At 65.6% G+C, this 55,887-nt stretch carries 50 protein-coding genes, 4 tRNA genes and 1 pseudogene (1 of these 55 only partly in view); 19 read left to right on the top strand and 36 right to left on the bottom strand.

Features of this window, described 5'->3' with window-relative positions:
• The 3 genes and pseudogenes from BMY22_RS24310 to BMY22_RS08770 all read left to right on the top strand — a co-directional run.
• Window positions 1-299: pseudogene (locus BMY22_RS24310) on the top strand (IS4 family transposase); the annotation flags it as partial.
• Entirely contained in the window at window positions 296-661 is a 366-nt protein-coding gene (locus BMY22_RS08765; RefSeq protein WP_143068475.1) for an ISAs1 family transposase, read from the top strand. The pseudogene BMY22_RS24310 and the gene BMY22_RS08765, both read left to right, overlap by 4 nt.
• Before the next feature lie 271 nt (window positions 662-932).
• The gene (locus BMY22_RS08770) at window positions 933-1,274 is read left to right on the top strand and encodes a zinc ribbon domain-containing protein YjdM (RefSeq protein ID WP_090621254.1); all 342 of its coding nucleotides are present in this window, start codon (window positions 933-935) and stop codon (window positions 1,272-1,274) included.
• 156 nt (window positions 1,275-1,430) lie between these two features.
• Here BMY22_RS08770 and BMY22_RS08775 read toward each other — a convergent pair whose 3' ends face one another.
• Window positions 1,431-2,153: a DUF2076 domain-containing protein gene (locus BMY22_RS08775; protein WP_090621255.1), complete on the bottom strand. Its 723-nt coding sequence runs from the start codon at window positions 2,151-2,153 to the stop codon at window positions 1,431-1,433.
• Between the two features lie 586 nt (window positions 2,154-2,739).
• On the opposite strand from BMY22_RS08775, the gene BMY22_RS08780 reads away from it, so the two are divergent.
• Both BMY22_RS08780 and BMY22_RS08785 read left to right on the top strand, forming a co-directional pair.
• Entirely contained in the window at window positions 2,740-4,443 is a 1,704-nt protein-coding gene (locus BMY22_RS08780; RefSeq protein WP_175559797.1) for an AAA family ATPase, read from the top strand.
• A 72-nt stretch (window positions 4,444-4,515) separates the two neighbouring features.
• Complete coding sequence (locus tag BMY22_RS08785; protein ID WP_090621258.1) at window positions 4,516-4,911, top strand: group II truncated hemoglobin; 396 nt, start codon at window positions 4,516-4,518, stop codon at window positions 4,909-4,911.
• Window positions 4,912-5,134: 223 nt separating this feature from the next.
• On the opposite strand, the gene BMY22_RS08790 is transcribed toward BMY22_RS08785, so the two are convergent.
• From BMY22_RS08790 to BMY22_RS08805, 4 genes are all read right to left on the bottom strand, one after another.
• The gene (locus tag BMY22_RS08790; RefSeq protein WP_090621260.1) at window positions 5,135-6,505 is read right to left on the bottom strand and encodes an MFS family transporter; all 1,371 of its coding nucleotides are present in this window, start codon (window positions 6,503-6,505) and stop codon (window positions 5,135-5,137) included.
• A gap of 245 nt (window positions 6,506-6,750) precedes the next feature.
• Window positions 6,751-8,085: a sigma-54-dependent transcriptional regulator gene (locus BMY22_RS08795; RefSeq protein WP_090621263.1), complete on the bottom strand. Its 1,335-nt coding sequence runs from the start codon at window positions 8,083-8,085 to the stop codon at window positions 6,751-6,753.
• A gap of 1 nt (window position 8,086) precedes the next feature.
• Window positions 8,087-9,871 (bottom strand): ATP-binding protein, encoded by a 1,785-nt coding sequence (locus BMY22_RS08800; protein WP_090621264.1) that lies wholly within the window; start codon window positions 9,869-9,871, stop codon window positions 8,087-8,089.
• 4 nt (window positions 9,872-9,875) lie between these two features.
• A complete protein-coding gene (locus tag BMY22_RS08805) occupies window positions 9,876-13,940 on the bottom strand; it encodes a DEAD/DEAH box helicase (protein ID WP_090621266.1) in 4,065 nt (1,354 codons plus the stop codon).
• Between the two features lie 210 nt (window positions 13,941-14,150).
• Here BMY22_RS08805 and BMY22_RS08810 point away from each other — a divergent pair, with 210 nt between their 5' ends.
• Window positions 14,151-14,501 carry a YajD family HNH nuclease gene (locus BMY22_RS08810; protein WP_090621268.1) on the top strand — a complete coding sequence of 117 codons (351 nt, stop codon included), beginning with the start codon at window positions 14,151-14,153 and terminating at the stop codon, window positions 14,499-14,501.
• Between the two features lie 134 nt (window positions 14,502-14,635).
• Here BMY22_RS08810 and BMY22_RS08815 read toward each other — a convergent pair whose 3' ends face one another.
• Both BMY22_RS08815 and BMY22_RS08820 read right to left on the bottom strand, forming a co-directional pair.
• Window positions 14,636-15,064 carry a universal stress protein gene (locus tag BMY22_RS08815; protein WP_090621270.1) on the bottom strand — a complete coding sequence of 143 codons (429 nt, stop codon included), beginning with the start codon at window positions 15,062-15,064 and terminating at the stop codon, window positions 14,636-14,638.
• Window positions 15,065-15,158: 94 nt separating this feature from the next.
• Entirely contained in the window at window positions 15,159-15,395 is a 237-nt protein-coding gene (locus BMY22_RS08820) for a DUF2789 domain-containing protein (RefSeq protein WP_090621272.1), read from the bottom strand.
• Window positions 15,396-15,714: 319 nt separating this feature from the next.
• Here BMY22_RS08820 and BMY22_RS08825 point away from each other — a divergent pair, with 319 nt between their 5' ends.
• Both BMY22_RS08825 and BMY22_RS08830 read left to right on the top strand, forming a co-directional pair.
• Window positions 15,715-15,924 (top strand): cold-shock protein, encoded by a 210-nt coding sequence (locus tag BMY22_RS08825; protein WP_090621273.1) that lies wholly within the window; start codon window positions 15,715-15,717, stop codon window positions 15,922-15,924.
• A gap of 81 nt (window positions 15,925-16,005) precedes the next feature.
• Complete coding sequence (locus tag BMY22_RS08830; RefSeq protein WP_090621275.1) at window positions 16,006-16,194, top strand: hypothetical protein; 189 nt, start codon at window positions 16,006-16,008, stop codon at window positions 16,192-16,194.
• Window positions 16,195-16,199: 5 nt separating this feature from the next.
• Here BMY22_RS08830 and gpgF read toward each other — a convergent pair whose 3' ends face one another.
• The 6 genes from gpgF to BMY22_RS08860 form a co-directional block, all read right to left on the bottom strand.
• Window positions 16,200-17,192, bottom strand: coding sequence for a glucosaminyl phosphatidylglycerol flippase (gene gpgF / locus BMY22_RS08835; RefSeq protein ID WP_090621277.1), 993 nt, complete (start codon window positions 17,190-17,192; stop codon window positions 16,200-16,202).
• Window positions 17,189-17,956, bottom strand: coding sequence for an N-acetylglucosaminyl phosphatidylglycerol deacetylase (gene gpgD, locus BMY22_RS08840; protein ID WP_090621279.1), 768 nt, complete (start codon window positions 17,954-17,956; stop codon window positions 17,189-17,191). The genes gpgF and gpgD overlap by 4 nt, the downstream gene beginning before the upstream one ends.
• Window positions 17,949-19,064 carry an N-acetylglucosaminyl phosphatidylglycerol synthase gene (gene gpgS, locus BMY22_RS08845; RefSeq protein ID WP_167363714.1) on the bottom strand — a complete coding sequence of 372 codons (1,116 nt, stop codon included), beginning with the start codon at window positions 19,062-19,064 and terminating at the stop codon, window positions 17,949-17,951. The genes gpgD and gpgS overlap by 8 nt, the downstream gene beginning before the upstream one ends.
• A gap of 458 nt (window positions 19,065-19,522) precedes the next feature.
• A complete protein-coding gene (locus BMY22_RS08850) occupies window positions 19,523-21,121 on the bottom strand; it encodes a SulP family inorganic anion transporter (RefSeq protein ID WP_090621281.1) in 1,599 nt (532 codons plus the stop codon).
• Between the two features lie 81 nt (window positions 21,122-21,202).
• Window positions 21,203-23,071, bottom strand: coding sequence for a proton-conducting transporter transmembrane domain-containing protein (locus BMY22_RS08855; RefSeq protein WP_090621283.1), 1,869 nt, complete (start codon window positions 23,069-23,071; stop codon window positions 21,203-21,205).
• A gap of 9 nt (window positions 23,072-23,080) precedes the next feature.
• Window positions 23,081-25,618: a YbcC family protein gene (locus tag BMY22_RS08860; RefSeq protein ID WP_090621285.1), complete on the bottom strand. Its 2,538-nt coding sequence runs from the start codon at window positions 25,616-25,618 to the stop codon at window positions 23,081-23,083.
• Window positions 25,619-26,473: 855 nt separating this feature from the next.
• On the opposite strand from BMY22_RS08860, the gene rloA3 reads away from it, so the two are divergent.
• The gene (gene rloA3 / locus BMY22_RS08865) at window positions 26,474-27,007 is read left to right on the top strand and encodes a retropepsin-like aspartic peptidase RloA3 (protein ID WP_167363715.1); all 534 of its coding nucleotides are present in this window, start codon (window positions 26,474-26,476) and stop codon (window positions 27,005-27,007) included.
• Here rloA3 and BMY22_RS08870 read toward each other — a convergent pair.
• Window positions 27,004-27,336 carry a YkvA family protein gene (locus BMY22_RS08870; RefSeq protein WP_090621420.1) on the bottom strand — a complete coding sequence of 111 codons (333 nt, stop codon included), beginning with the start codon at window positions 27,334-27,336 and terminating at the stop codon, window positions 27,004-27,006. The two genes, rloA3 and BMY22_RS08870, sit on opposite strands and share 4 nt — an antisense overlap.
• 333 nt (window positions 27,337-27,669) lie before the next feature.
• Between BMY22_RS08870 and BMY22_RS08875 the strand changes: the two genes are divergently transcribed.
• From BMY22_RS08875 to BMY22_RS08885, 3 genes are read left to right on the top strand one after another with little or no spacing between them, the layout of a single operon-like run.
• Entirely contained in the window at window positions 27,670-28,410 is a 741-nt protein-coding gene (locus BMY22_RS08875) for a glycosyltransferase (protein WP_090621286.1), read from the top strand.
• Between the two features lie 4 nt (window positions 28,411-28,414).
• On the top strand, window positions 28,415-28,693 hold the full coding sequence (locus BMY22_RS08880; RefSeq protein WP_090621288.1) for a lipid-A-disaccharide synthase N-terminal domain-containing protein: 279 nt from the start codon (window positions 28,415-28,417) through the stop codon (window positions 28,691-28,693).
• Window positions 28,690-30,255 (top strand): ArnT family glycosyltransferase, encoded by a 1,566-nt coding sequence (locus tag BMY22_RS08885; RefSeq protein WP_090621290.1) that lies wholly within the window; start codon window positions 28,690-28,692, stop codon window positions 30,253-30,255. Before BMY22_RS08880 ends, BMY22_RS08885 begins: the two co-directional genes overlap by 4 nt.
• On the opposite strand, the gene BMY22_RS08890 is transcribed toward BMY22_RS08885, so the two are convergent.
• Both BMY22_RS08890 and BMY22_RS08895 read right to left on the bottom strand, forming a co-directional pair.
• A complete protein-coding gene (locus BMY22_RS08890) occupies window positions 30,225-30,977 on the bottom strand; it encodes a phosphatase PAP2 family protein (protein ID WP_425265967.1) in 753 nt (250 codons plus the stop codon). The genes BMY22_RS08885 and BMY22_RS08890 overlap by 31 nt on opposite strands.
• Window positions 30,964-32,931 carry an LTA synthase family protein gene (locus BMY22_RS08895; RefSeq protein WP_090621292.1) on the bottom strand — a complete coding sequence of 656 codons (1,968 nt, stop codon included), beginning with the start codon at window positions 32,929-32,931 and terminating at the stop codon, window positions 30,964-30,966. Before BMY22_RS08895 ends, BMY22_RS08890 begins: the two co-directional genes overlap by 14 nt.
• Before the next feature lie 203 nt (window positions 32,932-33,134).
• On the opposite strand from BMY22_RS08895, the gene BMY22_RS08900 reads away from it, so the two are divergent.
• The 4 genes from BMY22_RS08900 (at window position 33,135) to BMY22_RS08915 (ending at window position 36,602) form a co-directional block, all read left to right on the top strand.
• Window positions 33,135-33,818 (top strand): response regulator transcription factor, encoded by a 684-nt coding sequence (locus BMY22_RS08900; protein WP_090621294.1) that lies wholly within the window; start codon window positions 33,135-33,137, stop codon window positions 33,816-33,818.
• Entirely contained in the window at window positions 33,808-35,070 is a 1,263-nt protein-coding gene (locus BMY22_RS08905) for a sensor histidine kinase (RefSeq protein ID WP_090621296.1), read from the top strand. The genes BMY22_RS08900 and BMY22_RS08905 overlap by 11 nt, the downstream gene beginning before the upstream one ends.
• 138 nt (window positions 35,071-35,208) lie before the next feature.
• A complete protein-coding gene (locus BMY22_RS08910) occupies window positions 35,209-35,907 on the top strand; it encodes a class I SAM-dependent methyltransferase (RefSeq protein ID WP_090621298.1) in 699 nt (232 codons plus the stop codon).
• Window positions 35,904-36,602, top strand: a complete 699-nt coding sequence (locus BMY22_RS08915; RefSeq protein ID WP_090621299.1) for a lipopolysaccharide kinase InaA family protein — start codon at window positions 35,904-35,906, stop codon at window positions 36,600-36,602. The genes BMY22_RS08910 and BMY22_RS08915 overlap by 4 nt, the downstream gene beginning before the upstream one ends.
• Before the next feature lie 65 nt (window positions 36,603-36,667).
• Here the strand turns inward: BMY22_RS08915 and BMY22_RS08920 are convergent, their stop codons facing one another.
• The 10 genes from BMY22_RS08920 to BMY22_RS08965 form a co-directional block, all read right to left on the bottom strand.
• On the bottom strand, window positions 36,668-37,114 hold the full coding sequence (locus tag BMY22_RS08920) for an Hsp20 family protein (RefSeq protein WP_090621300.1): 447 nt from the start codon (window positions 37,112-37,114) through the stop codon (window positions 36,668-36,670).
• Between the two features lie 87 nt (window positions 37,115-37,201).
• Window positions 37,202-38,191 (bottom strand): tRNA dihydrouridine synthase, encoded by a 990-nt coding sequence (locus BMY22_RS08925; RefSeq protein WP_090621302.1) that lies wholly within the window; start codon window positions 38,189-38,191, stop codon window positions 37,202-37,204.
• 60 nt (window positions 38,192-38,251) lie between these two features.
• Window positions 38,252-38,686 carry an acyl-CoA thioesterase gene (locus BMY22_RS08930; RefSeq protein ID WP_167363716.1) on the bottom strand — a complete coding sequence of 145 codons (435 nt, stop codon included), beginning with the start codon at window positions 38,684-38,686 and terminating at the stop codon, window positions 38,252-38,254.
• Window positions 38,683-39,333 carry a bifunctional 4-hydroxy-2-oxoglutarate aldolase/2-dehydro-3-deoxy-phosphogluconate aldolase gene (locus BMY22_RS08935; protein ID WP_090621304.1) on the bottom strand — a complete coding sequence of 217 codons (651 nt, stop codon included), beginning with the start codon at window positions 39,331-39,333 and terminating at the stop codon, window positions 38,683-38,685. Before BMY22_RS08935 ends, BMY22_RS08930 begins: the two co-directional genes overlap by 4 nt.
• A gap of 21 nt (window positions 39,334-39,354) precedes the next feature.
• Window positions 39,355-39,669 carry an Hpt domain-containing protein gene (locus BMY22_RS08940; protein ID WP_208599255.1) on the bottom strand — a complete coding sequence of 105 codons (315 nt, stop codon included), beginning with the start codon at window positions 39,667-39,669 and terminating at the stop codon, window positions 39,355-39,357.
• Window positions 39,670-39,708: 39 nt separating this feature from the next.
• Entirely contained in the window at window positions 39,709-41,436 is a 1,728-nt protein-coding gene (locus BMY22_RS08945) for an ATP-binding SpoIIE family protein phosphatase (protein ID WP_090621308.1), read from the bottom strand.
• A gap of 10 nt (window positions 41,437-41,446) precedes the next feature.
• Complete coding sequence (locus tag BMY22_RS08950) at window positions 41,447-41,752, bottom strand: STAS domain-containing protein (RefSeq protein ID WP_012701966.1); 306 nt, start codon at window positions 41,750-41,752, stop codon at window positions 41,447-41,449.
• A gap of 39 nt (window positions 41,753-41,791) precedes the next feature.
• On the bottom strand, window positions 41,792-43,297 hold the full coding sequence (locus BMY22_RS08955; RefSeq protein ID WP_090621310.1) for a sigma-54-dependent transcriptional regulator: 1,506 nt from the start codon (window positions 43,295-43,297) through the stop codon (window positions 41,792-41,794).
• A 298-nt stretch (window positions 43,298-43,595) separates the two neighbouring features.
• The gene (locus BMY22_RS08960; RefSeq protein ID WP_090621312.1) at window positions 43,596-44,210 is read right to left on the bottom strand and encodes a TIGR04282 family arsenosugar biosynthesis glycosyltransferase; all 615 of its coding nucleotides are present in this window, start codon (window positions 44,208-44,210) and stop codon (window positions 43,596-43,598) included.
• A 191-nt stretch (window positions 44,211-44,401) separates the two neighbouring features.
• Entirely contained in the window at window positions 44,402-45,742 is a 1,341-nt protein-coding gene (locus tag BMY22_RS08965) for a glutamine synthetase family protein (protein WP_090621314.1), read from the bottom strand.
• A gap of 163 nt (window positions 45,743-45,905) precedes the next feature.
• Here BMY22_RS08965 and BMY22_RS08970 point away from each other — a divergent pair, with 163 nt between their 5' ends.
• Window positions 45,906-46,343: a YqaA family protein gene (locus BMY22_RS08970; RefSeq protein WP_090621315.1), complete on the top strand. Its 438-nt coding sequence runs from the start codon at window positions 45,906-45,908 to the stop codon at window positions 46,341-46,343.
• Window positions 46,344-46,419: 76 nt separating this feature from the next.
• On the opposite strand, the gene BMY22_RS08975 is transcribed toward BMY22_RS08970, so the two are convergent.
• Window positions 46,420-46,494: transfer RNA gene (locus tag BMY22_RS08975), tRNA-Arg, on the bottom strand.
• A 386-nt stretch (window positions 46,495-46,880) separates the two neighbouring features.
• Here BMY22_RS08975 and BMY22_RS08980 point away from each other — a divergent pair.
• A complete protein-coding gene (locus BMY22_RS08980; RefSeq protein ID WP_090621317.1) occupies window positions 46,881-47,219 on the top strand; it encodes an Arc family DNA-binding protein in 339 nt (112 codons plus the stop codon).
• A 258-nt stretch (window positions 47,220-47,477) separates the two neighbouring features.
• Here the strand turns inward: BMY22_RS08980 and mgtE are convergent, their stop codons facing one another.
• Window positions 47,478-48,920, bottom strand: coding sequence for a magnesium transporter (gene mgtE / locus BMY22_RS08985; RefSeq protein WP_090621319.1), 1,443 nt, complete (start codon window positions 48,918-48,920; stop codon window positions 47,478-47,480).
• Between the two features lie 308 nt (window positions 48,921-49,228).
• Between mgtE and BMY22_RS08990 the strand changes: the two genes are divergently transcribed.
• Window positions 49,229-49,735, top strand: a complete 507-nt coding sequence (locus tag BMY22_RS08990) for a DUF4124 domain-containing protein (RefSeq protein WP_090621322.1) — start codon at window positions 49,229-49,231, stop codon at window positions 49,733-49,735.
• Between the two features lie 34 nt (window positions 49,736-49,769).
• Here the strand turns inward: BMY22_RS08990 and BMY22_RS08995 are convergent.
• The 8 genes from BMY22_RS08995 to astB form a co-directional block, all read right to left on the bottom strand.
• Window positions 49,770-49,846, bottom strand: a tRNA-Arg gene (locus BMY22_RS08995).
• A 64-nt stretch (window positions 49,847-49,910) separates the two neighbouring features.
• Window positions 49,911-49,987, bottom strand: a tRNA-Arg gene (locus BMY22_RS09000).
• A gap of 111 nt (window positions 49,988-50,098) precedes the next feature.
• A tRNA-Ser gene (locus tag BMY22_RS09005) sits at window positions 50,099-50,189 on the bottom strand.
• Between the two features lie 61 nt (window positions 50,190-50,250).
• The gene (gene csrA / locus BMY22_RS09010) at window positions 50,251-50,436 is read right to left on the bottom strand and encodes a carbon storage regulator CsrA (protein WP_003283978.1); all 186 of its coding nucleotides are present in this window, start codon (window positions 50,434-50,436) and stop codon (window positions 50,251-50,253) included.
• Between the two features lie 183 nt (window positions 50,437-50,619).
• A complete protein-coding gene (locus BMY22_RS09015; protein ID WP_090621325.1) occupies window positions 50,620-51,855 on the bottom strand; it encodes an aspartate kinase in 1,236 nt (411 codons plus the stop codon).
• Between the two features lie 99 nt (window positions 51,856-51,954).
• Window positions 51,955-54,579, bottom strand: coding sequence for an alanine--tRNA ligase (gene alaS, locus BMY22_RS09020; protein WP_090621327.1), 2,625 nt, complete (start codon window positions 54,577-54,579; stop codon window positions 51,955-51,957).
• A 362-nt stretch (window positions 54,580-54,941) separates the two neighbouring features.
• Window positions 54,942-55,220, bottom strand: a complete 279-nt coding sequence (locus tag BMY22_RS09025) for a topoisomerase II (RefSeq protein ID WP_090621329.1) — start codon at window positions 55,218-55,220, stop codon at window positions 54,942-54,944.
• A 36-nt stretch (window positions 55,221-55,256) separates the two neighbouring features.
• A protein-coding gene (astB, locus tag BMY22_RS09030) for an N-succinylarginine dihydrolase (RefSeq protein WP_090621331.1) crosses the window boundary here: on the bottom strand, window positions 55,257-55,887 show its 3' end. It continues 716 nt past the right edge of the window; the window shows 631 of its 1,347 coding nt (coding positions 717-1,347); its start codon lies beyond the right edge, outside the window; the stop codon is at window positions 55,257-55,259.

Below are 55,887 nucleotides of genomic sequence, written 5' to 3' on the forward strand. Positions count from 1 at the left end.
GGCTTCCCGAGGGCTGGGAGGCGTCCCCCTACCACCTGGCGGTGCAGGTCAGAAGCCGTTACGAGGGGATGCTCGTCGCGCTGGCGGTGGAGCACTGGCCCGCCTGGGCCGACGATTCGGCCAGCACACTGGCACAGCGCCTGTTGGCATTGGCACGACAGATCAAGCCCAGCCAGGTGGCGACCAGTAAGCGCGGCCCCAAGGTGGAAAAGCCCAAGGCCTGGGTCGATGCCGCGACGGCTCGCGCCCATGTCTCCACCGACCGCCTCATCAAGGCCTCGAAAAGTAAAAGACCTTGAAAGGGGTGGACCTGAAATCCTTTGCCGTCATCGAGTCCACGAGGCAGGTCAAGGATCTGCAAGCGACAGAATATCGCTGCCATATCAGCAGCTTGCCTGCCGACGCCCAGTGCCTGGCCCAAGCCATACGTGCGCACTGGAGCGTCGAGAACCCACTGCACGGGTGCATGGATGTCGCCTTCGCCGATGACCAGATGCGTGCCAGGACACAATACGCCGCACACAGCCTGGCCGTGCTCAAACAGCTCGTCCTCAACCTGTTTCGGCTCGACCCCACCGGCAAGAAGGGTGGCATCAAGACCCGCCGCCTGATTGCATCCACCTCCGATACCTATCGTGCTGCACTTCTCGGACTTGGGTAGCCTTCATGCAATTGTCCTGGCCCGCTTGCCGAGGGTCGTCGATCGAAACAAAGACTTCGGCCAGGCTCGGTCTGTCTGCTTGCTGCATCGCGTATCCCTTCTCGACAAAGAAAAGACACGCCACACCAAACCTGATCGGGCTGAAGCCGCTTGAAGCTACGGGCTCATCCGTTCATGCGATTGCCCTGGCTGCGGCAGGAGCGACTGCGCCACACCCTGCCAAAACCGATACAATCCCCGCCCTTTTCATCTCTGTACATGAGGACTCTTCATGAGCACCCTGCCGCCCTGCCCCAAATGCGCCTCCGAATACACCTACGAGGACGGCGATCAGCTGGTCTGCCCGGAATGCGCCCATGAGTGGTCCGCCACGGCGGTCGCCGCATCGACGGAAGGCGACCGGGTGATCAAGGACTCGGTCGGCAACGTCCTGCAGGACGGCGACACCGTCAGCGTGATCAAGGACCTGAAGGTCAAGGGATCGTCCCTGGTGGTGAAGGTCGGCACCAAGGTGAAGAACATCCGCCTGTGCGACGGCGATCACGACATCGACTGCAAGATCGACGGGATCGGCGCAATGAAGCTGAAGTCGGAGTTCGTGAAGAAGGCTTGAGGCCTGGAGATTGGAAGCACGCCGTCGGGACCGCTCCACCCAGAGATGGGGTCGGCCGTAGACCCGCACACGCCTGCGGCGGCATGCGGTCGAGACCGCCCCCACGAGAAGCGGGAACTGCCGGCGGCAGCTCCCGACGCCTGCCGAAAGAGCCGGTCAGACGAAGTCTTCGTCGTCCCCGCCGAAGAAGTCGTCACCCTCGCCACTGTCGGCAAAGTAGTCCTCTTGCGGCGCCAAGTTCTCTTCCGCGACCTGATGCTGCGGCTCCGGCGCAGCTACTGGCTCGTGGGCAGCCTCGGCCACCTTCGGCTCTTCGTCACCCTGGAACATATCCATCAGCACGTTGCCCAGCACCATGCCGCCAGCCACGCCGGCCGCGGTCTGCAGGGCCCCGGAGAGGAAGCCGCCGCCACCGCCGCCAGCCGGGGCCCCGAAGGCGCCGCGCTGGAAGCCCGGCTGCTGACCGAAACCACCTTGGCTACCGAAACCACCCTGGTTGCCGTAGCCGGGCTCGTTCCAGCCCGCAGCCGCCGGACGGGCCGCCGGCTGCGGACGAGCGACGGGCTGCGACTCGCTGCGGCCGCCGCCGAACAGCCCGGACAGGAAGCCGCCACCGCTCTGCTGGCGGGGGGCGTTCTCGACCTGCTGCTTGAGCTGCTCGATCTGCGCCTCCAGCTCCTTGACGCGACCGTCGAGCCGCTGGATGGCGTTCTCCTGGACGATGATCGCCTGGGCCATGTAGTAGGGAGCGGCCGGCTGACGGGCGATGTGCTCCCTGATCACCCCTTCGGCCTGCGGATCGCGGGGCGCGGATTGGCCTTCGGCATCGCGGAGGCGGGAAAACAGGCCATCGATCAGATTCTTCTCTTCAGACTGCATGGTTTTCTCTTGACTGGGTTGCCGATAGAAGATTGCATACCGGAAAGTATGCGTAACTTATATAAGGCCGGATACGGAAAAATCAAACGCACTGTGTATAGAATCTTTCCGGCACATCGAAACATACCGCTTCAACCTGTAAAAAAACGGTGAAATACAGGTTAAAAGCAGCGAATCCCACATGAACGTTCCTACCTGGAAAACATAGCGCAATACTGCGATTCGATCCGGTGAATGTCAAAGCCCAGCTATTACAAAAATTGTCTTCCAAACGGGCTGTATATATTTGTATTGAATATTTCGTCGCCGGCAATCCGTAACGGAAACAAATTGGCGCAGTTTCGAACTTGCAGGCCATATATGCGCTACGGCAATGCCCAGGCCGTGAAGCCGGCTCGGTGCCGCCGATGAAGGACGCCAGCGGGTCTGGCTCGCCCTCGGTTTGTCCCCTAGCCCACACAGGCGCAGCCCCGCTATGTAGAGAAACCTACAGAAAACCGAAAACTCACAATAAAAATCAATGACTTATCCAATGGCATGGAGCTTGCTGAATTGCTTGCTCCGTGATTACCAAGGCTGGTCCGGCATGAAACTTCTCATCGATCGACCCTACGTCGAGGCGTTGGTCAGCGAATTCCCCGAATTATCGGCGCTGACCCAGCAATTGAAATTCGGCAACAGGGCCGAAGTGGTCTTCGAGCAGCTGACGATGGCGCAGTTGGACGGTCTGCACCGGCTCTACCTGGCCGCAGGACCCGGCATGGAGCTGCGCGCGGCGCAGATCGCCACCCTGCGCCGCGCGGTGAGCGACGGCGGCGAGCGCTTTGGCGAACGCGACCTGGAGCGGATGGTGCCGGTGGTCGCCGAGTTCCTGATCCGCGGCGCGCTCCGCGGCTGGCTGTTCAAGATCAACATGGCCGGCAAGCCGCTCGCCTACCTGGTGTCGCGCATCGACTTCACCCCGCCGGGCGAGGAGGAAAGCGGGCGCATCCTGATCGAACTGAAGGCCAACTCCATGGCGCGGGTCACCTCGCAGACCCTGACCATCCTCGAGCGCGACATCGTCGGCCGGACCATCGCGGAAATCCTCATTGCCAAGGGCTTCCTCAAGGAAACCCCGGAGCTGATCACCGCCTACGACCACTCCACGGCGCGCTTCTTCGAGCACCGCGCCGACTACGGCCGGCAGTTCGCGGCCAGCGGCACCGGGATCTTCGCCGAGGACCCGACCGCCACCCACCGCAACACCGACTGGACCCGCAAAGAGCGGGTGGTGCTCTCCTCCAGCGGCGGCAGCGCGCGGCTGGTCAACGACGAGGAGATCCTCAAGGACCGCGCCCTGGTGCTCGACGCCAGCGGCGACGTGCTCGGCAAGTACCTGCGCAAGGCCGGGCGCAGCGTGAAGTACGACGAGCGCGTGGAGAAGGCCACCGAGGCGATGCGCAGCGATATCCCCGAGGGGGTGTTCGCCGAGCTGCCGGTACACGGCTACATCCTGATGTTCCACCTCGACCTGCACCACCACCTGTGGGTGCACGTCGACGACATGCTGCCCTACGTCTACCAGCCGGAACTCAAGGACAAGCTGATCCTGCCGCCGGAGCAGACCGACCTGATCGACATCCTCACCGCCGAGATGGACGTGCTGATGGACGACATCGTCGAGGGCAAGTCCGGCGGCACCACGGTGCTCTGCGCCGGCCCGCCCGGGGTGGGCAAGACGCTGACCGCCGAGGTCTACTCGGAGATCATCAAGCGCCCGCTGTACCGCGTGCACTCCGGCCAGCTCGGCCTGAACGTCGCGGAGATGGAGAAGACTCTCAAGGCCACCCTGACCCGCGCCCAGCGCTGGGGCGCAGTGATGCTGATCGACGAGGCCGACGTGTACATCAAGCGGCGCGACGACAACATCACCGCCAACGCGGTGGTCGGCGTGTTCCTGCGCGTGCTGGAGTACTTCAACGGGCTGCTGTTCCTCACCACCAACCGGGTCGACGACATCGACGAGGCGGTGGTGTCGCGCTGCATCGCGCTGATCAAGTACCACCCGCCCGGCCTGGAGGATCGCCGACGGATCTGGCAGGTGATGACCGAGCAGTTCGGTCTGAGCGTCGCCCCGGAACTCTGCGAGCGCCTGGCCGCCCTCTTTCCCGACGCCAGCGGCCGCGACATCAAGGGCCTGGCCAAGCTGGTGGCCAAGTACTGCCACCACAAGTCGGTGGCGCCGAGCCTCACGATGTTCGAGCGCTGCAGCATCTTCCGCGGCATGGACATGGGCGGGCACGCCTGAACGGTGTCCGCAATTCGGGTCAAGGCCGCCCGGCAGCCGGGCGGCAATCGGAAAATCCACGGAGCGCTCCGCATGATCAACGTCCTCACCCCCTATCAACTGCTCGGCGGCGAAGACGGCGTACGCCGGCTGTGCAACGCCTTCTACGACAACATGGAACGCCTGCCCGAGGCGCAGACTATCCGCCGCATGCATGGCGCGGACATCGGGCCGGTGCGCGAGAAACTCTTCGAGTACCTTTCCGGCTGGCTCGGCGGCCCCAAGCTGTACCTGGAGAAATACGGCACCGTGGCCATGGGCCCGGCGCACCGCCCCTTCGCCATCGGCCCGAAGGAGCGCGACCAGTGGATGCTGTGCCTGAACAAGGCGCTGGACGACATTGGCGCCAGCGAGACCGCCAAGGGACTGATCAAGGCGCCGATCTACGCCTTCGCCGACCACCTGCGCAACCGCGCGACCTCGGACTGAACCCTCCCCGCACAACCCGACCCCGGCGCAGCACAGCGCCACCGCCGGCCGCTCCCCGGGATCGGCAGATTTCCGCCGATGGCGGCAGGCACGCGACGCCCGGCAGGGGGCACGAAGGCAGCGGGAGAGAATCGAGCGGAGGGGAACAGCAGAGGCGCCCGGCCAGCGGCCGGAGCGACGCGTCCGCTCCGCCCTCGCCGGGCGGAACGGACGGTCGGGACGATCAGCGATCGTGGTGCAGGTAGGCTGCCTGCTTCGGCAGGCGCAGGCTGAAGAGGAAGGCAATCGCCAGCATGCCCGAGACGTACCAGTAGAAGGCTTCCTCGTGGCCGATGGACTTCAGGCCCAGCGCCACGTATTCGGCGGTGCCGCCGAACATCGCGTTGGCGATGGCGTAGGACAGACCGACGCCCAGGGCACGCACCTCCGGCGGAAACATCTCGGCCTTCACGATGCCACCGATCGAGGTGTAGAAGCTGATGATGGCCATGCCCAGGATGATCAACAGGCCGGCCATGACAGGGCTCCCTGCGGTCTTCAGGGTCATCAGGATCGGCAGGGTGCAAAGCGCACCCAGGGAGCTGAACCAGAGCATCGAGGCACGCCGGCCGATCCGGTCGGACAGGGAGCCGAACACTGGCTGCATCAGCATGTAGCAGAACAGCGCGAAGGTCATGATGCCGCTGGCGGTCTTGGCGTCCATGCCCACCGAGTTGACCAAGTACTTCTGCATGTAGGTGGTGAAGGTGTAGAACATCAGCGAGCCGCCGGCGGTGTAGCCGAGCACGGTGATGAAGGCAGCCTTGTGGTGCTTGAACAGGCCGGCCATGCTGCCCGCCTCCTTGCTCGCACGGGTCTCCGCCGTGGTGGTTTCCTCCAGGGAACGGCGCAGCAGCAGGGCAATCACCGCAGCAATGGCGCCGATCACGAACGGAATGCGCCAACCCCAAGCCTTCAGCTCGTCGGTGCTGAGCAGCTGCTGCAGAATCACCACCACCAGCACCGCGAGCAACTGGCCACCGATCAGGGTGACGTACTGGAACGAGGAGTAGAAGCCGCGCTTACCCTTGAGCGCCACCTCGCTCATGTAGGTGGCGGTGGTGCCGTACTCACCGCCGACCGAGAGCCCCTGGAACAGGCGGCAGAGCAGCAGCAGGGCCGGCGCCGCGACGCCGATGCTCTCGTAGGTCGGCAGGACGGCGATGGCTAAGGAGCCGGCGCACATCATCAGCACCGAGATCAGCATCGAGGTCTTGCGGCCGTGCTTGTCGGCGATCCGGCCGAACAGCCAGCCGCCGATCGGGCGCATCAGGAAGCCGGCGGCGAATACCCCGGCGGTGTTGAGCAGTTGGACGGTGGGATCGGCCGCCGGGAAGAAGGCCGGGGCAAAGTAGATGGCACAGAAGGCGTAGACGTAGAAGTCGAACCACTCCACCAGGTTGCCGGACGAGGCACCGACGATGGCGAAGATCCGCTGGCGGCGCTCGGCGGCCGTGTACACGGACTCCTGGGCGGTCGTGGACGGGGTCTCGTCAGGGCGGTTGGCGGCAAGGTCCGCAGGGGCGCACAGCTCGGGGCTGTTAGGGCTTGTCATTGTATTTCTCCGTTTCTTGTGGGCGTTCGGCCTGCGCGGCAACTGCCGCAGTTGGCAGAGGGCCGCTAGGCGCCGGAGCGGACAGTCGTCACACCGGGCACCAGAGCAACGAAGTATGCTTTAGCAGGATACAGGCCAAGGTGAAAGAAGGCTCTATCTTGCGGGTCTGCGCCCAAATATCAAACAGCCATCGGCGGATTTCAGCCGATTTTTGAAGACTGGTCGGCAATAATCCGCCGATACCATCACTCCTCGCCGGCGGGGAGGAAGTCGCCGCGGCTCAGTCCGTGGCGCTGCATCTTCTCGTTGAGGGTGCGCCGCGGCAGCTGCAGCAGCGCCATGACCTCGGCGATGTTGCCGCGGCACTGCTGCAAGGCCTGGCGCAGGCACTGCGCCTCGAAGGCTTCCAACTGCTCCCCCAGCGATTGCGGCGCCGCCGCGGCGCCCGCCCCGCCGCCCAGGCCGAGGGCGTGGCGTTCGGCGGCGTTGGCCAGTTCGCGCACGTTGCCCGGCCAGTCGCGGGTCAGCAGCCCGGTCAGTTCTGTGGCGCCGAGCGGGCGCGCTTCGCGGCCATGGCGCTCGGCCGCGGCCTGGGCGAAGTGCTCGAACAGCAGGGGAATGTCCTCGCGCCGCTCGCGCAGCGGCGGAATGTGCAGCTCGGCGACGTTGAGGCGGTACAGGAGGTCCTCGCGAAAGCGCCCGGCGCGCACCTCGGCGACCAGGTCCGGCTTGACCGCGCCGATCACCCGCAGGTCGACCGCGATGCTGCGGTTGGAGCCGAGCCGCTCCAGGCTCTTTTCCTGCAACACGCGCAGCAGCTTGGCCTGCTGTGCCAGCGGCAGGCTCTCCACTTCGTCGAGGAACAGGGTGCCGCCGGCGGCGTGCTCGATCCGCCCGATGCGCTTGCCCTGGGCGCCGGTGAAGGCGCCGCTCTCGTGGCCGAACAGCTCGCTCTCGAACAGTTGCTCGGGGATCGCCGCGCAGTTGACCGCGACGAAGGCTTTGTCGGCGCGCGGACCGAAAGCGTGCAGGCAACGCGCCACGCATTCCTTGCCGCTGCCGGTCTCGCCGCGGATCAGCACGCTCACCGAGGTCGGCGCCAGCTCGAGGATCTGCCGGCGCAACTCCTCCATCGCCCGCGACACGCCGAGCAGGCGACCCTCGATGCAGCCGCGCTGCGCCACCTGGCGGCGCAGCGCGCGGTTCTCGCAGACCAGCCGGCGCTTGTCCAGGGCGCGCTGCAGACTGCCGAGCAGGCGCTCGGGGGTGAAGGGCTTCTCGATGAAGTCGTAGGCCCCCTGCTGCAGCGCCGCCACCGCCATGGGCACGTCGCCGTGGCCGGTGACCATGATCACCGGCAGCTCGGCATCCAGCGCGCGGACGCGTTCGAGCAGGGCCAGGCCGTCCATGCCAGGCATCCGCACATCGCTGACCACCACCCCGGAAAAGTCGGCATCGAGCAACGCCAGCGCCTCCTCGGCACGGGCGCAGGTGCGCACCGAAAGGCCGGACAGCTCCAGCCACTGCTGCACCGCCTCGCGGATCGGCGCTTCGTCGTCGATGAAGAGAATCTGCTGCATTTCACGGCTCCTGCGGACTGGGCTGCAGTGTATCCGGCGACGCCGCGGCCGGCAGCCGGAGGGTGAACTGCGCCCCGCCTTCGGCGTTATGCACCTCCAGCTGGCCGCCCGACTCGCGGACGATGCCGTAGGACACCGCGAGCCCGAGGCCGAGCCCCTCGCCCACCGGCTTGGTGGTGAAGAACGGCTCGAAGACCCGCGACAGGTGCTCGGGGGCGATGCCGCCGCCGCTGTCGGCGACGCTCAGCAGCCAATCGCCGCCGTCCCGGCGCAGCGCGATGCGCAGCTCGCGGCGCTGGCGCCCGGCCATGGCGTCCAGCGCGTTGTGCAGCAGGTTGACCAGCACCTGTTCGAGGCGGATCGCGTTACCCTCGACCCAGGCCAGCGGCTCGCGCCGGCGCAGCACCTGCACGGCGTCCTGGCGGATCCGCGCCTCGAGCAGGAGCAGCGCGTGGTCGACCACGGTATCCGGCTGCAGGCGCTCGCGCAGGCCGCTCGGGGTGTCGCGGGCGAAGGTCTTGAGGTGCCCGGTGAGCGCCGCCATGCGGGTGAGCAGGCCGTCGATGCGCGCCAGGCAGGTGCGCATCGCCGCCGAATCGTTCTTCGCCAGCAGCAGGCCGAGACTGCCGAGCTGCATGCGCATGGCGGTCAGCGGCTGGTTGATCTCGTGGGCCAGGGCCGCCGACATCTGCCCGAGGGCGGCCATCTTCGCCGCCTGCACCAGCTCGTCCTGGGCCTGGTGCAGCGCCGCGGTGCGCTCCTCGACCAACCGCTCCAGCTCGGCCCGGCGGCGCAGCAGCAGGCGGCGGTTCTTCTGCCGCTGGCCAAGGAACAGGAAGAGGAACGCCAGCGCCAGCCAGATGCCGGCCGCCGCCAGGGCATAGCCGCGCACCGCACCGCCTGGGACGCGCGCCTCGCGCAGCAGCTGCAGGGTCCAGCCCTCGTCGGGGAGTGACTGGCTCAGGCGCAGGTAGTCGCGCCGACCGTCCGGGCTATCGATGCGCAGCAGCTCGGCACCGTCGTCGAGCTGTCGCAACGACTGCATCGCCAGCGGCTGCAGTTCGCGGACGCCATAGCGGCGGGCGTCGTCCAGATTGGCGCGCAGCTTCGCCGGCAGTCCCTGCAAAAGGCGGAAGCGCCAGGCCGGCCGGCTGGCAAGAATGACCACCTGATGCTGGTCGGTCACCAGCAGGGTACCCGGCTGCCCGGCCCAGTCACGCTGCAGGTCCTCCACCACCAGTTTGAGCACCAGCACGCCGAGGATGCGCTCATCGGCATCGCGCACCGCACGGGCAAGGAAGTAGCCGGGCACCCCAGTGGTCACGCCGACGCCGAAGTAGCGGGCACTGCCCTCGCGCAAGGCGCCCTGGAAATACGGGCGAAAGGCGTAGCTGCCGCCGACGAAGTTGCCCGGCTCCTGCCAGTTGCTGGCGGCGATAGTCCTGCCCTGCAGGTCGAGCAGAAAGATCACCCCGGCCCCCGCCTCCTGGTTGAGGCGCTGCAGGCGCCGGTTGAGTCGCTCGTGCGCCAGCGGATCGGCGCCCTCGCGTAGCAGCGCCTGGATCTCGGTGTCCAGGGCGAGGATCGCCGGCAACGCGCGAAAGCGCTCGACCAGGATGCGCAGCGACTGGGCATACAGCTCCAGCTGGCCGCGGGCCTCGATGGCGGTCTCGCTCCAGTGACGCCGCTCGGCATAGCGTCCGGCCAGCCAGACGCTGACCAACAGCCCGGCGAGGATCGTCAGAACCCCGAGCAGCACGCGCCGGCGGGCGGAGAGGAAAGGCACGGCCCTAGCCGCCGCGCAGCAGGCGCAGCAGCGCCTCGGCGTCGAGCTTGGCGCTGACTTCGCCGCCCTCCAGCAGGCTGTCGGCAAGGTCGCGCTTCTGCCCGTGCAGGGCGAGGATGCGCTCCTCGATGGTGTTCTCCGCCACCAGCCGGTAGATGGTCACCGGGCGCTGCTGGCCCATGCGGTGGGCACGGTCGCTGGCCTGGTCCTCCACCGCCGGGTTCCACCAGGGGTCGAGGTGGATCACGTAGTCGGCGGCGGTCAGGTTCAGACCGGTGCCGCCGGCCCGGAGGCTGATCAGGAAGATGTCGCCGTCGCCGCCCTGGAAGGCCTCCACCCGCGCCATGCGGTCCTTGGCCGGGGTCGAGCCGTCGAGGTACTGGTAACGGATGCCGCGCTCCTCGAGCCAGCCGCGGACGATGCTCAGGTGGTCGACGAACTGGCTGAACACCAGCGCCTTGTGGCGGCTGTCGAGCAGCTCCTCGACGATCTCGGCGAAGGCCGCCAGCTTGCTGCCGGGCAAGCCGCTGTCCGGCAGCACCAGGCTGGGGTGGCAGCAGAAGCGGCGCAACCGGGTGATTTCGGTGAGCACCCGCAGCGACTGGCTGCCCTCCTCGCCCGCCTGGCTCAAGGAGTCCAACGCCTGCTGGCGCATCGCCTCGTAGTGGTGGAGTTCGGCGTCGGAGAGCGGCACCCGGTAGACCACCTCGGTGCGCGCCGGCAGTTCGTCGAGCACCTGGCTCTTCAGGCGGCGCAGGATGAATGGCTGGATCAGTGCCTTGAGCGCCTTGCGGGCGACCTGGTCGCCGCGCTCGATGGGTCCGGCGAAGCGCTGGGCGAAGTGTTCGCGACTGCCGAGCAGACCGGGGTTGATGAAGCGGAACAGGTTCCACAACTCGCCCAGGTGGTTCTCCAGCGGCGTGCCGGTGGCGACCAGGCGGAAATCCGCCTGCAGCGCCATGGCCGCCTGGGAGCGCTTGCTGGCGGCGTTCTTGATCGCCTGCGCCTCGTCGAGCACCACGGTGGTCCAGTTCTGGCCGGCGAACGCCTCGGCATCCAGCTGCAGCAGACCGTAGCTGGCCACCACCAGGTCGCGCGGCCCCAACCCTTCCAAGCTGCGGGTCTCGCGGTAGGCATGCAGGCGCAGGGTGGGCGCGAAGCGGGTGGTCTCGGCCAGCCAGTTGGGCGTCACCGAGGTCGGCGCCACCACCAGCTGCGGGCCGGCGGCGGAACGGTGCAGCAAGAGGGTGAGGGTCTGCAGGGTCTTGCCCAGGCCCATGTCGTCGGCCAGGCAGGCGCCGACGCCCCACTTCGCCAGACGCGCCATCCAGTCGAAGCCTTCCAGCTGGTAGTCGCGCAGCTCGGCCTGCAGGGTGCTGGGCACCCGCGGGCGGTAGTCGCGCAGCGATTCGAGGCGGGCCAGATGGTCCTTCCAGGCGGCATCGGCCTCGAAGCTGCCCACCTCTTCGGCCAGCTCGGCGAGCAACGGCGCGGTCAGCGGATTGAGCCGCAGGCTCTCGTCGCCGTTGCGCTCGGCCAGCCGGCCCAATTCCTCCAGGCGCCGCCGCAGGCTGGCGCCGAGGGCCAGCCAGTCCTGCTCGCCGAGCCGTACGAAGCGTCCGGGGCTGGCCTGCAGCAGTTCGAGCAGCTGGCGCAGCTGCAGCACGCGGCCATCGTCGACGACCACCTCGCCCTCCAGCTCGAACCAGTCGCCGCTCTGGCGCAGGCGCAGTTGCAGCTGGCGCAGGCCGGGCTGGGCCTTGATGCGCATGCGTTCGCCCTCCGGCCAAACGCACTCGAGCAGCCCGGCGTCCAGCCCCTGCAGCTCGCTCAGCACCTGCAACGCGGCCTGCGGCTCGGCCAGTTGCCATTCGTGGCCGTCGCTGTCGGCCTCGGCCAGCGCCGGACAGGCCTGCAACACTTGTTTGAGCCCCTGGCGCTCGGCCGGCAGGTCGCGGACCGCCTGCAGCGGCCTGCCGTCCTGCTCGCCGAGCACGCTCTCCGCGCCCTGCCCCGGGCGGAACCAGCTGCCGCCGGCCAGCGGCCGCACCAGCAGCTGCAGGCGCAGGCCCTCCAGCAAGGGCAACAGGTGGGCGTACAGCTTGCCGTCGGCAGCCACCTTGTCGATGTTCACCGCCAGCTCCGGCAGGTCCGAGTGGATCGGCAACAGCGGCGCGATGCTGCCGATGGTTTCCATCAGTTGCGCCTTGGCCGACTGCGGCACGCTCAGCCCGCCGCCGAGGATGGCGGCGATCTGCTGCGCCTCGCGGCCGAGCGGATAGACCACCAGGCGGGTCGGGGTTTCCCGCTCGAGGAACAGCCCGTCGCATGCCGCGATCCCTTCGGGGGTCAGCGCCAAGTGGATCTGCGAGCCCCGCTGGCGCAGCTCCAGGGCCACGCTGCCGGCGACCAGATCGATGCGCACCTCCGGGGCGTCGCTCCAGAACAGCGCCGGATGGCCGACCAGATGCGGCAGGGCGCGCTCGCCGTCGAGCTGGTAGCGGACACCGTAATAATCGCTGTGCATCTGGATTTGCTGGATGACCCGGCGGTCCTGCTCCAGCAGGTAGTCGAAACTGTCGGTCTCCTCGAGCAGGCGCTTGAGCGCCACCGCCCGGCCCTTGCTCCACTGGCCCTTGGCACCGAGCTTCTGCTCGCGCGGCTCGACGCTCGGCACCTGCGCCGCAGCGCTGCCGATCATCCAGGCCAGGCGCTGGCTGCTCTGCGGCGCTACCGGGGCGGCGGAGCGGGAACCGGGGCGCAGCGCGGCCAGCGCGGCGAGGGCGTGCTCCCAGAGTTCCTGGCGGCGGTAGAGTTCGACCAGCGGGCGCAGCCCCTGGCGCCGGTGCCAATCCGTAGGAGGCAGGCCGAACTGCCGCCCGAGCAGGGCATCCAGCTCGGCCACCAGCCAATCGTAGCCCTCCCCGGCCAGCTCGGCGCGGAATTTCTGCAGGCGTCTCTGCCAGGCGGATGATGCCGGAGCGTCCATCCAGTACAGGGCGATCGCGGTCAGCAGGCCGTCGAACCCGTTCAGGGACTGCACCCAGCCGGCCGGATCGGCGCAGCGCGAACCCTTGCCCTGGAACTGTTCGAAGAGCTTCCCGAACGCCTCGTAGGCTCGGCCGAGACCCTTCTTCAACCCCAGCCCCAGCGCCTGGCGCAGCGCCGCATGCTGCTGGCTGTCGCCGCCGACCAGCAGGAGCAGGCAGTAGCACGCGTTGAGCGTGGCCGGCAGCTCGACCCGGCGCTTGCGGCTGCCGCGCTGGAGGCGGATGAACTCCTGGATCTGCTCCTGGGCCTGGGCGGACTCTCCGTGCAGCAGATTCCGGAAGACCCTGCCGAACGACGCCAGCTCGCCCTGGCCGAGGGCTTCGAGGCGCGGCCAGTCACCGCGCCAGAGCGACTGCAGGAACAGCTGTAGCGGCAGTTCGGCGGATTTCGTCTGGCCGCTATCGAGCAAGGCCAGGCCCTGCCGGTAGGCCTCCCCGGCCGCCAGCGGCCCGCCGTTGGCGCGGGTCAGGTAGTCCTCCAGCAGCACCTCGCGAACGCCCGGGACAAGTCGGGCGAAGAGTTGCCGACCGGTTTCGTCGGCCAGCAGCTGGCCGCAGGGATGCGGCAGCTCGCCTCGGTCCTGCTCCATGCCGAGCAACAACTGGGTCAGCTCCGGCACCTCCCCCGCCAACAGGGCCAGCCAGAGGCCTCGCCACAGGCTCACCGGAAGGGTGCCCGGGCCAGCAGCGTGCTCGATCAGCCCGGCGCGCAGTTTCGGCCACCACTGTGGCTCGCTCTGCAGCAGCAGCAGCACCTGGTTGCAGGCCGCCGGGTTCAACCTGAAGAAGCTGCGCTCGTCGCCACGCTCCAGCCAGTTCAGACGCTGCAGGGTTTCCAGCATCTCGCCCAGCACCACGCCGTCCATGGCGCGGCTGGCCGTGGCGCGCACACCGAGGCGCTTGAGCTGTTCGAGCAGCGAAGTCTTGTTCCTCGGGGTGGCCAGGAACAGCACGTAAAGCAGCGCCTTGTAGGCATCGGGAAGGCTGGCGAGGGTCGAGCGGACGGCAGAGCTGGTCATGGTGAACCCGGGAGCGGCGATGCAAAGGATTGGCGGAATCTTAGCAAGCTAACTCGTCTAGCTGGCGAGAGGCCGGCAGCGGCATGATGAAGCACCCGCGCGTCCTGTGGACAATCGTACGGTTGCCCCCCTGGGCCCGATACCCGTAGTCTCGCGAACTATGCGTTCACCCGTCCCATCACCAGGAACCAGCAGTCAGGCAAACCCACCATGAGCACGAACAAGACCAACGTCCCCTATTCCCAGCGCGAACAGGGCTACCGGGAAAAGGCCCTGAAGATGTATCCCTGGGTCTGCGGCCGCTGCGCCCGGGAGTTTTCCGGCAAGCGCCTCAGCGAGCTGACGGTCCACCACAAGGACCACAACCACGACAACAACCCCGAAGACGGCTCGAACTGGGAACTGCTCTGCCTGTACTGCCACGACAACGAGCACTCCCGCTATACCGACAGCCAGTACCAGACCGCCCCCCGCCCCGGCGCCGACCTGGGTCCGAAGACCACCTTCAAGGGCCTCGCCGGACTGGGCGACCTGCTCAAGAACGGCAACAAGCAGGACTGAAACGGACGGGGCGGGAAACAGCCGCAGGCCTTTCCCGCCCGAAATCCGGGGGAGAGCGTGGAAAATCGCCGTGCTCCCCCTCACCGCCCCCTCCAAACAACCGGTTACCCGTTGTTACCGGAGGCAGCCGGCCGTCACTTGACCAGCAACACGGGTACCGAAACCTCGTGCACCACCCGCGTGGCGACCGAACCCATGACCAGGTTGGAGAAGTTGCTCATGCCCCGCGTCCCCATCACCACGGTGTCGCAGTCGAGCGCCAGGACCGCCTTGGCGATCTCCCCCACCGTTTCGCCCAGTTGCTCGTGGGCGGCGACCTTGAGGTCATAGTCCTTGAGAAACTCGAGCCCCTTCGCATTGATCCTGCGCCCATGCTCCTGGGCTGCGCCGACCAAGGTTTCCAGCATGGGGCCGGCGACGTAGTCGCCGTACATGATCGGATGCCCCTGCACGTTCAGCAGATGCACCTCCAGATCCGGCAACTGCTTCGCCAGATCCACAAGATAGAGCAAGGCGCGCTTGGCGCTTTCGGAACCGTCGAACGGAACAAGTACTTTCTTCATGGGCTGCACACTCGTTGTGCCTGATGGACGAAAAGACCCTCTGGGGCCTGGCGCAGCCGCCGCTCCGCAGCCGGCTGCGACCGGGAAACTTCGCTCAGTGCCTGGGATGCAGGCGCTCGTTGAGTTCGTCGACGACCGGCGCCCAGTCGGCATCGTCGAGCATTTCCTCCTTCAGCAACGCAGCCTGGGCAGGCGTCCAGAAAGGAGCTTCGGACACCTTGACCCCATCGGGCAGCATGTGGCTTCCGATGAAGGCATCGATGCTGGCGGGATCGGATTTCAGACCCAGCTGATCGAACAGCGTGGACAGACTGTGGATGGACATTTCCATCTTCCTTTCCTCCTCTGTTGCGTTTGTGGGAGCTCGTACCGCCTTTTTAACCATAGCGGAAAATCCACTGGCGAACGCTTGACCCAGGACAGCCCGGACCTTCGCCGGAAAGGATCGAGGCACGCCACCCATCGAACGGCCGGAGAAAAGGCTAGGTGATTCAGCGCCGAGGGAGTAGAGTAGTCCCTACTGTGCTGCATGCGTCACCGCGAAACGATCCGCTTGAATTCAGATCCGGTCCTTTTTCGATTTCTCTTTGCACTCAGTCAACGCCCGAGCCACTCGGCCCGGCATTCAACTTTGTCCAAGGAGACAACACATGTCCACTCGCCAAACTGGCACCGTCAAGTGGTTCAACGATGAAAAAGGCTTCGGCTTCATCACCCCGGAAAGCGGTCCCGATCTGTTCGTTCACTACCGCTCCATCCAGAGCGCCGGCTTCAAAAGCCTGCAGGAAGGCCAGCAGGTCTCCTTCGTGGCAGTGAAAGGCCAGAAAGGCATGCAAGCGGACGAAGTGCAAGTGATCTGATCACTTACGCTGTCCAAGAAACCGGCCCTCGGGCCGGTTTTTTCATTTTGGGCGATCCGCCCTTCCAGAGGAGAAGCGGTCATGGTCATGCGGGTTGCAGGATCGAACAGGAAAGCCAAGCCGGAACCGGCCCACGAAACCCACGAATCCCTCGATGCACTGGTTTCCGCCTTTCTCCAGGACGGCGGCGAGATTCGGCAGATCGCCATCGGCGTCAGCGGCCAGATCGCCGCGCCCCCCAGCCGGCACATCAAGCTCGGCAAGAAGTAGCCGCTTCAGGACTGCCGATAGCGCACCAACCGCCGCAGCAGCGGCCGGCCAGCAAGGTGCAGGAACACCGGCGCACCGGCGATCAGGTAGAAGTGGTAAGTCACCGCACGCCAGATCAGGATGGCCGCGGCGCTGGTCGATTTGCCGACCAGCGGTGCAAGCAGCGCCGCCGACGCCAGTTCCGCCCCACCGGCGCCGCCCGGCAGCAGGCTGGCCTGTCCGGCGCTGAGCGCCAGCATCTGCACCAGGAAGGTCCAGGCCCAGGACAGTTCGCTGCCCAAGCCGCGCAGGGTCAGGTAAAGCACGCTGTAGCGCAGCACCCAATGCGCGCCGCTGAGCAGGAACACGCCGAGCAGCACCGAACGCGGCAGGCCCAGGCTCTGACGCAGGGCGTTGCGAAAGCGCATCACCTGGCGGGCGTATTTCAAACGGCGTCGCGCGCCCACCCCCAGACGCCGCAGCAGCCGACCGTTGAGGCGGAACATCTGGCGGTGGAAACGGCCGAGCAGGAACAGCAGGACGAACACCCCGAGCAGCAGGCCGGCGCTGGCGCCGAGCAGCCAGGCGAGGTGCGGGCTGAGGGCATGGGACAGGGCATAGACCAGGATGCCGAGCAGCGCACAGGCAAACGCCAGCAAGTCGGTGAGCTGGTCCACCGCGTAGGTGGCGGTGCCCTGCGCCGCCGGCACCCCGCGGCGCATCAGCAGCGCCATCAGGGTCAGGGGACCGCCGGCACCGCCCGGCGTCGCGCAGATCGCGAACTCGGTGGCCATGACGATGCCCAGCGCATCGCGCTGGCCGAGCCGGCATCCGGGCAGTAGCAGGCGCAGGCGCAGGGCGTTGAGGTTCCAGCAGACCAGGATCATCCCGAGCATGGCCAGCAGCAGGTCGGCGGGAAAGGCCTGCACCTGCCGCCACAGCCCGCTGCCGCCGAGCAGCAGGGGGATCGACAGGGCCGCCAGCAGGCCGCCCAGCAGCAGCCACAGGCCGCGGCTCATGCGGTGACGCCCGGCACGAGCGAAAGCTGCCGGTCCAGCCAGCCGATCTTGGTCAGCGGCTGGCGCCCCGCCGCCAGCAGATGCTCGATCAGCTCCAACCAGTAGCGGCGGGAAAACTCGTGGCGCATGTCCACCGGATGCAGCCCCAGGCGCAGCAACGGCGCCCGGCGATAGCGGGCGGCGAGGCCCGCGCAGACGACCCGCGACACCCCGCGGCGCCAACCGCTGCGGGCGCTCCAGGTCAGGCCGGGGGCGTCGATGGCCTGGAAATCCGGCAGCCGGTAGAGGTGGCGCAGGTCGCTGGTATAGCTCAGCGGGGTTTCCCGCAGGGCCAGGCGAGTCCCCTCGCTCATCAGCCAGGCAGGGGCGACGAAGCCATGCAGTGGCCAGCCGCAGCGGCGGAACACCGCGATGCCCTGCTCCAGGCGTTGCAGCGCCTGCGCCTGGTCGAGCCGGTAGAATTCGCCCTCATGGGTGTAGACGCGGCGCATCAGCCACTCTCCGGGGGTACGCGGCGGCGGCGCATCGTCCTGGTGGTGGTAACCGTGCAGGACCAGCTCGTCGCCACGCGCCAGCCGCGCATCGAGCCGCCGGCGCAGCTCGGCGTGGGCCACCAGCGGCTGGCGGCGATGGAAATCCGGCACCACCAGCCAGCTGATGGGCACCTCGCCGAGAGCGTCCACCGCGGCGACGAAATCCCGGTAGTCGGCCCAGGTTTCCGGGGCGACGTCGTGCAGCACCAGCAGCAGATGGCGTTCAGACATGCACGGCAACCGGCAGCTCGGCCGTGCCCAGCACGGCATGGTAGTGGGCAAGCAAACCGGCGACCACCGCATCCCAGGCATGATGGGCCTCGACGTGCCGACGCGCCTGGCGGCCCAGCCGCACGACATCGCCCTCGAACAGCTCGCGCACGGTCGCGGCCATCGCCCGCGAATCGTTGGGCCGGCACAGGCGGCCGGCGCTGAACGGCACGATCTCGGCCAGCGCCCCGGCGCGCACCGCGACCACCGGAATGCCGCAGGCCATCGCCTCCAGCACCACCAGGCCGAAGGTTTCCTGGTCGCCGGCATGCAGCAGCACGTCGCTGCTGGCCATCAGCCGGGCGACGGCAGCGGCTGGCTGGAAGTGGTTGATCACCGTGACGTTGTCCGGCACCCGCCGTGGCATGTCGGCGCCGACCAGCAGCAGATGATAGGGCGCACCGAGGCGCCGGGCGGTCTCCAGCAGGATGTGCAGGTTCTTCTCCCGCGCCCCGCGGCCGGCAAAGATCATCAGCCGGGTCTCTTCGTCCAGCCCCAGCTCGCGCTTCAGGCCCGAATCGCGGCGCACCGGCTGGAAGACCTCCAGGTCGACACCCAGGGGCTGCACGAACACGTCCCGCACGCCGAGGCGCTGCAGCTTCTCCGCCATGATCCGGCTGGGTGCCAGCACCCGGTCGAACTGGCCGTAGAGACGCGCCACGTAGTCGCTCACCCGGCCGCTACACCAGGCGCCGACGCGCTTGGTGGCCAGCCGCGGCAAGTCCGAGTGGTAGAAACCGATCACCGGGACGTCCAGACGCCGCCCGGCATCCAGCGCGGCCCACGCGGTCAGATAAGGATCGCCGACCTCGATCAGGTCAGGCTGCAGGCGCTGCAGCTGGAGGCGCCAGGGGGCTCGGCGCAAGGGAAAGCGATAGCCATTGCCGAACGGCAACAGGGGCGAGGGAACCTCATAAATGCCGGCTTGCTCCCGGTAGTCGGCACCGGGCACCAGCACACTGTGGCGCACCCCGGAGTACAGCCGCAGACGGCGGTGCTTGGCCTCCAGATAAGTCCGTACCCCGCCGCTGGCAGGGGCATAGAACATGGTCATATCGGCAATGTGCACGAGCATCCTCCGTCCCAAGGGCATTCGAAGCGGACTACCTCGGCGGCGCCGGGAAATCCCGCCGACAGATCAGCGGTCCCGCCATGAAAGCCGCAGTGCTGTAGCAAAAAGATAGCCTCTGCCCGTCCCCGCGCCAGGGAAATCGGCTTAAGGCGGATACGCGCGAACGACACGCCCGGACTGCGGCAAAACCGGGGCGGCAGCGGAGTGGACAGGCCGGCATGCCCCTAAGTTTCCTCAAACGTGCGATGCGCCCGCGTCGGGAGGTACCGCTACGGGAAAGACACTACGGAGCCAAGATGGCTTTGACATGACTGGCGTCGGAGGGGAGCAAGGAGGGGTTCCGCACCGGAGCGCCTCGGAAAGGCGCGCCAGGGGGACAGGCCATCCGTGGCCTGAATCAGTTGCCGATACCCGCCGATGCGCGGGAAACCGCCATCGGCGACAGTAAGGCTCGGTCAAGCCAGTTGGGTATTGCCAGACAGACGCTTGCGGGCAGCCAGGGGATGGTCCGAGAACGGCTTGAAACGCTCGAAGCCAACGGTAAGCAGGGCGCCTCCGGCATGCTCGAACTCCTCGCCGAGGTGGGTCAGAAACTCCATGAAGGTGTGATCCACCAAGTGGGCCGCGGAGAAATCGATCGTCACGTTGCTGCTGCGATCCAGTTGGCTGAAGAGCTTCTTGAAGCCCAGCAGGTTGGAGAAGATCGCCGACCCCTGGACCTCGATCAGGCATTCGCCCTGGGACTCGGAGCACTCGTAGCGGGCCTTGAAGAAGTTGCCGAGCGGAACCCGGTGCGCCAGGTTGAATGCCATCTTCGTGGCGATGCCGGCCCCGACGCCGACCAGCAGGTCGGTGGACAGCGTCACCAGCACGGTCGCCAGGAAGATGACCAACTGTTCGCCCCCGATACGGTAGACCTTGAAGAACTCATGGGGCGAGGCCAGCCGGTAGCCCACGGCGATCAGCAGCGCAGCCAGCGCCGCATTGGGGATCATCTCGATGACCGGGATGAACAGCAGCATGGCGACGAACAGGAACAGACCGTGGAAGAAGTTGCCCCAGCGGCTGCGGGCGCCAAAGGTGACGTTCGCCGAGCTGCGGGCCACCTCGGAAATCATCGGCAAGCCCCCCAGCAGTCCGGACAGCGCGTTCCCCGCCCCTACCGCGACCAGGTCCCTGTTGAAGTCCGAGGCCCTTTTCCAGGGGTCCAGCCCGTCGATGGCCTTGACTGTCAGCAGGGACTCCAGGCTGCCGATGAAGAGGAACATCAGGACGTACTTCCAGAACACCCCGGTTCCGATCAGGGAGAAGTCCACGTTCAGCCCGACATTGGCCCAGAAGTTACCGATGGTCACCATGTCGAACACCGGCTCGGTGTGCCTGAAGTCCAGGATCAGCGCCAGGGGCACGGCCACCAGCAGGACCAGCATCGGCGCCGGGACCTTCTTCAGGCCCGGGATCTTCAGCAGGGGCATGCCGAAGATGATCGTCAGGCTGACGGCGCCCACTAGGGCCACGTGGGAATCGGCATGCATGATCGAACTGGGAATCCGCTCGAACAGCTGGATGAGTTCGAGGCCCTTGAGGGTGGCGGGGTCGATGCCGAGCAGCACATGGATCTGCTTGGCGAAGATGATCAGGCCGATCGCTGCCAGCATGCCATGCACCACGGAGTGCGGGAAGAAGTCGCTCAGGGAGCCGAAGCGCAGAAGTCCGAAGACCATTTGCAGCATGGCCGCCACGAAAATCGCCCCGAGCGCCAAATGCCAACCCTGGGCGCCGCCGCCGAACTCCACGACGGCCCCGGCACAGATGGTGATCAGACCGGCGGCCGGTCCCTTGATGGTGAGCCGCGAGCCGGCGAACAGGCTGACGAACAGGCCGCCGATCATGGCGGTCAGCACGCCCATGGCCGGGGGGAACTCGCTCGCCTTGGCGATGCCGAGGCTCAGGGGAAGCGCCAGCAGGAATACCAGAAACCCCGACACCATATCGCTGCGCCAGTTCTGCTTAAGGCCGTTCAGGCCATCTTCTGGAATTGCACATGCTTTCATAAAGCAATGACTCCTCTAACGTTTACCGGCATTTTCAAATACCGTGGAGAGAAATATTTCCGTTCAAACTTCGTCAATGGATCAGGAAGACTTGTAAGCCATCTCGTAAACCGACTTGGCATGCGGCCCGAGAAACACCCTCGCGTAGATACGAATGATCGACAAACCGACAATGATGAAACTGAAGCTGGTCAGAAATGCCAGTCCGACTTGTCCTTCCTGGATATGCGCAAACATCAGATCCTCCCCGACGAAGGTCGGGCTGATCGGAAATCCGGTCGCGCACAGACAACAGAGCAGGAATACGAAGGCGATCTTCGGATGGCGCCAGGAATGCCCATGGAAGCGGTCGAGATCGATATCCCCTTCGAGCAACTTGAGCCGTCGCAGACAGAGAAAGCCCACCACGCCGGCAATCGCGACGCCGCTCAGGTAGAGATAACTTTCACTGAAGTCGAAGTTCTCATTGAAGGAAATGGCCAGGGCAATCCAGAAATGGGTCATGACCGCCAACAGCCAAGTCATCCGCGCCCGCTTTCGCTCGGTAAAGGACTTGAGCACCAGCACCGCCGCCACCAGCGAAAAGACCAGCGGCAACACCGCCGTGATCGTTCCAGGCAGTGTCTCCCGGTTATAGACGAAGTACAGGCCCAGCAGATAGAGCGGCACGAAAATGCCGATCACCCGCCAGAACGTCAGGAAGTCCAGACGATTCCCCAGACGCTTCATGGGATTCCACAAGTAGCGGTACATGAAGGCGTCGAGATTGAACTCCCGCACGGACAACATATACAGGGAATACACCAGTTTCTTCGGCAGCATACCCCCGACTTTGTGCACCCTGGGCACGAAGTTATAAAACTGCTCGCGAATCAGATAGGTCACCACCGACGGCGAAACCAGCAGCTGGTAAGTGCGCAGGAAGGCATTCCCGGCGAAGTGCACCAGGGCCAGGGTGTCGAAACCGGCGGCGATCTCGATGAAGATCAGGCCGATCTGGGCGATGGAGGCATAGGCGATCTGGCTCTTGATCGCCGACTGCGAGCGGGCGATCACCGAGGCGACGACGCTGGTGGCGAATCCCAACAGGCCGATGACGAGGCAGACGAACAGCTGGTCCCGCCAGAACGGCGCACTGCGCAGCAGCAGGAAGACCCCGATGTGCACCGACAGCGAGCCGTAGAAGATCGCGCTCGACGGCGTCGGCCCCTCCATCGCCCGGGGCAGCCAGCTCGAGAAAGGCAGTTGTGCCGACTTGGCGGCGGCGGCCACCAGGATCATCAGCGCGATGAGGGCGCCGACGAAGGCGTGCGACTGGAGGTGCTCGAGCACGAAGGCGTGGTTTTCGAGCATGTGGAAGGTGACGTTCTCATCGAAGAGGTGGTGCATCATCCACATGGCCAGCAACAGGCCGATATCGCCGATCCGATAGATGGAAAACACCTTGACGGCATTCTTCACCGGCAGATAGCGGTCCCGGTAGAAGGCGATCAGCAGGAACGAGGTGATCCCCAGCACTTCCCAGCCGGTGAACATGGTTTCCATGTTTCCGGAAAACACCACCATGTTGTAGCCGGCGTAGAAGAACAGCACCGTGCTGAAGAAGCGCTTGTAGCCCGCTTCGCGGTGCATGTAGTGGCGGCTGTAGAGCAGCACCATGAAGGTCAGGAAGGCGCCGACGAAGACGTAGGTCGCGGTGATCCGGTCAAACAGGAAGTCGATGAAGAACTCGTAGTCCCCTGCCCGGAAAAGATCCACCTCCTTCAGCTCCAGGGTTGGAAAGCCGCTGATCGCCCAATAGAGCAGGAACAGGCCGAAGCCGGCCAGGTGAGCGCCGACCGTGACGAAGGCGGTACGGGAGATCCGCGCCTCGTCCCGCTCCGGGAGCGTCAGGCTGACCAGGAATCCGAGTAGCGGCAGAAAGATGAAGATCTGGAGTAGTGCAGCCATGGCGGTTTCCTAGTTCAACGCGTAGACGGGCAGGTTGTCCGCCTGGGTTTCGAAGAGTTTCTCGAGATCCGCGGCGACATCGAGCCGTTCGGTCAGCGGGCGATACGGCACGAACCGTTCGTCCTTGAACTGGAAGAGTTCATGGCTCTCGGGATTGACGACCACCAGGTTGAGCCATTCGTTGGCGAACCATTCCCAGGTGGCCGACTGCTGGCGGATGGTCTGCAGGACCACCTCCGGGAACTGCTCGACGACGATCATCATCCGCACCGGGGTGTGGACTTCGATCATCTGGCTCGGCAAGCCGGGGCGCAGGTCGCCATCGTTGCCGTTGGCCACCCCGATCAGCCCCATCACGTTGTGGGGCAGTTTGCTGCCGGCCCCCAGCTTCTGGTTGTCCACGTGGGAGAAGAAATACTCCAGGTTGATCCCGCCGCAGACCGGCGCTGCGGCGCGCAGGATGGTGAGCAGGTACTTGCCGTCCGGGTCGACGCGGTAATCGTAGGAGTTGAGGAACGAGCGGCGGTCGAGGAACAGCCGGCGGCTGAGCGCCCGGCGCCCGACGATGCACAAGGCGTTGGTGGCATGGTTGAGCTCGGGGCGCGGTTCGAACAGCGACACCGCGCGCGCCTTGACGGCCTCGTGGACCCGCTCCGGCGGCAGCTGGCTGTCGGTCAGCGCGAAGCGCCGCGAACGCTCCTTGGCATTGAGCGCCAGGGCGTCGGCGAAAATCGCCGCATTCCGTCGGTGGCGCTCAAGATTCAGCGGGCTGAGCGAGGACTCGTCGTAGAAGGCGATCTCGTCGCGGGTGGTGTCGTGCAGCGCGCCGACGAACTGGGTCTGCGCAGGAATCCCGATCCCCCTGTCGGCGAGTATCTGCCGCACGTCGGGATGGTTGAGCATGGCGCAGATCACCCGCGCGTTCACCGACCCCGGCCGGCCCGAACAGGCGCCGCAATCATAGGCGGCATAGTGCGGGTTGTTGGTATTGCTCGCGCCGTGCCCGACCACATAGACGAGGGGGGCGAAATCCCGGATCAGGCCGATGCTGCTCAGCAGGTTCTCCGCGCGCTGGGCCATCTCCTCGACGGTGAAGCCGATCTGCAGCCCGTTCTCCCGGTCGTCCGGCGAGCGGTTCTCGATGGTCAGGCTGGAAAGCCGGCCCATGTGGCGGAACGAGGACGCGCTCAGCGGGCTTGCCGAAGGCTTGAAGATGTTGTTGAAGAGCTTGATCGCCGACCAGAAGCCGAGGGTCTGCGAGAACACCCAGCCGCCGAGGAGGTCGTGGGAGTGCTTGCTGAAGTGCGGCTCGGCCTCGCGCCGGTCCTGATTGCCGGTTTCCTTGATCAGGTATTGGGGATCGATCGGGCCCGGACATACCTTGGAATAGGCCTTGCCGTGCTCCGGCTGGAAGTAGAACTCCACGCCGAAGAAGCCCGGCGTCCCGAAGGTTTCGCAGTGTGGATCGAGACTCTCGATATGCCGGCGGAACGAGCAGACCCGGTCGTCGATACAGAACAGCCCCTGGAAGGTCTTGTCCGACAGCACCGGACTTTCCGAGGGCTGGCGCTGGATGGCGCTCAGCACCGGATCGTAGAAGCTCCACTCCAGGGCGTCCTGCCAGATCGCCATGACCTCGTGCAATTCGGTTTCGGGCACTTCCGCGAGGATGTCCGACGGCTCGCCGGTCGCCTCCGTCAGCAGAGGACGCCAGCCTTCGGCGAAATGGGCGTCGAGCGCATCGATCTCGAGGAGCAGTTCGAACACGATCAGCTCGCGCAGGGAGATCTTGCGCCTGTCGATCAGCGTTTCCGGCTGCGCTTCGATCACCGAGACCATGCCCGACCAGCCGGGATGGGCGAACTGCTGGTCGAACAGGTAATGCTTGAACAGCGACTCGTCGCGCACCAGGATCTTCAGCAGGTCGGCGATCGAGCAGTCCTGTTCGAGCAGCAGCTTGCGCGCGCGCTTGCCGCGGAAAAAGCTGGTCAGGCTGTTGCCTTCCAGCTCCCGCAGCGCGCTCAGGAAACCTTCTCCATTGGAAGGGAAGGTCCAGATCGAAATACCCTGGTCCAGATAGCTGCAGAGAATCCGGAACAGCAGCGGATGCACCAGCGAATCCAGGTCGACCCGGTGTCCCCTCTTCCAGTTCGCGCGCAGTGAACCGATCCGCGGCAATGACGGCGGCGCGAACGGTTCCTCGACGACTTTCTTCTTCCAGAGTTCGAACTGGTCGCCCTTGCGCGAGCGAATGACCCAGTCCAGAACGGCAGGCGTTATCTCGCCGTCGAGATACAGACTGCGGTATTTATCCAGTTTCAGAGATACGCTGTACCCGAAGATACCCGAGGCATTGCGCGCCGCGTCATAAAACTTCGAGTCCTGAAAGGCATGCAAAGTGTTGTGGTGAACGAAGTCCTTCAAGGGCGCCTGTTTCGGAAGATAGTGCTCAAGCGCGTGCAGTACGGCAATCTCGTCGAAACTCCCGGACTGTGCTGGACTTCCTGATCTAGCGGACATCGATTTATCTCCATAGGCCATCGGCACAACTCAAATAGCCCGAAGGGAAGATTGAATAAAGCCTCGCCTTTCCGGTTATTTCACGCAAAGACGCGGAAACAACTGTCCGGACAAGACAGGCCATTTCTCTACCTGATCCATTTTGATGCCGTCGCCGGCCAATTCTCGAAGAAGAACTTCCAGATTAACGACATGCCTCTCCAATCGTTCAACGAATAGCGCACCACGCCCTGCACTCCGGAGAGCACGCACAGCATTCCCGATGAACTTGTCTTCACCTGGCTCGTGAAAAAACTGTTTCCCGATGGCGTATCCGAAGGGGTGTTTCAAGGCTCCTAAAAAATATTTCAGAATGTTACCGCGGAATTAGCCACCATTCAATCTAGGCACATTGCATGCCAATCGACAGCCGGAAGAGTATTAAAAACCGTTCATCGTCAAATATTTTAAAGAGCCATCATGTGAAAAAAATGTCGCCCCGTCAGAACCATCAACGAGAACATCCGGCAACCACTTGAAAGGGTGGTAAAAACCGGAAAAGAGCACAGCCTGGAAACTCGCCCGCCCACAGGCGTATATCGGCGAAGCGTGCTGCGAATACGGAAAAGCCGGACGAAAAAGCTCGGAAAGGCTCTTCGATGGAGCGCAGAAGAAGGGATTCCCGAACGGATGAAGCCTTCTTCCGTCTCGATACGGGGCGGAAACCTCGGCTGCGCTCGTCGGGCAAGCCCGACACATCGTGTCGAGGTGGCGCATCGCCCCGGACGGTGCGCCACCGGCGCCGAAGGACTGGTCGCCTCCCCCACTGCGAAGAGCGACCGACATTATTTTCACCGGCGACCTACTATGGTCGGCCAATCTTTCCCAAGGAGCCTGTCCTCGATGCGTTTGCTCAAGATCATCCCCCTGGTGCTGCTGCTCGGCACCACTGCCCTCTCCGCCGCTGCCGACGAGAAGCAGCCCGCGCGGGTCTTCGGCTGGATCGAGAAGGGGCTGATCCAGCCGGAAAACATCCCGGTGAAGATCAAGCTGGATACTGGCGCCCTGACCTCCTCCCTGGACGCCAAGGACCTGGAGCGCTTCGAGCGCAACGGCGACGAGTGGGTACGCTTCAAGGTCGAGGTGACCGACAAGGACACCGGCAAGCTGGTCAACTCGCCGTTCGAGCGTGAGGTGCTGCGCAACGTGAAGGTCCGCGGGGCCGGCGGCGCGGAACGCCGGCCGGTGGTGCAGATGCAGATCTGCATCGGCAAGCAGGTTTACGACGAGCAGTTCTCCCTGAACAACCGCAGCAAGATGAACTACCCGGTACTGATCGGCCGGCGGACCCTGGAGCACCTGGGCCTGGTGGACGTTTCCCGGACCTTCACCATCGATCCCCAGTGCGCCCGGAGCACCGCGGACAAGGCCGATTAAGCCATCAGCCAGCGGCCGACCAGGACGATCCCCAACGCCCAGAGCAACAGGATCAAGCCGGCCGCCGGCCAATTGACCGGCCGCGGCACCTGCCGCCGCTCCCACTCCTCGGCCTGCTGCCGGCCCGCCGCGAGCACCGGCGGCGGCAGCAGGCGCAGCGCCAGCAGAATGCCCAGCGGCAGCAGGATCGCGTCGTCCAGATAACCGAGCACCGGGATGAAGTCGGGAATCAGGTCGATTGGGCTCAGCGCATAGGCGACCACGCAGACGACCAGGACCCTCGCCAGCCAGGGCGTCTCCGGGTTCCGGGCGCAGAACCAGAGGATCATGATCTGCCGCTTCAGGCTGCGTGCCCAGCCTTGCAGACGGTTCTTGAGATTGGCGAACGTCACCCTGTAAATCCTTTGGCGGAAATAATGATGTGCTATCAATAGCAGATAGCCCGTCGCCGGGGAAACGACGCGGGCCGGCCCATACCCCGGCGAATTCGCCGTCAGTCGCCAGATGCGGCAAGCGGGCCCTCGGCCATATCCCTTATATCCTCCGAGGACCAGCTACTCTCTGCGAGAAACCGTCGGCATCCGGGCGCCTCGTCGCTGGGCGCCGACCCGGCAGGGCGATCCTGCCAGCTCCTCCCCCATGGAAAGGAACTCGAGCACGACATGGAAGACGTTTATGTATCAGTCCTGATTCCGGCAAGGAACGAGGCCGGGAATCTGACCCCGCTGCTGGAGGAAGTCCGCCGTGCGCTCGCCGGCGAAGCCCACGAAATCATCGTGGTGGACGACGGTAGCGACGACGGCACGGCCGCCGAACTGCGCGCCTTGAAAAGCGCCGGCTTCCCCCGGCTGCGCATCCTCGGGCATGCCCGTTCGCTGGGGCAGAGCACCGCCCTGCATCGCGCGGCGCTCGCCGCCCGCGGCCATTGGCTGGCCACGCTGGATGGCGACGGGCAGAACGACCCGGCGGACATTCCCGGCATGCTGGCACGGGTGCGCGGCAGCGAGGGCCAGGCCGAGGGCATCAAGCTGGTGGCCGGCCACCGGATCGAACGGCGCGACTCGCTCGGCAAGCGCTGGGCCTCGCGCATCGCCAACGGCCTGCGCCGCCGTGTCCTGCGGGACGCAACGCCGGATACCGGCTGCGGTCTGAAGGTCATCGAACGGGAGGCCTTCCTGCGCCTGCCGTACTTCGACCACATGCACCGCTTCATTCCGGCACTGATCCGCCGGCACGGCGGCCGGATGCTGATCCATCCCGTCAACCATCGCCCGCGCAAGGCCGGCGTATCCAAATACGGCAACCTCGAGCGGGCCCTGGTCGGCATCTTCGACCTGTGCGGGGTTTGCTGGCTGATCCGGCGCACGCGCCTGGACGTACCGGCACTGGAAATCGAGGACTGACGATATGGGCAAGGAGACGCTCTGGCTGGCGATCGGCTTCGCCGGTCAAATGGCCTTTACCGGCCGCTTCCTTCTGCAGTGGCTGTACAGCGAATACCAGAAGCGCAGCCTCATTCCGGTGGGTTTCTGGTACCTGAGCCTGGTCGGCAGTTCGCTGCTGCTGGCTTATGCGATCTATCGCCAGGACCCGGTGTTCATTCTCGGGCAGTCGTTCGGGTTTATCGTCTATCTGCGCAACCTGCAGTTGATCGCCCGGCAAAACGAGCGGGGAGACGACCGATGAGCCGCGACCTCTCGCGGCGCATCGGGCTGGGCGGGCTGCTGCTGCTGGCCTTGCTGCTGATCGGCGCCGGCCTGGGGCTGCGCCAGCCGCTGAACGTCGACGAGGAGCGTTTCCTCGGCGTTTCCCTGGAAATGCTCCAGGACGGCTCGTGGTTCATTCCCCACCGTGCCGGCGAAATCTATCCGGACAAGCCGCCGCTGTTCATCTGGGCGGTCGCCTCGTTCGTCCGGCTGACCGGCGCCCCCGCGCTCGCCCTGTTCCTGCCGGCCCTGCTCGCCGGCCTGGTGGCGACGGCCTGTCTGTACGACCTGGGCCGCCGCCTGTGGAACCGGCGCAGCGGGGTATTCGCCGCGCTGCTGTTCCTCTCCACCTACCAGACCTTCAGCATCCTCCGTGCGGGACAGATCGACGGCTTTCTCTGCCTGTGGATCGTCCTCGGCCTCTACGGCCTGATCCGCCACCTCCTGCTCGGTCCGGCCTGGGGCTGGTACTACCTGGCCTGTGCCGCCGCCGGCTTCGGCATCATCAGCAAGGGCGTCGGCTTCCTGCCGATCCTGATGCTGCTGCCGTACTTCTACGCGGTGCGCCGGGGCTGGTCGGGCGTGGTGCCGATGCCGGGGAAGACCGGCGCCTGGCTGCTCGGCCTGCCGGTCGCCCTGGCAGCCATCGGCGTCTGGCTGCTGCCCCTGCTGGTCACGGTCGCCCTGCGCGGCGATGCCGACAGCCTGGCCTATGCCAGGGAAATCCTGCTGCGCCAGACCGCCGAGCGCTATGCGAACGCCTGGGCCCACCGGGAGCCGTTCTGGTACTTCTTCGTCGAGGTCATTCCCAAGTACTGGTTGCCGATGGTCCTCGCCCTGCCCTGGCTGATACCGGCCTGGCGGCGGCAACTCGCCAAGCGCGACGGGCGCACGCTGCTGCTGCTCGGCTGGGTGGCGCTGGTCTTGCTGTTCTTCTGCCTGAGCAGCGGCAAGCGCAAGCTCTACATCTACCCGGCCCTGCCGGCGCTGGCTCTGGCGGTGGCGCCGCTGATGCCCTGGCTGCTGCGCCGCTGGTTCGCCGGACAACCGCGCCGGACCCGACTGTTCGGCACGCTCTGCCTGCTCTGGTTCGGCGCCTGGTTCGCCCGCGGCTTCATCGAGCCGCTCAAGGAAGGGAGCAATCCGCACGCGGGGATCATGCATCAGGCGGCCGAACTGACCGACGGTGCGGATCTGGTCCTGAGCGAGTGGCGCGAAGGTCACTGGCTGTTCGCCCGGCAACCCATCGTGCATTTCGGCTTCAGCGCGCCGGCGACAGTGGACAAGGCCGTCGAGTGGCTGCGCCGCCACCCGCAGGCGTTCGCCCTGATTCCCGCCGCCGACCTGTCCCGCTGCTTCCGGCCGGAGCGGGCCCACCAGCTCGGCGACACGTCCCGCGCGACCTGGTTCCTGGTCAGCCCGGAGGCGGACAACGGCCAGTGCCGCGGCGAGCTGCCGGCGCGCGTCTATCGCTTCGCCTGGCAGTCGCCCGGCCGGCCGGGCGGCACGGATCAGGCCGGCGCGGATGCCTCCGGCCGGTAGAGGATCAGCCGGTAGCCCAGCGTGCAGATCGTCCAGTCGAGCAGCAGCGTCCAGAGGTTGTGGGAGAGGAAGTGCGCGCCCTGCATCACCCGCCCGACAGAGAACGCCGCCCCCAGCCCCAGCGCCGTCCACAGAGCGATCCGCGCCAGCCGCGGGCGGCGGTCGCGCAGGGCGAAGAACAGCGCCAGCAGGGAGAAACCGGCCGAGGCATGTCCGCCCGGCCAGCAGCGCCCGGCCCGGACGACCGGCGGGGCGCGCTCCTCGAGCAGCGCGGTATGGATCTCCCGGCCGCCGAACTCCTTGAGGCTCCACGGGCAATGCATGCCGGTCAGGGTCTTCAGCGGATTGACCAGGCTAGTCGACAGCCCCATCGCCAGCACCACGTAACCGAGCACGCGGCGCCAGCGCCTGAAGGGGGTCGGCAGCAGGCTGAGCAGGAAGCCGGCGATGGCCAGCACGCCGACGACGATGACCAGTTGCTTGGCCCGGTCGTGCAGGAAGTTCTCCAGGAAGGAACCGTAGTGGCGACCGATGAAGCCCTCGCCGGGCGCGTAGAACCATCGGCTGATCGCGAAATCGAGGCTGCTCGGATCGAACAGCAGCAAGAACGCCATCGCGGCCAGCGGAATGCCCAGGGCGAGGCGAAAGTCGAGCGGTTGCGACAGCGCCGGCAGCGGCCCGGCCGCGGCAACCGCCGGCAGGCTCAGCTCAGTCGCCGACATGGACCACCTCCCGCTGCGCGCCGGAAGAAGTGGAAGCGTTGATGCCGAGCAGGCCGTGGCTGAACTCGTAGCTGGCCCCCTGGTAGTAGCCGATGACCCGCTGCACCAGCGGATCGCTGGCCGAGGCCGGCGTTTCGCGGCTGGCGCCCAGTGCGTCGTCGTGGCGGCGGATGCCCCGGCGCGGGCTGAGGATCGCCAGGTCCTTGCCGTCGAACAGCCCCAGGTGCTGGTAGTTGCCGATCAGCGCGCGATGGGGCGCGTCCCCATGCAACAGGTCGTGGCCGAAGAAGGTCGAGGTGTAGTCCAGGTTGAGCAGGCCCAGCAGGGTCGGCGCCAGGTCGATCTGGCTGGCCAGCTCGGTGTATTCGCGCGGCTCGATCAGCCCGGGCGCGTAGATGAACAGCGGAATGTGGTAGTTGGCCACCGGCAGGTCTTCCCGGCCGGCGCTGCCGGCGGTGTGGTCGGCAACGAAGACGAACAAGGTCTGGTCGAACCAGGGCTTCTGCCGCGCCTGCTCGAGGAACTGGCCGATCGCGTAGTCGGTGTATTTCACCGCACCCTCGCGGCCTTCGCCGGAGGGAATGTCGATCCGCCCGTCCGGGTAAGTGTAGGGGCGGTGGTTGGAGGTGGTCATCAGCTGCAGGAAGAACGGCTGACCGACCGCATGGTCGACATCCGCCAGCTTCAGCGCTTGCGCATAGATGTCCTCGTCGGCCATGCCCCAGGCGTTCTTGAAGTGGATGTCGCGCTCGTCGACGCGGGCCTGGTCGACGATGCGATAGCCGTTGCCGCCGAAGAAGGCGTTCATGTTGTCGAAGTAGCCGCGCCCGCCGTAGACGAACACGCTGTCGTAGCCCTGCTCCGTCAACTGCTCGCCCAGGCTGGCGTAGCCCGTCTCGCGACCGATGCGCTTGACGATGGAGCGCCCCGGCGTCGGCGGCACCGACAGGGTAATGGCCTCCAGACCGCGGTCGGTGCGCGTGCCGGTGGCGTAGAATTTGCTAAAGGACAGGCTTTCCCCGCGCAGCCGGTCGAGGTTGGGGGTGAGCCCTCGGGTATCGCCGAAACTGCCCAGGTACTTGGCGCTCAGGCTCTCGATGGTCACCAGCACCACGTTGAGCCGGCGCGGCTGGCCGGGATTGTCGATCACCCGGTGCAGGTCCAGCGGATCGCGGCCGACGAGGCGGTCGGAGGAGTCGCCCACCTCCCGGTGCAATACCCTGGCGACCTGCGCGTCCGGCAGGGTGGCGTAGAACTGCGGGTAGTCCAGCTCGTTGTTGCGGAAGGCGGAGAAGAACTGGTACGGGCCATTGGCGGCCAGCTCGCGCTGGTAGGCGTTGCCGCCGCTGCCGCGTGGGAACTGCTGGTCGAGCGCGAGGCCGCTCAGGGTGGCCAGCGACAGCCCCGCGCCCAGCGCCGCAAAGCGCCCGCGCCAGGCCAGCGGCGGCGCATCCAGGGCCGCGCCGACCGTCCGGCGCAGCAGCACGGCGCCGTCGACGGCCAGTACGGCCAGGCTGGCCAGCAGCGGGTAGACGGGGTACGACTCGAGGATGTTGGCGACCACCTCGTCCGAATAGACCAGGTAATCCACCGCGATGAAGTTGAAGCGCACGCCGAACTCGTCCCAGAACAGCCACTCCGAGAGCGCGGTGAAGAGCATGACGAACAGGCTGACGGCGACCAGGGCGTGCAGCAGCCGGCGATGCCAGCGGCGCTGCCACAGCCAGCGCGGACAGAGCAGCAGATAGGCGGCCAGCGGCAGCGCGGCGTAGAACAGGAAGCCCAGGTCGTAGACCAGGCCGATGCCGTAGAGGCCAAGCAACTGGGCCAGGCTGGCCTGGGCATCGCCCAGATGACCGAGCAGCAGCACGCAGCGGGTCAGGAAGAACACCGCCAGCCAGGCGAGAAGAATGACCGAGAGGTAGCGAAGCTGAGCGTAACGGAGCCAAGGCATCCCGATGGACCTTGCAGGAAGAGAGGGTCGGCAGAGTCTCCTCCGGGGGCACTGAGCATCTCGTAAAAACACCGTAAACAGGAGGTGAAAACCCAGAGGCGGACTTCGGAGCCGCCGGCAGGAGCGCCCGCTCCCTGCCCCTCCATGCAGCCCGCCCGCCACCTTGCTACAGTATCGGCCCCCCCTGCCGAGAGCCCTCAACCATGCGCATTCTGGTCATCGAAGACAACCGCGACATCCTTGCCAACGTACTCGACTACCTGGAGCTCAAGGGCTATACGGTCGACTGCGCCCAGGACGGACTGAGCGGCCTGCACCTGGCGGTCACCGGGCAGTACGACCTGATCGTGCTGGACGTCATGCTGCCAGGCATCGACGGCTATCAGCTCTGCGAGCGCCTGCGCAACGATGCCGGCAGCGAGACGCCGATCATCATGCTGACCGCCCGCGACTCCCTGGACGACCGCCTGCAGGGCCTCGCCAAGGGCGCCGACGACTACCTGCTCAAGCCCTTCGCGCTCTCCGAGCTGGTGGCGCGCATCGAGGCGGTGCTGCGCCGCACCCAGGGCAGCCGCAAGCGCCAGCTGCAAGTCGGCGACCTGAGCTACGACCTGGACACCCTGAGCGTCAGCCGCGCCGGAAAACCGCTGAAGCTGAATCCGGTCGGCTACAAGCTGCTGGCCATCCTGATGCAGAAGAGTCCGGCCGTGGTGCGCCGGGAATTCCTCGAGAACGCCCTGTGGGGCGACGATCTGCCGGAAAGCGACAGCCTGCGCAGCCATATCCACCAACTGCGCCAGACGCTCGACAAGCCCTTCGACAAACGCCTGCTGCACACCGTCCACGGCATCGGCTACCGCCTGGCGGAGACCCCGCATGCGGCTTAAGCAACCCTTCGCCCGGCGCATCGTCATCGCCTTCGTGCTGATGACCGTGGTGGTCAGCGGGTTCTTTTCCCTGGCCATCGTCGTCGTCGTCAATGTCGTCGAACGGCAGTTGGTGTCCTGGGAACTCAAGGAAGAGCTGGAAACCGTGCTGGAGCAGGACATCCCCTATGGCCGGTCTCCCCGCCTGGACGCCCGAACCCGCTTCTTCGCCTCGGATATGCCGCAATACGCCATTCCCGAGTCCCTGAGAGACTTCGCGAGGGGCTTCAGCGAAAGGGAGGAGGACGGCATCGCCTATTACGTCTACGTGAAGCAAATCGACGACCAGCGCTACATGCTGGTGGAAGACCAGCACGAAATCGAAACCCGCGAGAGGATGCTCTTCCGTGTGGTGCTGGTCTGTTTCCTGCTGAGCGTGCTGAGCGCCTGGCTGCTCGGCCGGCTGCTGGCGCGCAAGGTGATGGCCCCGGTGACCCGCCTGGCCCGCCAGGTCCGCCACCGCGACCAGTTGCTGCCGCTGGCGCCGCCACTGGCGCCGGAATACCCCGACGACGAGGTCGGCCGCCTGGCCGAGTCCTTCGACGGCACCCTCGGCCAACTGCGTCAGAGCCTGGAGCGCGAACGCCTGTTCACCAGCGACGTGAGCCACGAGCTGCGCACCCCGCTGATGGTCATCCAGGGCGCTTGCGAGCTGCTCGGCGAGGCCGCGCTGCCGCCGCGCGCCGGCGAGCAGGTGGCGCGGATCGGGCGCGCCGCCCGGGAGATGCAGGAGCTGGTGCAAACCTTCCTGATCCTCGCCCGCTCCCGGCAGGAAGAAGCCGCCATCGGCGGCAGCGCCACCCTGGCCAGCGTGGCGGAGGAGCAGAGCCAGCGCTGGGGACCGCCGATCCGCGCCAAAGGCCTGGACTTCGAGCTGCTCGTGGAGGATGCCGACAATGCCGCCTACAACCTGACCTTCCTGCGCGTGGTCCTTTCCAACCTACTGCGCAACGCCCTGCACTACACCGAGAGCGGCAGGGTGCGGCTGATCCTGGAAAACGGCGGCTTCCGCGTCGAGGACAGCGGCGCGGGCATCCCCGAGGAGCAGCGCGAGCGCATCTTCCAGCCCTTCGTGCGCGGCGAGCAGGCCCGCGGCGAGGGCCTGGGCCTCGGGCTTTCGCTGGTCAAGCGGATCTGTACGCACCAAGGCTGGCAGGTCCGGGTGAACGACCTGGCACCGCACGGCAGCTGCTTCCGGGTCCGCCTGAAATAGCCACGGCACCCGGCGCCGCACCGACGAACGGAGCGGCGCCGATGGTGTTCTTGACTTTTTTCTCTCATCTTTCTGCCAAAAAATCGATATATTTCGCGTTACCATTGCCATCATCCCCAGCCCAACGAACCCCTTGCCATGTCGTCGAGAAAGCACACCTGCGGACTGGAACTATCGCACCAACTCGGCCAAACCCCTGCCGTGCAATTGCTGGTCAGGCGTTGCGACCGCCTGATCCGCCGACTGTCCCACTGGCGCGACGGACAACTGGCCCGGCGGGCGCTGCAACAGGCCGGCGAACCCAACCTGGTCCTGGACCTGCCCTGCGGCGCCGGCCGCTTCTGGCCGCTGCTGACCGAGCAGCCCAACCGGGTGGTCCTCGCCGCCGACAGCTCGGCGGAGATCCTCTCGCTGGTCAAGGCCAGCCACACCGACGAGGTGCTGGCGCGGGTGCGGACTTTCCAGACCTCCCCCTTCGCCATCGACCTGCCCGACAACGCGGTCGACAGCATCTTTTCCATGCGCCTGCTGCACCACGTCGCCGACCGCGAAGGCCGTCTGGCCATCCTCCGCGAGTTCCAGCGGGTCAGCCGCGACAGCCTGATCGTCTCCCTGTGGGTGGACGGCAACTTCAAGGCCTGGCGGCGCCGCCATCTGGCCCGCCAGCGCGCCGAGCAGGAAGGCCGGGAAGAGCGGCGCAAGCGCTTCGTCGTCGATCGGGCGACCATCGAGGCCGAATTCGGCGAGGCCGGCTTCGACATCGTCGGCCACCACGACGCCCTGCCCGGCTATGCCATGCGGCGTATCTACGTGCTGTACAAGAGGACCTCCGCTTGAACGAATCGATCACCTTGCAGTCGCCGGAACTCTTCACCGGAACCTTCCAGTGCTGGTGGAATCGCCAGGGGGAATGGGTCGAGGAGCCCAACGTCCGCCGGGCCGGGGAAAGCGGCGTGCAGCGCCTCAGCGCGACCAGCACACCGCTCTACAGCAAGCGCCAGACCGGGCACCTCTACCGCTCGCTGCGCCATCCTCTCGGCCGACCGACCGTGCTGCGCGAGCAGGATGCCCTCGACGCCCTCGAGTGCCTCGGCGTGCGAGTACCGAAGATCGTCTTCTGCTCGGCGCGGAAAGTCGCCGGACAGTGGCAGGCCCTGCTGGTGACCGAATCACTGGAAGGTTTCGTCAGCCTGGACGAGTGGTATCGCAGCGATGCGCCCCAGCGCTGGGGCGAGGCGGTCCAGCGGCAGATGCTCGAAGAACTGGCCCAGACCCTCAGCCGCCTGCACCGGGGCCGCTGGCAGCACGGCTGCTGCTATCCCAAGCACATCTTCGTCAAGGCCGAGGAAGTCGCCGGCCGTCCCACGGTGGAGATCGCCCTGATCGACCTGGAGAAGAGCCGCCAGCGCCTGCGCGTCGCCAGCGCCTCGCGCCGCGACCTGGACCAGTTGCGCCGCCACTGCCCGGAGATGTCGCCGGCAGAGTGGACCCTCTTCAAGAGCGCCTACGACAAGGCCCTGGCCGCCCAGTAAGGCCATTTGCGAAAACAAGCAGGGGCGCCAACGGCGCCCCTTTCCAATTCCAGCCGGCGTAGCGGTCAGCTTTCCAGCACCGGCCGCCCGCCACTGATCGGAATGCGCTTGGGCTTGGCCTCCTCCGGCACGATGCGCACCAGCTCGATGCTCAGCAGGCCGTTGTGCAGTTCGGCGCCCTTGACCTCGACATGGTCGACCAGGCGGAACGACAGCTTGAAGGCGCGCTGGGCGATGCCCTGGTGCAGATAGGTGACGTCCCCGGCCTCGCTCTCGCGCTTGCCGCCACTGACGGTCAGCACGCCGCGCTCGACCAGCAGCTCCAGATCGGACTCCTGGAAGCCTGCCGCGGCGATCACGATGCGGTACTGGTCGTCGCCGTGCTTCTCGATGTTGTAGGGCGGATAGGAGCTGCCCGCCTCGTTGCGCAGGGCGGACTCGAACAGGTCGTTGAAGCGGTCGAAACCGATCGATTGACGGAACAGGGGGGCCATGGAAAGAGCAGTCATCATTCATCTCCCGATAATCAGCGAGTGTTGCGTGGCGGGACCCGACTTCGGCATCACACGCTCCTCCAGATGGAGCTCGCCGCGGGGATTTCAAGAGACCGAAAAGGCTTTTTCCGACAGCGCCGGCTCGCGGTCCAGGTCCACCCCGAGCAGGGCGTCCAGCCGCATGCAGTCGTTCTCCCGGCGCAGCTCGGCGAACAGCGCGGCCGCCTCCGGATAACTGCGGGTCAGCATGGCCAGCCACTGCTTGAGCCGGCCCGGGGCGTAGCGCGGCGCGATCCGCTGCCGGGCGCGCCGCCAGAACTCGCCCAGCAGCAGCTGCACCGCGCGCCACTCCAGCGGCTCGGGCGTACGGCCGGCCCGGGCCGCCCCGATCTGCCGAGCCAGGTCGGGGCGCGCGACCAGCCCGCGGCCCAGCATGATGTCCTCCACCCCGCTGACCTGCCGGCAGCGCTGCCAGTCCTCGACCGTCCAGATCTCGCCGTTGGCATAGACCGGCACACGCACCGCCTCCTGCACCCGCGCCACCCACTCCCAGTGGGCCGGCGGCCGATAGCCCTCGGCCCGGGTCCGCGCATGCACCACCAGTTGCGCCGCGCCGCCCTCGGCCAACGCCCGGGCGCACTCCAGGGCGCCGTCGGGACGGCTGTAGCCCAGGCGCATCTTGGCGGTCACCGGCACCGGCGCCGGCACGGCCCGGCGCACCGCGCGGACAATGGCGTGCAGCAGCTCCGGCTCGTCGAGCAGCACCGCGCCGCCCCGCGAGCGGTTCACCGTCTTCGCCGGACAGCCGAAGTTGAGGTCGATCACCGGTGCGCCCAGTTCGGCGGCCAGTGCCGCATTCTCCGCCAGACACGCGGGATCGGAGCCGAGCAGTTGCAGGCGCACCGGCGTACCGGCGCCGGTCCGCCAGCCACGGCGCATTTCCGGGGCCAGCTTCTCGAACTGGGCGGGCGGCAGCAGACGGTCGCTGACACGGACAAATTCGGTCACGCACCAGTCGATGCCACCAACACGGGTCAGCAGGTCGCGAAGGAGTTCGTCGACCAATCCCTCCATGGGGGCCAAGGCAATTTGCATGAGGGGGGATTCCGGCAAGATTCGGGCGGGAAACAAGAGGCAAGCGGCAAATGCGGGCGGCTAGAGGTCGACCAGGGCCCTGCCGTAACGCTCCACGAAGTCTTCCGGCATCCGCCGGGGCCGTCCGCTGGAGAGTTCGATGCAGGCGAAGGTGGTCTGCGCGTTCAGCAGGGTGACGCCATCGGCCGGGCGCAACAACTGGAAGCGGCGGGTCATCTTCAGTCCGCGGGGCGAGTCGACGATCCAGGTCCCCATCTGCAGGCGCTCGCCCAGACGGGCACTGGCCAGATAGTCGATCTCGTGGCGCAGCACCGCCATCGCCCGGTCCAGGCGCCGATACTCGTCCAGCCCCAAGCCCAGGCTCTGCGAGTGGCGCCAGGCGCAGTCCTCCAGCCAGCCGACATAGACCACGTTGTTGACGTGGCCGAGGCCGTCGATGTGCGCCGACAGCACCTCGATGTCGATGACGAAGGGCGCAGGCCGCTGCCAGCTCAAGAATGGGGCTCCAGACTGGCGGCCAGCTCGCAGGCCTCGCGGGCCAGTTGGGTGATCTGGTCCCAGGCGCGGGCGCGGACCAGACTGGAGGGCGCGATCCAAGTGCCGCCGACGCAGGCGACATTGGGCAGGCCGAGAAAACTCAGCAGGTTGTCCGGAGTCACCCCGCCGGTGGGACAGAAGCGGATGCCGCTGAAGGGCTCCTTGAAGCTCTTCAACATCTTCACGCTGGTGGTGCCGTTGGCCGGGAACAGCTTCAGCGAACGATAGCCGAACTCCAACGCTTGCAGGATCTCCGAGGGCGTCATCACCCCCGGCAGGTAAGGGAGCCGGCAGTCGTCCGCAGCCGCCGCCAGGCGCTGGGTGCAGCCGGGACTGACGACGAACTGCGCGCCGGCGTCGCGGGCCTCGAGAAACTGCTCGCTGTGGATCAGGGTGCCGGCGCCGACCAGCAGGTCCGGCAACGCCTGACGGATCGCCGCCAGCGCATCCAGGGCGCGCGGGGTACGTAGCGTCACTTCCAGCACCTGGATGCCGCCCGCGTGCAGGGCCCGCGCCAAGTCCACCGCCAGCGCGACGTCCTCGATCACCAGTACCGGGAGTACGGGGCGCGCACGCTGCAGCACCGCATCCATCGCCATGGGCATGTTTTCTCTCCAGCTGGGGCGTCACCGGTGACGCTGTCGTTCGGACTCGATCAGGGTACGGATGATGGCGAACTCCTGCTCCGCCTGCTCCAGCAGTGCGGGCAGCGGAGCCAGGTCGCCGGCGCGGGCCGACTCTTCGAGCTGCCGGCACAGCTCGGCCAGCAGCGTCGCCCCCAGGTTGCCGCAACTGCCCTTGAAGCTGTGGGCGGCCCGGCGCAGGGCCTCGGCATCCCGAACTTCATGAGCCTGGCGCAGGGCCTGCAGGCGATCTTCGGAGTCGCTCAGGAACGTATCCAGCAGGACCGGATATTCGTCCTCCATGACCTCCTGCAGCATCGCCAGAACACTAGGATCGAGATGCTCGGACACTCCACGTCACTCCTGAGCCAATTGGCAGTCCGGCGGATTATGCCGAGCAGGCCAGGAAAACTCCACGCACACGCTGCGCCCGTCCGGTGCCCAGCTGCAGCGGTCGGCGAGCTGGCGCACCAGCTTCAGGCCGCGCCCGCTCAGGTGCTCAGTGGAAGCGTGGCGTTCCAGCATCCGCTGCACATCAAAGCCCGGACCGCTGTCCTCGACGCGGATGCTCAGGCGTCCGCCCGCGCCCTCGGGGCGCAGGTCGAGATGAAAACGCACGTAGCCGTCGCAGAGGTTCGCCAGGCGCGCGCGGCGCTCCCGGTAGTATTCGGCGAAGCCCTGGGCATCGCGCTTGAGCGACGAGTCGAGGCCCATCACACCGTGCTCCAGCGCATTGGAGTAGAGCTCGGCGAGTACCGTGTAGAGCACGCTGCCGCGCAGGCGCAGCTCCTGTACCTCGAGCAGCAGTTGCAGCAGATAGGGCAGCGGGTTGAAGTGCTTGAGGGTTTCGGCGCGGAATTCGAAGCCGACCGACCAGTCCAGCGGAAAATCCTGTCCGGAGTCGGAGAAAATCAGCGGCGAATGCGGCAGCTGCCCCTGCTCCATCAGGCTGACCTCGATCAGGCTGACGTCGTCCTGCGCTTCGCCGCGGAAGGCGCTGAGCGCCTGCTGGATCTCGCCGAAGAGCAGATCCGGCTGGCAGTTGGCGGCGAACACCCCGAGCAGCCGCTCTTCGCCGAAGCACTCGCCGCCCAAGTTGCAGGTTTCCAGCACGCCGTCGGAAAGCAGGAAGATCCGGTCGCCGGTCTCCATGGGGTAGATCTCGTAGCGGTCGTCGAAACACGAGGAGTCGAGGATACCCAGCGGCAGATGGCGGGAGCGCAGGGGAATCCGCTCGCCGCTGCCGAGACGCCGGAGATAGCCGTCCGGCAGGCCGCCGTTCCAGACCTCCACCACCCGCCGCTGGAAGCTCAGGTTGAGCATGACGGCGCAGCAGAACACCCCCACCGGCAGGATGCGCTTGAGCTTGGCGTTCATCTCGCGAAGGATTTCCGCCAGCGAATAGCCCTTGGCGGTCATGCCGTAGAAGACTTCGGCCAGGGGCATGGCGCCGATCGCCGCCGGCAGGCCGTGTCCGGTGAAGTCGCCAAGCAGCACGTGCATGCCGCCGGAGGGCTTGAAGGCCGCCAGCATCAGATCGCCGTTGAACAGCGCATAGGGCGACTGCAGGTAGCGGATGTTCGGCGCATCGAGACAGCCGGAGTGGGCGACCTTGTCGAACACCGCCTTGGCCACCCGCTGCTCGTTGAGCAGGTGCTCGTTGTGCCGGGCGATCAGGTCGCGCTGCTCCAACACCGTGGCCTGCAGCCGGCGCAGACGGTCCATGGCCTTGATCTTGGCGTCAAGGATCACCCGGTTGTAGGGCTTGGCGAGGAAATCGTCGCCACCGGCATCCAGGCACTGGGCCAGGGCCTCGCTCTCGGTCAGCGAGGTGAGGAAGATGATCGGCACCAGCTCCTCGCCGGCCATCTGCTTGATCCGCCGGGCGGCCTCGAAGCCGTCCATCAACGGCATCAGGGCGTCCATCAGGACCATGTGCGGGCGCTCGCGGGCGAATATCATGATCGCCTCGAGCCCATTGCCGGCGGTCAGCACGCGATACCCCTGACGGCCGACGATGGTTGCCAGCAGCATCCGGTCCGCGGGACTGTCCTCGGCGATCAGGATGCACAGGGGCGACGGCATGGGACGGCCCCTAGGCGATGTGGAAGAGCTGTTCGAAATTGGAAATCGACAGGATCTTGCGCACGTCCGGGCTGCAGTGGATCAGGCGGATCTGCGCCCGCTCGCCGCCGGCATGGTCGCGCAGCAGCAGGAGCATGCCGAGCGCCGAGCTATCGAGGTAGGTCGCCCCCTGCAGGTCGACGACATAGCGTTTCGGGGTGACGTTCACCCGCTCGTAGGCATCCCGGAATTCCTGGTGGGCGCCGAAATCGAAGCGCCCCTGGATGAAAATGGTCAGTTCTTGTCCGTCTGCCGAAGGCTGCGAAGTGATAGCCATGCGGTGCTCCTCAGGTGTGTGTCGTCGCTGCAGTGAGATTTAACACTCGGCTCCCGGCGGGGCAACCGCCGATCGATTGTCGACGGCTACGAAAGCCCCCGGCTCCACCGCGTCGCCGCCGTCCTCGCGCCGGCTCATGCCGTACTTGCGCATCTTCTCTACCAGCGTCGTGCGGCGGATCCGCAGGCGCTCGGCGGCCCGCGCCACCACGCCGGCGGAGTCGTCCAGCGCCTGCTGGATGAGCGTCTGCTCGAGGGAGGCCAGATAATCCTTCAGGTCCAGCCCCTCCGGCGGCAGCAGGGCGAGGCTGGACGGATCCGACAGGCCGACCTCGAACACCCCGCCCTCGTCGCCCTGCTCGTCCTCGACTTCGATATGGCGGTATTTCTTCGGCAACTCCTGCACGCCGATGACTCCATAGGGGTGCATGATCGCCATGCGCTCCACCAGATTGGCCAGCTCGCGCAGATTACCCGGCCAGTCGTGACGACACAGCGACATGATCGCCGCCGAGTTGAAGCGGATCGATCCCAGCTTGTCGTGCTCCAGCCGGGCGATCAGTTCGTTCAGCAACAGCGGGAGATCCTCCACCCGCTCCCGCAGCGGCGGCATCTCGATGGGGAACACGCTGAGCAGGTAGTAAAGGTCCTCGCGGAAGCTGCCTTCCCCGACCATCGCCTCGAGGTCCTTGTGGCTTGCGGCGACGATACGCACATCGACGCTCTGCGTCTGCGTGCTGCCCAGGCGCTCGAAGACGCCCTCCTTCAGCACCCGCAGCAGCCGGGCCTGCATCGACAGCGGCAGGGCGTCGACTTCATCGAGGAACAGCACGCCCCCCTGAGCCAGCTCGAGGCGCCCGGCGTAATTGTAGAGGGCACCGCCGAAAGCCCCCTGCTCGTGCCCGCACAACTCGCTCTCCAGCAGTTCGACGGCGATGGCGCTGCAGTTGACCGGTACGAAGGGCGCATCGCGACGTCGGGAATGATAGTGCAGGTTGCGCGCCACCACCTCCTTGCCGGTTCCGGACTCGCCCTGCAGCAGCACGCAGGCATCGGTATCGGCCACTTGCTGCAGCAGCTGACGCACCTGCTGGATCGCCCGGCTGGTACCGACCAGGCTGCGGAACAGATTGGGCTCGCGCGACAGACCGCGCCCCTGACCGGGCATCGCGCGGTAGACCTGGGCCCGGTGCAGGGAATCGAGCAGCTTGTTATAGGAAGGCGGCATCTCCAGGCTGGCCAGCACCTGCCGCCGCACCTCTTTCGGCCAATCCGCCGGCGGATGCTGACCGAGCAGCAGCACCGGCAGGGTCTCGTCCCAACCGCGGAGCGCCTTGATCAGCTCGAGTCCCCCGCCCCGCGCCTCGACCGTCCCCAGCAGCACGCACAGCAACTCCCGACTGGAGGCCAGCGCTTCGACCCGCTCTCGCCACTGCGTACTGGCACAGGCCAGATGCTGCTCGTCGAGAAAATCGAGAATGACCGACAGGTCCCGACGCCGGTCGAGGTTATCGTCGATCAGAAGAATCTTTATGTCACGCCACATGTTGTCGGGTATCTGAACTGAAGAGGCCTCGGGAAGCGCCATCGGGGCGCGCAACCTGCACGGCCGCCCGCGGTCGGGACTTCAACCTATGGCATCAAATCGAGAGAAAGGCACATCCATGGGCACCCGCCGGCGAAACTCCGGCGGAGCGGACAGGCAGACGGCACTGGACGATCCCGGATATCTGAGGCGAGCGACTGGCACACCGGCCAATCCGCTTAGATATGCTTGAGTGAACGCCGGCATTCTACAAAGGATGCTCCCCGCTCGATAGCCGTGCCGGCGGGACGCAGGTGCGCTAATGCAGGCGAATGCCCAGCTCGGCCAGCCGCAGCAGATCCTCCGGTCCCTCCACCTCCCACAGCCGCGGCAACAGGCAGTGCTTCCAGCCCAGCTGACGCAGGCGCTCGCAGGTGATCGGCAGCACCTCCTCGCAGCCCCAGGGAACCGCCTCGAACAGCAGCGGATCGACCCGCCGCAGACCCAGCAGGGCATAATCGCCGTGCTCGGCCGGCCCGAGCACCGCATCCCCCTCGCGCAGGGCCGCGCAGGCAGCATTCAGGTAGTCGCCGTCCAGTGCCGGGCAATCGTTGCCGATCAGGATCACCGCATCGGTGGTACAGAGGCCGAGGGTGGCGATACGGCGCATCCGCTCGCCCAGGTCGCCCGCCGGTTGCTCGACGACGGCCCAGCCGCAGGCCTCCGCCATGGCGCCCAGAGCGTCGTCGGGGCCCTCGTCGAGCCAGAGGAAGCGCTCCTGGAAATCGCTCGCCGGCAGGTTCAGCGCACGCTCCACCAGCAGGCGCTGCAGGTCGCATGCACCGTCCTCGCCCAGACTCGGGATCAGGCGAGGCTTGACCTGACCGGGGGCCAGGGCGTGGACCAGCAAGTGCAAGGAAATCGACAGGCTCATGCCAGGGTTCTCCCTCGTGATGCGCCAGTCGGCCAGCGGGCTACCGCGCCCTGACCAGGCCAAGCGCAAATGCCACATCGGCCCTACAGTACGCCTGATTCCATGACCGTCACAGCACGGCGCCCGCCTGTACCGATCAAAGGTCCCCTGCCTCCACCGGGGCAGGCCACGAACGGAAGGATCCCGGGCGCTCAGGCCTGGCTTGCCAGAATGCGCCGCTCCCAGGGAGTGATCTCGTCGAGAAAGCTAGCCAGCTCCAAGCTCTTGCTGGCGACGTACCCCTCGATGAATTCGTCGCCGAACAACTCTCTCGCCAGTTGGCTGCGCTCGAGGCGAGCCAGCGCGACCGGCATGCCGCTCGGCAGGGTCAGGGCTTCCGGCACCTGGAACTCGCCCTGCAGCGGCGCGCTCGGCTCCACCTGTTGCAGCAGCCCGAACAGCCCGGCAGCCAGGCTGGCGGCGATGGCCAAGTAGGGATTGGCGTCGGCGCCCGGCAGACGGTTTTCGACCCGCCGCGCCGCCGGCGGACTAGCCGGAATGCGCAAGCCCGCCGCACGATTGTCGTGGGACCAACAGGCGTTGTTCGGCGATGCATAGGGATGGCACAGCCGCTGGTAGGAGTTGACGTGCGGGGCGAACAGCAGGGTGAAGTCGGCGAGTGCCCGCTGCTGGCCGCCGATGAAGTGGCGGAACGCCAGCGTCGGTTCGCCGTGCTCGTCACTGAACAGATTCCGCCCACTGCCCGACTCCACCAGGCTTTGATGGATATGCATGGAGCTGCCGGGAACCCCGGCTAGCGGCTTGGCCATGCACACCACCATCAGCCCGTGCCTGAGCGCCACCTCCCTGAGCAGGTACTTGAACAGGAAGGTCTGGTCGGCCAGCTGCAAGGCATCGCCATGCAGCAGGTTGATCTCGAACTGGCTGATGCCCATCTCGTGCATAAAGGTATCGCGCGGCAGGTCGAGCGCCGCCATGCAGCGGTAGACATCCTCGAAGAACGGCTGCAGGCCGTTGCTGGAGGAAATGCCGAAGGCCGAGAAACCGGATTCGCGCCGCCCATCGAGTCCGGTCGGCGGCTGAAACGGCTGCTGTGGATCGCCATGCGGGGCGAAGACGAAGAACTCCAGCTCGGTGGCCACCACCGGCTGCCAGCCCTGGCGGGCGTAGGCGGCCAGCACCCGCTTGAGCTGGGTGCGGGTGGACAGCGGCGAACCGCCCCCCTTGAGTTCCTCGGCATCGCAGATCGCCAGCGCCCGCGGCCGCTCGCACCAGGGCAGAAGATGGATCTGCCGCGGGTCGGCGACCAGCAGCAGGTCGCCGTCGTCGCCGCCGTAGAAGCGAGCCGGCGGATAGCCGCCCATGATGCATTGCAGTAGCACCCCACGCGCCAGTTGCAGACGCCGCCCTTCGAGAAAGCCCGCGGCGGTCATCACCTTGCCGCGGGGCACCCCGTTGAGATCGGGCGTGACGCACTCGACCTCCTCGATACCGGCCAGACGCTCGGCGAGAGGCAGCTGAGGCTTGATCATGACGGGGCCTCCCCTTCCACGGCAGTCAGTACACAGTACGCAGCCGATGCCCGGGAGTTCAAGCTGTCCAGGCTGCCCCGAAAGTCAAGCCATCCCCCCTCGCCCAGCAGCGATGCCGTACCCTTGGCACAAACCGCACGCGCCTATCGACGACGAACGCTCAATGATGGAACCCATGGTCTACACTGGACTCTTTCTGCTGGCTCTGGCCGCCGCGACGCTCTTGCCGGCGCAGTCGGAGGTCGCACTGGCCGGCCTTCTGCTGGATGGCTCCCATTCGACGGGGGGACTGCTCGCTGCGGCCACCGCTGGCAATACGCTGGGTTCGCTGGTGAACTGGCTGCTCGGCCGCTCCATCGAGCATTACCGGGAGCGGCGCTGGTTCCCAACCGATACCGAACAACTGGAACGCGCCCAACGCTGGTATCGCCGTCATGGCCGCTGGTCGCTGCTGCTCAGCTGGCTTCCGCTCGTCGGCGATCCACTGACCCTGGTGGCCGGCATCATGCGCGAACCGCTGCCGAGCTTTCTGCTCATCGTCGCTCTGGCCAAGGCTGGACGTTATCTGGCTGTCACGGCAGTCACGCTGGGATGGGGATAGAGATGCGCCACATGCATCCAGAAACAAAAACCCCCGCTCTAGGCAGGGATTCTGGGGGCGTTCCGAACCGTAGTGGTGGCGCCCCCTGCTGGAGTCGAACCAGCATCTAGCCCTTAGGAGGGGCTTGTTCTATCCATTGAACTAAGGGGACATATTTGAACTATCGTCGAACTTGGCGCATCCGCGGTTGCCTGCGAGCACACTCGCCAGCGCGTTGGCCAATCGCATGAGCTAACGGCGATGGAGCGGCATTTTAGCCATGAAAATACTTTTTGTCATGCGCACCGCATACGCATAGAAGCAGGGATCGCCACGGAACAACACACCATTCGCACAGTCGACTCTTGGGCTTGGTGCAGGATTGCCACACAAGGCATCGCGATGCCAATGAAACATGCAGACAGATCGGCTCATCTCGCTGCTTGCAATCGATTCAAGCATTGAGAAGAGTGAACCACTGCAGCAAGCGAGGGTCATACCGAAAACGCACTTGCAAGCTAATTGCCAGCATTCTATAACAACTCACCGGTCGATACTATGCAACCTATGAAACAGGCAATCTACTCCAGCCGTACCGCCGATAAATTCGTCGTTCGCCTGCCCGACGGCATGCGCGAACGCATCGCGGATGTGGCGCGCAACCACCACCGCAGCATGAATTCGGAGATCATTGCACGTCTGGAGCAGAGCCTGCTTCAGGAAGATGCCTTGGGCGAGGACCTGAGCCTGCGCCTGGACAGTCCCGAACTCTCCCTGCATGAGCGGGAGCTTCTGCAGCGCTTCCGGCAACTGACCCGACGCCAGCAGAATGCCTTGGTCGCCCTGATCGCGCAGGATAGCGAACTCGCGACTGAAGGCCTGACCAGCGAGCAGTAGTCGCATGATCGACATGCACTGTCTTCGATCAGATTTTTTCCTGAACCGTCAGAGGCTGGTGCAGAGAACAGGCCTATATCCATAGGCCTGTTCTGGGCAGGAGGATTTGCCCTCTTTGGCGCCGCGACGTTGCATCAAAGCGCCTCCTCAAGCTCATGCGACTCGGTGATCGACATGAGCCATATGCAAACCTCACCTCGGCCGCTCATCGCATTCTGAACCGCCCCGCCGACTCGCTCCTTCGGCATCGACGCCAACTTAAAGCAGGAACAGCGTGGCCAATCCCAGGAAGATGAAGAAGCCACCGCTATCCGTCATGGCAGTGATCATCACACTGGCCCCCATGGCTGGATCGCGCCCAAGCTTGGCCAACGTCATGGGAATCAGCACGCCCATCAGGGCAGCCAACAACAGGTTCAGAGTCATTGCCCCTGTCATCACCGCAGCCAGCGACCAGTTGCCGTAAAGGACACCCGCCACCACGCCGATCACCCCACCCCAAACCAGGCCATTGATCAGCGCCACCCCCAGCTCCTTGACCAACAGGCGGGCTGTCTTGCCCGTATTGATCTGGCCTAGAGCCATCGCCCGAACGATCATGGTGATGGTCTGGTTGCCGGAGTTGCCGCCGATGCCCGCGACGATCGGCATCAGCGCCGCCAGAGCCACCAGCTTCTCGATGGAATCCTCGAACAGACCGATCACCCGCGAGGCGACGAAGGCGGTCACCAGATTCACCGCAAGCCAGGCCCAGCGGTTGCCGACCGACTTCCACACCGAGGCGAAGATGTCCTCCTCCTCGCGCAAGCCGGCCATATTCAGTACTTCGCTTTCGCCCTCCTCGCGGATCAGGTCGACCATGGCGTCGATGGTCAGACGGCCGACCAGCTTGCCGTTCTTATCCACCACCGGCGCGGAAACCAGGTCGTAGCGCTCGAAGGCCTGGGCGGCATCATAGGCGTCCTCCTCCGGATGGAAACACACCGGATCAAGCGCCATGATCTCGGCAACCTGCCGCTCGGGATCGCTGACCAGCAGGCGCTTGATGGGCAGCACCCCCTTCAGCAGCCCGTCGTAATCGACCACGAACAGTTTGTCGGTGTGCCCCGGCAGCTCCTTCAAGCGCCGCAGATAGCGCAGCACCACTTCCAGACTGACATCTTCGCGGATGGTGACCATCTCGAAATCCATCAGCGCGCCAACCTGATCCTCATCGTAGGAGAGCGCCGAACGCACCCGCTCGCGCTGCTGGGCGTCGAGAGACTCCATCAGCTCGTGGATCACATCGCGCGGCAACTCGGGAGCCAGGTCCGCCAGCTCGTCAGCCCCCATCTCCTTGGCGGCGGCGATCAGCTCATGATCGTCCATGTTGGCGATCAGCGCTTCGCGAACCGCATCGGATACTTCGAGAAGGATGTCGCCGTCGCGCTCGGCCTTGACCAGTTGCCAGATGCTCAAGCGGTCAGCGAGCGGAAGGGCTTCGAGGATATAGGCGATGTCTGCCGGGTGCAGTTCGTCGAGCTTGCGCTGCAGCTCCACCAGATTCTGCCGATGCACCAGATCCTCGACCAGATCATGGTGCGCCCCCTCCTGACGGTGCGTCAGGTTCTCGACCAGCTTGTGCCGGTGCAGCAGGTCGACGACCTGGGCGAGACGTTCCTGCAGACTTTCCTGCTGCTTCTTGGCTTCAACTTCAGTCATGGCACGCTCCACCCCCAGCAGCGGAGCACGCCAAGGGTCTCAATCAGTCAATGCGCGATTGCACGAATCGGGTTCTGGAGTAACTACTGGGTAAGTCCATGGTGGATTTCCACAAGCCCCGGCGGGACTGACAGACGCAATAATAACACTGCCCGACGGCTTTGCACTCGTCGGAATACTGGCCAGAACAAGCGCTTGCAACGCGAAGCTCGGCTCGATATCACTGCACGACGCTTGCAAAGAGACCTGGAACACGCCGGCATGCACAGGCACGCGCTAGTCTGGCGCCCCAAGCCAAGGAGGCCCCCATGCATGGATTGCCGCGCGCCGCAGTGACGGCGCTACTGCTCTGCTCTTCACCCCTGCTTTTCGCTTCGTCCGTGTATCGCTGCGTAGCCTCCGACGGCCGCATTACCTTCACCCGTCACGGCTGCCCGACAGACCAACAGCAACAACTACAGAACGCCTTCAATGCCCGCCCTGGCAACGGCAGGCCCATCCCCATGGCAAACGACACCCCGGAGCGCACAGCCCGCACCACGGAACAGAGCAACCCGCAGGAACCGACCATCGTCGGCCAGCAGGATGATGGCTACGGCAATCGCATCACCGACCGGGAACGCCGCGAGGCGATAATCAAAAAGGAAGTGCGCCCAGGCATGACCCGCACGGACATAGACAGCGCCTTCGGCAAGCCGGACAAGATCTCCAGCCGCAACGGCCGGACCAGCTATCAGTACCGTGACAACGCAGGCAACACGCGACAGATCGACTTCGACGAGCACAACTGCGTCGGCATCAAGAGCGGAAAATAAAAAAGGGCCTGCATTGCTGCAGGCCCTTTTGTTATGGCGCACTCAGGAGGATTCGAACCTCCGACCGCCCGGTTCGTAGCCGGGTACTCTATCCAGCTGAGCTATGAGTGCGTGCGGCGCTTGATAGACCAGATCACCGCTGGTTTCGAACCACCTCGAGAAGGAGGTTCAAATATGGCGCACTCAGGAGGATTCGAACCTCCGACCGCCCGGTTCGTAGCCGGGTACTCTATCCAGCTGAGCTATGAGTGCGCTGAGCGTGCGCATTATAGAGATTCAGTTTCGATATTCAAGCAATAATTCGGTCAATTTCATCAACTTACCGAACCACCGCAGGAAACCTACCCCTATAACACTTGTGAATGGCGGAGGAGGGGGGATTCGAACCCCCGACACCCTTTTGAGGTGTACTCCCTTAGCAGGGGAGCGCCTTCGGCCACTCGGCCACCCCTCCGCAACACGGGGCGAATCATACCCGCCTTTGCCCCGCTTGCCAAGCCAAAAATCGATAAAAATTAGTGGCTTGGCTCTTGATCTTTTTCTTTCTGGATGCGCTGGTAGATTTCTTCGCGATGTACTGCGACCTCTTTCGGCGCATTGACGCCAATGCGCACCTGGTTACCTTTCACACCCAATACGGTGACCGTCACATCATCACCCACCATCAGGGTCTCTCCGACCCGACGAGTCAGAATCAGCATTCCTTTCTCCTTTTATGGGAAGTCAACAGGACAACAGTCTGCAAAAATAAAAATGGCTATATCCCCAGCGTACCTCAAGGAATATACACCCAAGTATTGACCAGGGCTGGCGAAAGAAAAGCCCTCTTCACCCGGGCAAAACGACGAAGGCGCGGGATATCCGCGCCTTCGCCGATCACTGGCTCACTCGCCCTGGCGGGCGGGAGCATCCAACTCGAACGCGGTGTGCAGGGCGCGAACCGCCAGCTCCAGGTACTTCTCCTCGATGACCACGGAAACCTTGATTTCCGACGTCGAGATCATCTGGATGTTGATACCTTCCTTGGCCAGAGCTTCGAACATGCGACTGGCGACTCCGGCATGGGAACGCATACCCACTCCGACGATGGAAACCTTGGCGATGTCGGTATCGCCGATGACCTCACGCGCACCGATTTCGCGCGCGGTGTTCTCCAACACGCGCATGGCGCTCAGATGATCGTTGCGGTGCACGGTGAAGGTGAAATCGGTGGTGTTGTCGTGCGCGATGTTCTGCACAATCATGTCCACTTCGATATTGGCCGCACTGATCGGCCCGAGGATCTTGAACGCCACACCGGGATTGTCCGGTACGCCGCGAATGGTCAGCTTGGCTTCGTCGCGATTGAAGGCGATGCCGGAAATGATCGGCTGTTCCATGGATTCCTCTTCATCGATGGTAATGAGGGTGCCCGGCCCCTCCTGAAAGCTGTGCAGCACGCGCAGCGGGACATTGTATTTGCCGGCGAACTCCACCGAGCGAATCTGCAGGACCTTGGAGCCCAGGCTGGCCATTTCCAGCATTTCCTCGAAGGTGATCTTGTCCAGACGCTGGGCCTTGGGCACCACGCGCGGGTCGGTAGTGTAGACGCCGTCGACATCGGTATAGATCTGGCACTCGTCGGCCTTCAGAGCCGCCGCCAGGGCCACCCCAGTGGTGTCGGAACCGCCGCGCCCGAGGGTGGTGATGTTGCCGTGCTCGTCTACCCCCTGGAAACCGGCGACCACCACCACGCGGCCGGCCTTGAGGTCGGCCCTCAGCTTCTGGTCATCGATCTGCAGGATTCGCGCCTTGGTGAAGGAGCTGTCGGTGAGAATGCGTACCTGGTTGCCGGTATAGGATACCGCCGGCACACCGCGCTTGATCAGCGCCATGGCCAGCAGGGCGATGGTCACCTGCTCGCCGGTCGACACCATCACATCCAGCTCGCGCGGTACGGGCTGCTCGCTGATCTGCTTGGCCAGGCCGATCAGACGATTGGTTTCGCCGCTCATGGCGGAAACCACGACCACGATGTCGTCGCCGTTCTCGCGAAATTTCTTGACCTTCTCGGCCACCTGCTCGATACGCTCGATGGAGCCGACGGAGGTGCCCCCGAATTTCTGTACGATCAACGCCATTTAAAAAGCCACCTAAGCCCGTAAAGGGCGCCATTAAACATTTCCAGCGCGCCGACTGCCAAGGCCGGCCGGCGCGGCTCGAGGTCGGGAAGCAGGCCGTTACAGGCCCTGCTCGACGAACGGAACAGCCAACGCCAGCGCCTCGTCCAGCTTGCCGGCATCGGTGCCGCCGCCCTGTGCCATGTCCGGGCGACCGCCGCCCTTACCGCCGACCACGGCTGCAGCCTGCTTCATCAGCTCGCCGGCCTTGAGCTTGCCGGTCAGATCCTGGGTAACCCCGGCGACCAGCACGACCTTGCCGTCGAACTCGCCGCCAAGGAGGATCGCCGCACTGCCCAACTTGTTCTTCAACTGGTCGACCAGCGCCAGCAGGGCCTTGCCGTCCAGACCGTCGAGGCGGGCGGCAAGCACCTTCGCGCCCTTCACGTCCCGCGCCGAAGCGGCCAGATCATCGCCAGCACTGCTCGCCGCCTTGGCCTTGAGCTGCTCCAGCTCCTTCTCCAGCTGGCGGTTGCGCTCGAGCAGGGCACCCAGCTTGTCCAGCAGATTGTCGCGGCTGCCCTTGACCAGGCTGGCAGCCTCCTTCAGCTGCTGCTCGGCTTCGTTCAGATAGGCCAGCGCGCCCGCGCCGGTCACCGCTTCGATGCGCCGCACGCCGGCCGCCACGCCCCCCTCGCTGACAATCTTGAACAGACCGATGTCGCCGGTGCGGCGGGCATGGATGCCGCCGCACAGCTCGACGGAGAAGTCGCCCATGCTCAGCACGCGCACGCTGTCGCCGTATTTCTCGCCGAACAGGGCCATGGCGCCCTTCTTTTTCGCCGTATCGATATCGGTGACCTCGGTCTCCACCGCCGCGTTCTTGCGGATCTCTGCATTGACCAGCGCTTCCAGCGCCCTCAGCTGCTCGGGCTTGATCGCCTCGAAGTGGCTGAAGTCGAAACGCAGGCGCTGGCTGTCGACCAGCGACCCCTTCTGCTGCACATGCTCGCCGAGGATCTGGCGCAAGGCGGCATGCAGCAGGTGGGTGGCCGAGTGGTTGAGCGCAGTGGCGCCCCGCACCGAGGCGTCGACCTGGGCGTCCAGGGCCTGACCGACGCGCAGGCTGCCTGCGCCGACCACACCGTGGTGCAGATAGGCACCGCCGGCCTTGGTAGTGTCGCGCACCTCGAAGCACACGCCGCCGGCATCGCTCAGGTAGCCGCAGTCGCCGACCTGGCCACCGGACTCGGCGTAGAACGGCGTACGATCCAGCACCACCACGCCCTCCTCGCCTTCGCCAAGCTGCTCGACCGCCGCACCGTCCCGGAACAGGGCAATCACCTGGCCCTGGCCGAAGGTTTCGTCATAGCCGGTGAAGCGGGTGTCGGCATCGACCTTGACCAGGCTGTTGTAGTCCAGGCCGAAGGCGCTCGCGGAGCGGGCACGCTCGCGCTGGGCCTGCATCTCGCGCTCGAAGCCTTCCTCGTCGAGGGACAGCTCGCGCTCGCGAGCGATATCGCCGGTCAGGTCGACCGGAAAGCCGTAGGTGTCGTACAACTTGAACACCACCTCGCCGGGAATCACCGAACCTTTGAGTTCGGCCAGATCCTGCTCGAGGATCTTCAGGCCCTGCTCCAGGGTCTTGGCGAACTGCTCTTCCTCGGTCTTCAGCACCCGTTCGATATGCGCCTGCTGCTGCTTGAGCTCCGGATAGGCCTCGCCCATCTCGGCTACCAGCGCGCCAACGATCTTGTAGAAGAAGCTACCTTTGGCGCCGAGTTTGTTGCCGTGGCGGCAGGCGCGGCGAACGATGCGGCGCAGCACGTAGCCGCGGCCCTCGTTGGACGGAGTCACGCCGTCGGCGACCAGGAAGCCGCAGGAGCGGATATGGTCGGCCACCACCTTGAGCGACGGCGCACCGTCGTTGGCGCAGCCGATAGCCTGCGCGGAAGCGGCCAGCAGGTTCTGGAACAGGTCGATCTCGTAGTTCGAGTGCACATGCTGGAGCACCGCGCTGATCCGCTCGAGGCCCATGCCGGTGTCCACGCTGGGCGCCGGCAGCGGGTGCAGCACGCCGTCCGCGGTGCGGTTGAACTGCATGAACACGTTGTTCCAGATCTCGATATAGCGGTCGCCGTCCTCTTCGGGGCTACCGGGCGGGCCGCCCCAGATGCCTTCGCCGTGGTCGAAGAAGATCTCGGTGCAGGGACCGCAAGGGCCGGTGTCGCCCATCGCCCAGAAGTTGTCCGAGGCATAGGGCGCGCCCTTGTTGTCACCGATGCGCACCATGCGCTCGGCCGGCACGCCGACTTCCCGGGTCCAGATGTCGTAGGCTTCGTCGTCGCTGGCATAGACGGTGACCCAGAGCTTCTCGGCGGGCAGACTCAGCCACTTCGGCGAGGTCAGGAACTCCCAGGCGTAAGCGATGGCATCGCGCTTGAAGTAGTCGCCGAAGCTGAAGTTGCCCAGCATCTCGAAGAAGGTGTGATGGCGCGCGGTGTAGCCGACGTTTTCCAGATCGTTGTGCTTGCCGCCGGCGCGCACGCATTTCTGGCTGGTGGTGGCGCGGGTGTAGGCGCGCTTTTCCAGGCCGAGGAAGCAGTCCTTGAACTGGTTCATGCCGGCGTTGGTGAACAGCAGGGTCGGGTCGTTCGCCGGAATCAGCGAACTGGAGGCCACACGGGTGTGCCCCTTCTCTTCGAAGAAGCGGAGGAAGGCTTCACGGATTTCTGCGCTTTTCATAAATGAATGGGTCCAGGGAAAGCTGCGGCCACGGCAAGGTTGGCAAAGGGACGCATTATATCGGCCCCGGGCGACCACGGTAGCGCTTTCTTCCATCGCCGAGCCGCGCGCCCGGCCGGCTGCGGGACAATCGGTACCGTCAGGATTCCGGCCCGCTGCAGACCGGCGAAGCGGACGAACGGCCCGATCTGCAATGCGCGCAGGCCGGTGTGCCGGTCGTGGTGCAGGCGCCCGGAGTGGGCGTAGAAGGACGCAGCCAAGGGTCCCCACTGGCCGAAAGGACCGACAGACACCCTCGGCAGTGCGGGACTCTCACCGCCGGCACAGGAGCCTCCGGCGGACTCAGGCTACAGGCGTAACGGTCAGTGGTCGCATTCCGGGCCATGCACATGGTCGTCGTCGCCCGCCTCGGCCGGCTCCATCTCCAGTTGCAGGCTGACCAGATTGGTGGCCATCGGGCGCAGCAGCAGGTTGGCGTACTCGGTATCGCCCTCCTCCACATCCACGCCGATCAGCAGCTGGCCATTGGCTTGCTGGACCCAGAGTTCGCGGCCCTGCCAGATCACCGCGAAACGGGTGCAGGAGGTTTCCAGTTGGGTGCCATCGGTGTCTTCGAGAACGAGTTGCAGGGCATCGGTCATTGATCAGCTCCAAGGAGGCCGCCATGGGCGGCGGGTTCAGTCGATTTGAAAAGGATAGACGGAGCCCAGTCCCAGCAGCTGCGTCAGCTCGTCCAGTGCCGTGCGGCACTCGGCGAGCAGTTGGGGATCGGCCAGGTCGGCCTCGTTCAGGCGGTCGCGGTAGTGACGCTCGATCCAGACGTCGAGGCGGGCGTACAGGCCGTCGTCGAGCAGCACGCCCGGATTGACCGCACGCAACTCGCGCTCATCGAGCACCACGCGCAGTCGCAGGCAGGCCGGACCGCCGCCGTTTCGCATGCTCTGCTCGAGGTCGAACACCTTCACCTCGCGAATCGGCCCGCCCGCCGCGATCAGGCGCGTCAGATAGCGCCAGACGCTGTCGCTGGCACGGCACTCCTCCGGCACCACCAGCAGCATCGAACCGTCCGCGCGATCGAGCAGTTGGCTGTTGAACAGGTAGGAGCGCAGCGCTTCGGCGACGCTCACCTCCTCGCGCGACACGCTAATCGCCTGCAACCGGCCGCCGCGACGGGCGAGCTTGACGCGCAGCTCGGCGAGCGCCTGCACGCCGTGGAGGAAGGCGTCCTCGTGGTGAAACAGGACCTCGCCATTGCCCACCGCGATCACGTCGTTGTGGAACACCCCCTGGTCGATCACCGCCGGATTC

It is taken from the genome of Azotobacter beijerinckii (assembly GCF_900110885.1).
Taxonomy (GTDB): Bacteria; Pseudomonadota; Gammaproteobacteria; order Pseudomonadales; family Pseudomonadaceae; genus Azotobacter; species Azotobacter beijerinckii.

Bases quoted from the DNA above. Each gene is read 5' to 3' on its own strand.
- BMY22_RS08825 (WP_090621273.1), top strand. From the start codon at position 15,715: ATGTCCACTCGCCAAACTGGCACCGTCAAGTGGTTCAACGATGAAAAA.
- BMY22_RS08970 (WP_090621315.1), top strand. From the start codon at position 45,906: ATGATGGAACCCATGGTCTACACTGGACTCTTTCTGCTGGCTCTGGCC.
- BMY22_RS08910 (WP_090621298.1), top strand. From the start codon at position 35,209: ATGTCGTCGAGAAAGCACACCTGCGGACTGGAACTATCGCACCAACTC.
- BMY22_RS08785 (WP_090621258.1), top strand. From the start codon at position 4,516: ATGATCAACGTCCTCACCCCCTATCAACTGCTCGGCGGCGAAGACGGC.
- BMY22_RS08900 (WP_090621294.1), top strand. From the start codon at position 33,135: ATGCGCATTCTGGTCATCGAAGACAACCGCGACATCCTTGCCAACGTA.
- BMY22_RS08895 (WP_090621292.1), bottom strand. From the start codon at position 32,931: ATGCCTTGGCTCCGTTACGCTCAGCTTCGCTACCTCTCGGTCATTCTT.
- alaS (WP_090621327.1), bottom strand. From the start codon at position 54,579: ATGAAAAGCGCAGAAATCCGTGAAGCCTTCCTCCGCTTCTTCGAAGAG.
- BMY22_RS08950 (WP_012701966.1), bottom strand. From the start codon at position 41,752: ATGGCTATCACTTCGCAGCCTTCGGCAGACGGACAAGAACTGACCATT.
- BMY22_RS08810 (WP_090621268.1), top strand. From the start codon at position 14,151: ATGAGCACGAACAAGACCAACGTCCCCTATTCCCAGCGCGAACAGGGC.
- BMY22_RS08780 (WP_175559797.1), top strand. From the start codon at position 2,740: ATGAAACTTCTCATCGATCGACCCTACGTCGAGGCGTTGGTCAGCGAA.
- BMY22_RS08880 (WP_090621288.1), top strand. From the start codon at position 28,415: ATGGGCAAGGAGACGCTCTGGCTGGCGATCGGCTTCGCCGGTCAAATG.
- mgtE (WP_090621319.1), bottom strand. From the start codon at position 48,920: ATGACTGAAGTTGAAGCCAAGAAGCAGCAGGAAAGTCTGCAGGAACGT.
- gpgF (WP_090621277.1), bottom strand. From the start codon at position 17,192: ATGAGCCGCGGCCTGTGGCTGCTGCTGGGCGGCCTGCTGGCGGCCCTG.
- BMY22_RS08920 (WP_090621300.1), bottom strand. From the start codon at position 37,114: ATGATGACTGCTCTTTCCATGGCCCCCCTGTTCCGTCAATCGATCGGT.
- BMY22_RS08795 (WP_090621263.1), bottom strand. From the start codon at position 8,085: ATGCAGCAGATTCTCTTCATCGACGACGAAGCGCCGATCCGCGAGGCG.
- BMY22_RS08905 (WP_090621296.1), top strand. From the start codon at position 33,808: ATGCGGCTTAAGCAACCCTTCGCCCGGCGCATCGTCATCGCCTTCGTG.
- gpgD (WP_090621279.1), bottom strand. From the start codon at position 17,956: ATGTCTGAACGCCATCTGCTGCTGGTGCTGCACGACGTCGCCCCGGAA.
- BMY22_RS08935 (WP_090621304.1), bottom strand. From the start codon at position 39,333: ATGCCCATGGCGATGGATGCGGTGCTGCAGCGTGCGCGCCCCGTACTC.
- rloA3 (WP_167363715.1), top strand. From the start codon at position 26,474: ATGCGTTTGCTCAAGATCATCCCCCTGGTGCTGCTGCTCGGCACCACT.
- BMY22_RS08955 (WP_090621310.1), bottom strand. From the start codon at position 43,297: ATGTGGCGTGACATAAAGATTCTTCTGATCGACGATAACCTCGACCGG.
- BMY22_RS08770 (WP_090621254.1), top strand. From the start codon at position 933: ATGAGCACCCTGCCGCCCTGCCCCAAATGCGCCTCCGAATACACCTAC.
- csrA (WP_003283978.1), bottom strand. From the start codon at position 50,436: ATGCTGATTCTGACTCGTCGGGTCGGAGAGACCCTGATGGTGGGTGAT.
- BMY22_RS08815 (WP_090621270.1), bottom strand. From the start codon at position 15,064: ATGAAGAAAGTACTTGTTCCGTTCGACGGTTCCGAAAGCGCCAAGCGC.
- BMY22_RS08870 (WP_090621420.1), bottom strand. From the start codon at position 27,336: ATGATCCTCTGGTTCTGCGCCCGGAACCCGGAGACGCCCTGGCTGGCG.
- BMY22_RS08775 (WP_090621255.1), bottom strand. From the start codon at position 2,153: ATGCAGTCTGAAGAGAAGAATCTGATCGATGGCCTGTTTTCCCGCCTC.
- BMY22_RS08980 (WP_090621317.1), top strand. From the start codon at position 46,881: ATGCAACCTATGAAACAGGCAATCTACTCCAGCCGTACCGCCGATAAA.
- BMY22_RS08990 (WP_090621322.1), top strand. From the start codon at position 49,229: ATGCATGGATTGCCGCGCGCCGCAGTGACGGCGCTACTGCTCTGCTCT.
- BMY22_RS08940 (WP_208599255.1), bottom strand. From the start codon at position 39,669: ATGCTGCAGGAGGTCATGGAGGACGAATATCCGGTCCTGCTGGATACG.
- BMY22_RS08875 (WP_090621286.1), top strand. From the start codon at position 27,670: ATGGAAGACGTTTATGTATCAGTCCTGATTCCGGCAAGGAACGAGGCC.
- BMY22_RS09025 (WP_090621329.1), bottom strand. From the start codon at position 55,220: ATGACCGATGCCCTGCAACTCGTTCTCGAAGACACCGATGGCACCCAA.
- BMY22_RS08890 (WP_425265967.1), bottom strand. From the start codon at position 30,977: ATGTCGGCGACTGAGCTGAGCCTGCCGGCGGTTGCCGCGGCCGGGCCG.
- BMY22_RS08925 (WP_090621302.1), bottom strand. From the start codon at position 38,191: ATGCAAATTGCCTTGGCCCCCATGGAGGGATTGGTCGACGAACTCCTT.
- BMY22_RS08850 (WP_090621281.1), bottom strand. From the start codon at position 21,121: ATGAAAGCATGTGCAATTCCAGAAGATGGCCTGAACGGCCTTAAGCAG.
- BMY22_RS08820 (WP_090621272.1), bottom strand. From the start codon at position 15,395: ATGGAAATGTCCATCCACAGTCTGTCCACGCTGTTCGATCAGCTGGGT.
- BMY22_RS08830 (WP_090621275.1), top strand. From the start codon at position 16,006: ATGGTCATGCGGGTTGCAGGATCGAACAGGAAAGCCAAGCCGGAACCG.
- BMY22_RS08945 (WP_090621308.1), bottom strand. From the start codon at position 41,436: ATGCCGTCGCCCCTGTGCATCCTGATCGCCGAGGACAGTCCCGCGGAC.
- BMY22_RS08855 (WP_090621283.1), bottom strand. From the start codon at position 23,071: ATGGCTGCACTACTCCAGATCTTCATCTTTCTGCCGCTACTCGGATTC.
- BMY22_RS08960 (WP_090621312.1), bottom strand. From the start codon at position 44,210: ATGAGCCTGTCGATTTCCTTGCACTTGCTGGTCCACGCCCTGGCCCCC.
- BMY22_RS08790 (WP_090621260.1), bottom strand. From the start codon at position 6,505: ATGACAAGCCCTAACAGCCCCGAGCTGTGCGCCCCTGCGGACCTTGCC.
- BMY22_RS08965 (WP_090621314.1), bottom strand. From the start codon at position 45,742: ATGATCAAGCCTCAGCTGCCTCTCGCCGAGCGTCTGGCCGGTATCGAG.
- BMY22_RS08805 (WP_090621266.1), bottom strand. From the start codon at position 13,940: ATGACCAGCTCTGCCGTCCGCTCGACCCTCGCCAGCCTTCCCGATGCC.
- BMY22_RS08885 (WP_090621290.1), top strand. From the start codon at position 28,690: ATGAGCCGCGACCTCTCGCGGCGCATCGGGCTGGGCGGGCTGCTGCTG.
- BMY22_RS09015 (WP_090621325.1), bottom strand. From the start codon at position 51,855: ATGGCGTTGATCGTACAGAAATTCGGGGGCACCTCCGTCGGCTCCATC.